The 52,903-nt window shown below is 63.1% G+C and carries 43 protein-coding genes and 1 pseudogene (1 of these 44 cut by a window edge); 31 read left to right on the forward strand and 13 right to left on the reverse strand.

The features are described 5' to 3' along the window. Window positions 1-247, reverse strand: partial view of a HAMP domain-containing sensor histidine kinase gene (locus AB0I57_RS14355; protein WP_358336092.1) — the start only. Its footprint begins 1,109 nt before the window's first position; only the first 247 of its 1,356 coding nucleotides appear in the window; it begins with the start codon at window positions 245-247; the stop codon falls past the left edge of the window. After that, entirely contained in the window at window positions 244-954 is a 711-nt protein-coding gene (locus AB0I57_RS14360; RefSeq protein WP_358336095.1) for a response regulator transcription factor, read from the reverse strand. The genes AB0I57_RS14355 and AB0I57_RS14360 overlap by 4 nt, the downstream gene beginning before the upstream one ends. 100 nt (window positions 955-1,054) lie before the next feature. Between AB0I57_RS14360 and AB0I57_RS14365 the strand changes: the two genes are divergently transcribed. Further along, entirely contained in the window at window positions 1,055-1,972 is a 918-nt protein-coding gene (locus tag AB0I57_RS14365; protein ID WP_358336098.1) for a mechanosensitive ion channel family protein, read from the forward strand. Between the two features lie 42 nt (window positions 1,973-2,014). Further along, window positions 2,015-3,355: a deoxyribodipyrimidine photo-lyase gene (locus tag AB0I57_RS14370; protein WP_358336100.1), complete on the forward strand. Its 1,341-nt coding sequence runs from the start codon at window positions 2,015-2,017 to the stop codon at window positions 3,353-3,355. 47 nt (window positions 3,356-3,402) lie between these two features. On the opposite strand, the gene AB0I57_RS14375 is transcribed toward AB0I57_RS14370, so the two are convergent. Next, a complete protein-coding gene (locus tag AB0I57_RS14375) occupies window positions 3,403-5,322 on the reverse strand; it encodes a propionyl-CoA synthetase (protein WP_358336103.1) in 1,920 nt (639 codons plus the stop codon). Window positions 5,323-5,571: 249 nt separating this feature from the next. On the opposite strand from AB0I57_RS14375, the gene asnB (AB0I57_RS14380) reads away from it, so the two are divergent. Next, complete coding sequence (gene asnB, locus AB0I57_RS14380) at window positions 5,572-7,413, forward strand: asparagine synthase (glutamine-hydrolyzing) (RefSeq protein WP_358336452.1); 1,842 nt, start codon at window positions 5,572-5,574, stop codon at window positions 7,411-7,413. A gap of 270 nt (window positions 7,414-7,683) precedes the next feature. Continuing rightward, window positions 7,684-9,525: an asparagine synthase (glutamine-hydrolyzing) gene (gene asnB / locus AB0I57_RS14385; RefSeq protein ID WP_358336455.1), complete on the forward strand. Its 1,842-nt coding sequence runs from the start codon at window positions 7,684-7,686 to the stop codon at window positions 9,523-9,525. Between the two features lie 104 nt (window positions 9,526-9,629). On the opposite strand, the gene AB0I57_RS14390 is transcribed toward asnB (AB0I57_RS14385), so the two are convergent. Next, window positions 9,630-10,400, reverse strand: a complete 771-nt coding sequence (locus tag AB0I57_RS14390; RefSeq protein ID WP_358336106.1) for a hypothetical protein — start codon at window positions 10,398-10,400, stop codon at window positions 9,630-9,632. Between the two features lie 216 nt (window positions 10,401-10,616). Continuing rightward, entirely contained in the window at window positions 10,617-12,113 is a 1,497-nt protein-coding gene (locus tag AB0I57_RS14395; protein WP_358336109.1) for a carboxyl transferase domain-containing protein, read from the reverse strand. 136 nt (window positions 12,114-12,249) lie between these two features. On the opposite strand from AB0I57_RS14395, the gene AB0I57_RS14400 reads away from it, so the two are divergent. Next, complete coding sequence (locus AB0I57_RS14400) at window positions 12,250-12,717, forward strand: SRPBCC family protein (RefSeq protein ID WP_358336112.1); 468 nt, start codon at window positions 12,250-12,252, stop codon at window positions 12,715-12,717. Window positions 12,718-12,774: 57 nt separating this feature from the next. Here AB0I57_RS14400 and AB0I57_RS14405 read toward each other — a convergent pair whose 3' ends face one another. From AB0I57_RS14405 to AB0I57_RS14420, 4 genes and pseudogenes are all read right to left on the reverse strand, one after another. Continuing rightward, window positions 12,775-13,959 (reverse strand): ABC transporter permease, encoded by a 1,185-nt coding sequence (locus AB0I57_RS14405; protein WP_358336115.1) that lies wholly within the window; start codon window positions 13,957-13,959, stop codon window positions 12,775-12,777. Next, complete coding sequence (locus AB0I57_RS14410; protein WP_358336119.1) at window positions 13,956-14,852, reverse strand: ATP-binding cassette domain-containing protein; 897 nt, start codon at window positions 14,850-14,852, stop codon at window positions 13,956-13,958. Before AB0I57_RS14410 ends, AB0I57_RS14405 begins: the two co-directional genes overlap by 4 nt. A 33-nt stretch (window positions 14,853-14,885) precedes the next feature. Then, window positions 14,886-15,415 (reverse strand): annotated as a pseudogene (locus AB0I57_RS14415) (hypothetical protein). Beyond that, window positions 15,408-15,713 carry a helix-turn-helix transcriptional regulator gene (locus AB0I57_RS14420; RefSeq protein ID WP_358336122.1) on the reverse strand — a complete coding sequence of 102 codons (306 nt, stop codon included), beginning with the start codon at window positions 15,711-15,713 and terminating at the stop codon, window positions 15,408-15,410. Before AB0I57_RS14420 ends, AB0I57_RS14415 begins: the two are co-directional and overlap by 8 nt. Window positions 15,714-15,911: 198 nt before the next feature. Between AB0I57_RS14420 and fdxA the strand changes: the two genes are divergently transcribed. Then, window positions 15,912-16,238, forward strand: a complete 327-nt coding sequence (gene fdxA / locus AB0I57_RS14425; protein ID WP_358336125.1) for a ferredoxin — start codon at window positions 15,912-15,914, stop codon at window positions 16,236-16,238. Window positions 16,239-16,357: 119 nt separating this feature from the next. Here fdxA and AB0I57_RS14430 read toward each other — a convergent pair whose 3' ends face one another. Both AB0I57_RS14430 and AB0I57_RS14435 read right to left on the reverse strand, forming a co-directional pair. After that, a complete protein-coding gene (locus tag AB0I57_RS14430; RefSeq protein ID WP_358336128.1) occupies window positions 16,358-16,951 on the reverse strand; it encodes a class I SAM-dependent methyltransferase in 594 nt (197 codons plus the stop codon). Window positions 16,952-17,090: 139 nt separating this feature from the next. Next, window positions 17,091-17,531: a cupin domain-containing protein gene (locus AB0I57_RS14435; protein WP_358336131.1), complete on the reverse strand. Its 441-nt coding sequence runs from the start codon at window positions 17,529-17,531 to the stop codon at window positions 17,091-17,093. Window positions 17,532-17,619: 88 nt separating this feature from the next. Between AB0I57_RS14435 and AB0I57_RS14440 the strand changes: the two genes are divergently transcribed. Next, complete coding sequence (locus AB0I57_RS14440; RefSeq protein WP_358336134.1) at window positions 17,620-18,741, forward strand: lipase family protein; 1,122 nt, start codon at window positions 17,620-17,622, stop codon at window positions 18,739-18,741. Here the strand turns inward: AB0I57_RS14440 and AB0I57_RS14445 are convergent. Then, the gene (locus AB0I57_RS14445) at window positions 18,738-19,844 is read right to left on the reverse strand and encodes an NAD(P)-binding domain-containing protein (RefSeq protein ID WP_358336137.1); all 1,107 of its coding nucleotides are present in this window, start codon (window positions 19,842-19,844) and stop codon (window positions 18,738-18,740) included. The genes AB0I57_RS14440 and AB0I57_RS14445 overlap by 4 nt on opposite strands. A gap of 163 nt (window positions 19,845-20,007) precedes the next feature. On the opposite strand from AB0I57_RS14445, the gene AB0I57_RS14450 reads away from it, so the two are divergent. The 20 genes from AB0I57_RS14450 (at window position 20,008) to AB0I57_RS14545 (ending at window position 46,155) form a co-directional block, all read left to right on the forward strand. Then, window positions 20,008-20,739, forward strand: a complete 732-nt coding sequence (locus AB0I57_RS14450) for an enoyl-CoA hydratase (protein ID WP_358336140.1) — start codon at window positions 20,008-20,010, stop codon at window positions 20,737-20,739. 45 nt (window positions 20,740-20,784) lie between these two features. Further along, window positions 20,785-21,900, forward strand: a complete 1,116-nt coding sequence (locus tag AB0I57_RS14455) for an MBL fold metallo-hydrolase (protein WP_358336143.1) — start codon at window positions 20,785-20,787, stop codon at window positions 21,898-21,900. A gap of 50 nt (window positions 21,901-21,950) precedes the next feature. Further along, window positions 21,951-24,401, forward strand: a complete 2,451-nt coding sequence (locus AB0I57_RS14460) for a cation-translocating P-type ATPase (protein WP_358336145.1) — start codon at window positions 21,951-21,953, stop codon at window positions 24,399-24,401. A 262-nt stretch (window positions 24,402-24,663) separates the two neighbouring features. Further along, window positions 24,664-25,683: a beta-propeller fold lactonase family protein gene (locus AB0I57_RS14465; RefSeq protein WP_358336148.1), complete on the forward strand. Its 1,020-nt coding sequence runs from the start codon at window positions 24,664-24,666 to the stop codon at window positions 25,681-25,683. Window positions 25,684-25,752: 69 nt separating this feature from the next. Next, window positions 25,753-26,841, forward strand: a complete 1,089-nt coding sequence (locus tag AB0I57_RS14470; protein WP_358336151.1) for a beta-propeller fold lactonase family protein — start codon at window positions 25,753-25,755, stop codon at window positions 26,839-26,841. Window positions 26,842-27,107: 266 nt separating this feature from the next. Further along, on the forward strand, window positions 27,108-28,196 hold the full coding sequence (locus AB0I57_RS14475; protein WP_358336154.1) for a beta-propeller fold lactonase family protein: 1,089 nt from the start codon (window positions 27,108-27,110) through the stop codon (window positions 28,194-28,196). A 290-nt stretch (window positions 28,197-28,486) separates the two neighbouring features. Beyond that, on the forward strand, window positions 28,487-29,575 hold the full coding sequence (locus AB0I57_RS14480) for a beta-propeller fold lactonase family protein (protein WP_358336157.1): 1,089 nt from the start codon (window positions 28,487-28,489) through the stop codon (window positions 29,573-29,575). Window positions 29,576-29,904: 329 nt separating this feature from the next. Continuing rightward, window positions 29,905-30,951, forward strand: coding sequence for a YncE family protein (locus tag AB0I57_RS14485; protein ID WP_358336160.1), 1,047 nt, complete (start codon window positions 29,905-29,907; stop codon window positions 30,949-30,951). A gap of 277 nt (window positions 30,952-31,228) precedes the next feature. Then, window positions 31,229-32,317 (forward strand): YncE family protein, encoded by a 1,089-nt coding sequence (locus AB0I57_RS14490; RefSeq protein ID WP_358336163.1) that lies wholly within the window; start codon window positions 31,229-31,231, stop codon window positions 32,315-32,317. 330 nt (window positions 32,318-32,647) lie between these two features. Continuing rightward, entirely contained in the window at window positions 32,648-33,694 is a 1,047-nt protein-coding gene (locus AB0I57_RS14495; protein WP_358336166.1) for a YncE family protein, read from the forward strand. A 257-nt stretch (window positions 33,695-33,951) separates the two neighbouring features. Next, a complete protein-coding gene (locus AB0I57_RS14500; RefSeq protein ID WP_358336169.1) occupies window positions 33,952-35,586 on the forward strand; it encodes a Na+/H+ antiporter in 1,635 nt (544 codons plus the stop codon). After that, a complete protein-coding gene (locus AB0I57_RS14505) occupies window positions 35,571-36,800 on the forward strand; it encodes a lipase family protein (RefSeq protein WP_358336172.1) in 1,230 nt (409 codons plus the stop codon). Before AB0I57_RS14500 ends, AB0I57_RS14505 begins: the two co-directional genes overlap by 16 nt. Before the next feature lie 34 nt (window positions 36,801-36,834). Further along, entirely contained in the window at window positions 36,835-38,043 is a 1,209-nt protein-coding gene (locus AB0I57_RS14510) for a histidine kinase (protein WP_358336175.1), read from the forward strand. A 63-nt stretch (window positions 38,044-38,106) separates the two neighbouring features. Next, window positions 38,107-38,886 (forward strand): LytTR family DNA-binding domain-containing protein, encoded by a 780-nt coding sequence (locus AB0I57_RS14515; RefSeq protein WP_358336457.1) that lies wholly within the window; start codon window positions 38,107-38,109, stop codon window positions 38,884-38,886. Window positions 38,887-38,948: 62 nt separating this feature from the next. Then, entirely contained in the window at window positions 38,949-39,308 is a 360-nt protein-coding gene (locus AB0I57_RS14520) for a hypothetical protein (protein WP_358336460.1), read from the forward strand. Window positions 39,309-39,315: 7 nt separating this feature from the next. Continuing rightward, window positions 39,316-41,082, forward strand: coding sequence for a cation acetate symporter (locus AB0I57_RS14525; protein ID WP_358336178.1), 1,767 nt, complete (start codon window positions 39,316-39,318; stop codon window positions 41,080-41,082). Between the two features lie 210 nt (window positions 41,083-41,292). Further along, window positions 41,293-41,655, forward strand: a complete 363-nt coding sequence (locus tag AB0I57_RS14530) for a DUF485 domain-containing protein (RefSeq protein ID WP_358336181.1) — start codon at window positions 41,293-41,295, stop codon at window positions 41,653-41,655. Further along, the gene (locus AB0I57_RS14535) at window positions 41,652-43,286 is read left to right on the forward strand and encodes a cation acetate symporter (RefSeq protein WP_358336184.1); all 1,635 of its coding nucleotides are present in this window, start codon (window positions 41,652-41,654) and stop codon (window positions 43,284-43,286) included. Before AB0I57_RS14530 ends, AB0I57_RS14535 begins: the two co-directional genes overlap by 4 nt. Window positions 43,287-43,351: 65 nt before the next feature. Next, on the forward strand, window positions 43,352-43,783 hold the full coding sequence (locus AB0I57_RS14540) for an SRPBCC family protein (RefSeq protein ID WP_358336187.1): 432 nt from the start codon (window positions 43,352-43,354) through the stop codon (window positions 43,781-43,783). A gap of 95 nt (window positions 43,784-43,878) precedes the next feature. Then, window positions 43,879-46,155 carry an ATP-dependent DNA ligase gene (locus AB0I57_RS14545; RefSeq protein WP_358336190.1) on the forward strand — a complete coding sequence of 759 codons (2,277 nt, stop codon included), beginning with the start codon at window positions 43,879-43,881 and terminating at the stop codon, window positions 46,153-46,155. Window positions 46,156-46,295: 140 nt separating this feature from the next. Here the strand turns inward: AB0I57_RS14545 and AB0I57_RS14550 are convergent, their stop codons facing one another. Continuing rightward, the gene (locus AB0I57_RS14550; protein ID WP_358336193.1) at window positions 46,296-46,943 is read right to left on the reverse strand and encodes a class I SAM-dependent methyltransferase; all 648 of its coding nucleotides are present in this window, start codon (window positions 46,941-46,943) and stop codon (window positions 46,296-46,298) included. A 379-nt stretch (window positions 46,944-47,322) separates the two neighbouring features. On the opposite strand from AB0I57_RS14550, the gene AB0I57_RS14555 reads away from it, so the two are divergent. The 4 genes from AB0I57_RS14555 to AB0I57_RS14570 all read left to right on the forward strand — a co-directional run. Then, complete coding sequence (locus AB0I57_RS14555) at window positions 47,323-48,198, forward strand: SPFH domain-containing protein (RefSeq protein WP_358336196.1); 876 nt, start codon at window positions 47,323-47,325, stop codon at window positions 48,196-48,198. A 486-nt stretch (window positions 48,199-48,684) separates the two neighbouring features. After that, window positions 48,685-49,914 (forward strand): pentapeptide repeat-containing protein, encoded by a 1,230-nt coding sequence (locus AB0I57_RS14560; RefSeq protein ID WP_358336199.1) that lies wholly within the window; start codon window positions 48,685-48,687, stop codon window positions 49,912-49,914. Between the two features lie 727 nt (window positions 49,915-50,641). After that, window positions 50,642-51,142 carry a hypothetical protein gene (locus AB0I57_RS14565; protein WP_358336202.1) on the forward strand — a complete coding sequence of 167 codons (501 nt, stop codon included), beginning with the start codon at window positions 50,642-50,644 and terminating at the stop codon, window positions 51,140-51,142. Between the two features lie 646 nt (window positions 51,143-51,788). Beyond that, window positions 51,789-52,903, forward strand: a 1,115-nt coding sequence (locus AB0I57_RS14570) for a pentapeptide repeat-containing protein (protein WP_358336205.1), incomplete at its 3' end; no start/stop codon positions are given.

The raw sequence follows: 52,903 nt of genomic DNA on the forward strand, positions 1-52,903 counted from the left end.
CGCCGCTGGCCGAGCGGATGGTAATGGCGAATGCGCCGTAGTCACCGAGCGCACCGAGGAACAGCCCAGCGGTGGCCGCGTTGGGAACCAGGACTTCCGACGCCGATTCCAGACGGCGGTCGAGCTGCGAAAGGTTGTTGCGGTTGATGGCCAGTGATACCAGGATGCCCAGTGCCACAACGATGATGGTTGCTCCCAGCGCGGTCGCGGCCGCCACACGGGTACGGAGTGAGAACGACCGCCTCACGACGGTTCCCTCAGCACGAAGCCGACGCCCCTGACGGTGTGGAGGATGCGCGGCTGGTTTCCAACTTCGAACTTGCGACGAAGGTAGCCGACGAAGACGTCCACCACGTTGGTGTCTGCGACGAAGTCATATCCCCATACCAGTTCGAGAAGTCGCTCACGGCTCAGGACAATTCCCGCGTTGCGGGCGAGGACTTCGAGTAGTTCGAACTCTCTCTTGGTCAAGGTGACTTCTTCACCTGCCATGAAAACCCTGCGTGCGGACAGCTGGATTTCGAGTGCACCGATGCGGATCGGTGGAGTCGCGGGCGACTCGGTGGGCGCCGCCGTTCCGTGCCGTCGGAGCATTGCGCGGATTCTCGCGATCAACTCGGCGAGCACGAACGGCTTGACCAGGTAGTCGTCGGCTCCTGATTCCAGACCGGAGATGCGGTCGTCGACGGTATCGCGTGCGCTGAGAACGCATATAGGGATGTCGTTGTTCATGGCGCGCAGCGCCGTCACGACGCCGGTACCGTCGATGATCGGCATGTTCATGTCGAGGACCATCGCGTTGGGTCGCTGTTCACTGATCACCCGGAGGGCGTCCGCCCCGTCTACCGCCGTGAGAACGGTGAATCCGGACAGGCGCAGTCCGCGTTCGAGGGATGTCCGCACATCCTCGTCGTCATCGACCACGAGGACGGTGGCTGAATCGGTGACTGTCACACCTGCATTGTGCCGTGGGAACGACCACTGGGTGCGGCGATGCAGATTGTAGGAGCGCGTCCGATCTGCAATATTCGGCTCAGACGTATACTCGTTCGAGATGTTTTCTTCGATGCTGGCCTTCGAACTGACCGAAACCAACCGCGACTGGCTAATTCAGCGGCCGGCTCAAATCGCTATCTACATCGTGATGGCGCTCGTACTGAGATTCATCCTGCACCGGCTGATCCGGCGCATGACGCGTCCGCGTGGCTCTTCGGAGAAATCTACCCTGTCGAGGTCGTTGCGACAGCGCACACCGCGAGGTGTCAAGGACGCCATGGTCAGCGCGCGTAGTGCGCAGCGTGCGACGACGATCGGTTCGGTTCTCGAGTCCACTGTCTCGATAGTGATTCTGGTCTGGGTCGTATTGCAGATCCTGGGAATCCTCGGCGTCAACGTCGCGCCCTTCATCGCCTCCGCAGGGGTGATCGGTGTCGCGCTCGGATTCGGTGCGCAGAACCTCGTCCGAGACTTCCTGTCCGGCATCTTCATGTTGCTAGAGGATCAATACGGAGTCGGCGATGTGGTCGATGTCGGTGAGGCGACCGGCACTGTGGAGTCGGTCGGCCTCCGGGTAACAACGATCCGCGACATCAACGGAACACTGTGGTATTGCCGCAACGGTGAGATCTTGCGTGTCGGCAACATGAGCCAGGGTTACGCGGTCGCGGTGGTCGATCTGCCGATCTCGCATTCGGCGAATGTGCACCGTGCGTGCGAGGTGGCACTGAGCGCCGTCCTCGCCGCCGCCGAGGACGCCGCCATTGCAGACGACATTCTCGAACCGCCTGAAATGTTGGGCGTGAATTCCGTGACCGCGGCTTCGGTGACGCTGCGCATCACGGCGCGGGTGAAGCCGGGCCGTCAATGGGCGGTTCAGCGCGCGTTGAACCGTGCGGCCCTCACCGCGTTCGAGAACGAGGGCATCGAGGCTCCGTTCTTGTCGGTGCTGTCCTCTACGCCTCCTAACCTCTGATATTGCCCGACCTCGGACGATGCACTGGGTAGCGTCAGAGGCGTGGACACGGCCCTCGTCTGGTTTCGGCGCGATCTCCGCCTCGGGGATCTGCCCACCCTCCGCGCCGTGGCCGAGGCCAGGGCCCGCGCGCTCGGATTGTTCGTCCTCGACGACAGGCTGCTGAGGTCCTCGGGTGAGGCACGTCGCGGCTGCCTGTTCCGCAGTCTTGCCGAACTGGACGAACAACTCGATGGCCGACTGCTCGTGGTGAAGGGTGATCCTGTCGATGTGGTGCCCGCGGTCGCGCGGGAAGTTGCGGCACTCGAGACATATGTCAGCGCCGATTACGGACCATATGGACGTAAGCGTGACGCGGAAGTGGCCGAGCGGACCCGCCTCGTTGCCAGCGGCTCACCCTATGCGGTTGCTCCTGGAACGGTCCTCAAGACGGACGGGCAACCGTATCGGGTGTTCACCCCGTACTTCAGGCATTGGCTCGAGCACGGCTGGGAGGCGCCGATCGGGACGGGGCCTGCGACCGTCGAATGGCTGAACCCGGATGAGGTTCGGGTTCGGCGGGCGACGATCCCTGCATCCGGATCCAGCGGGTGCGCCGCGGGTGAGGAGGCTGCGCTGAAACGGTGGGAGGAGTTCTGCGGGTACGGCCTCGGCGGCTTCTCGGAGACGAGGGACCGACCTGACCTCGATGCGACCAGCAGGATGTCGGTATTTCTCCGGTACGGCAACATCCATCCGCGGACGATGCTTCACGACCTCGCACGCTGCTCGAGTAGTGGGGCGCAGGCGTACCGTCGTCAGCTGGCTTGGAGGGACTTCTACGCCGATATCCTCTTCCATCGTCCGGACAGCGCCCGTGGCAACTACGACCGCCGTTTCGATCACATCCGTTACGACACAGGGCCGGACGCGGAGGAGGCGTACCGTGCCTGGTGCGAGGGCCGCACCGGATTCCCGATCGTCGATGCGGGAATGCGTCAGTTGAGAGCCGAAGGCTGGATGCACAATCGGGTGCGGATGATCGTCGCGTCGTTCTTCGTGAAGGATCTGCATCTTCCGTGGTGGCGCGGGGCGCGCTATTTCATGAACCAGTTGGCGGACGGGGATCTGGCCAGCAACCAGCACGGCTGGCAGTGGACTGCGGGATCGGGGACCGATGCGTCGCCGTACTTCCGGATCTTCAACCCGACGACTCAGGGGGAGAAGTTCGACCCGGACGGCGAGTATGTGCGGCGGTGGATACCCGAACTGCGCGGCGTCCGTGGGAAGGCCGTCCATACACTGCGGGACGGACGACCCGAGGACTATCCGTCACCGATCGTCGACCATGCCCACGAGCGGCGAGAGGCCTTGGCGCGCTATGCCGAGATCAAGAAATTCTGAAACAGTTCGACTGCGCGCATGTCGAAACGGACCCCACAGGCCAGTCGTCAGCTGCGGAGTTGCTTCTCCAAGATTTCCAGCACCGCAACGTCTTCGATGGTTGACGGCACGGTGAACTTCTCACCGTCGACGATCTGGCGCACCGTCTTGCGCAATATCTTGCCCGACCGCGTCTTCGGCAACGCCGGTACGACCGTCACGTCGCGGAACGCCGCGACCGGCCCGATCTGATCGCGCACCATCGCGACCAGTTCGCGGCGCAGTGTCTCGGGATCTATGTCCACGCCGGCCTTGAGAACCACGTAGCCGGCGGGCCGTTGTCCCTTGAGTTCGTCCCGGACGCCGACCACCGCGCACTCGGCCACGGCCGGGTGTCCGGCGACGACGGCCTCGAAGCTTCCCGTCGAGAGCCGGTGTCCCGCAACGTTGATGACGTCGTCACTCCGGCCGAGAACGAAGACGTACCCGTCCTCGTCGATGTACCCGGAATCTCCGGTGAGGTAGTAGCCGTCGAACTTCGTGAGGTATTCCCGCGAATATCGCTCCGGATCGCGCCACAGCCCCGCGAGCGCTCCGGGCGGCAGAGGGAGCGCGATCACGATGCTTCCCTCGGTGCCGGCGGGTAGCGGATTACCGTTGTCGTCCAGCACTTCGACTCGGTAGCCAGGGACCGGAACAGTAGGTGAGCCGGCCTTGATCGGCAGCGGTTGGAGGCCCCGGAGGTTCGCGCAGATCGCCCAGCCAGTCTCTGTCTGCCACCAATGATCGACCACGGGCCGGTCGAGGATCCTCGTCGCCCAGGCGTACGTGTCGGGGTCGAGGCGCTCACCGGCGACGAACAATGCCTTCAATGAGGAGATGTCGTGTTTCGCAATCTCTCGCGCATCCGGATCGGCCTTGCGAATAGCCCTTATCGCTGTCGGGGCGGTGAACAATGCGGACACGCCGTGATCGGAGATGACCCGCCAGAACGCGCCCGCGTCCGGCGTTCCGACTGGTTTGCCCTCGTAGAGCACCGAAGTGGCACCGGCCAGGAGTGGGCCATAGACGATGTAGGAGTGGCCGACCACCCAGCCCACGTCGGAGGCGGTCCACCACACGTCACCGGGGCCGATGCCGTAGATGTTCCTCATCGACCATGTCAGTGCGACGGCATGGCCGCCGTTGTCGCGTATCACGCCCTTCGGCTTCCCCGTGGTGCCGGATGTGTAGAGGATGTAGAGCGGGTCGGTTGCGGCTACCGGGACTGGCTGTGTAGGTGATGCGACCGCGATGAGGGCGTCCCAGTCGAGCCAGGCGGATGTTCGACCCTGGTAGTCGGCTGCCGAACCGGGGATCTGCTGCCGGTCCTTGACGATCACGGTTTGCGGAGGTGTGCTCGACAACTTCATTGCCTTCTCAACGATTGGCAAGTACTCGACGATGCGCCCCGGTTCGAGGCCACCTGAAGCCGTCACCAGCACGATCGGACCGGCGTCGTCGATGCGGGTCGCAAGTTCGTTCGCTGCGAACCCGCCGAACACGACCGAGTGCACCGCACCGATACGTGCACAGGCGAGCATGGCGATCACCGCCTCGGGGATCATCGGCATGTAGATGATGACCCGGTCACCAGTGGACACGCCTTGCTCGACGAGAACTCCGGCGAACCGAGACACCTCGTCCAGTAGCTGCGCGTAGGTGTATGTGCCGGAGGCGGCCCGTGCCATCGCGGAGTCGTAGATCAGCGCCGTGCGGTCGCCGTGCCCGTCCCGGACGTGCCGGTCGAGGGCATTGAAGCAGGTGTTCAGTGCCGCGTCGGGGAACCACCGGTACGTCAGAGCGGCCGAGTCGTCGAGGGCGCGAGTCGGTGGCTTCTCCCACTCCACGGCCTCGGCCGCGGCGAGCCAAAACTCCTCTGGGCACTCGGCGCTTTGGCGGTAGACCTCGGCATAGCTGCGACCAGAAGAGTGGGTCGTGGAGTTCATCGATGTTCGTCCTCTCGCCGCTGGGGGTGTGATGGGGGACACCCTATGTGATGGCGGAGGTGATTCGAGGTGATGAGCCGGAGCTTGTCGCCCTGGTGCCCCTTCCTACTGGAAAGAGCTATGGTGAAAGCCGGGTGGTTAGCAAAAGTAAAGAAATGGTATGTGAACGCCAGGGTTGGGGGTTGGGCTCGCCGCCCGCAAGTGATCATCTGCGCTGAGGAAGAGCGCTGGCGACGGCTGGAGGAACGTATGTGTGGAATCGTCGGGTGGGTTTCGTTCGACCGCGACCTTTGCATCGAGCAAGCCACCCTGGACGCGATGACCGAAACGATGAGTTGCCGTGGACCGGACGATCGCGGCACGTGGATCGTGGAACATGCGGCACTCGGGCACCGCAGACTCGCCGTCATCGACCTGCCGGGGGGCCGTCAGCCGATGAGTGTGGACACCCCGGACGGGCCGGTGGCGATGGTCTACTCCGGCGAGACGTACAACTTCGGTGAACTACGGGAGGAACTGTACGGGCGTGGGCACCGGTTCGTCACCGACTCCGACACCGAGGTCGTGCTGCACGGTTACCTCGAGTGGGGAGAGGCCGTCGCTGAACACCTCAACGGCATGTACGCCTTCGCGATCTGGGATTCCCGGGTCGACAAGCTGGTGATGATCCGCGACCGGATGGGTATCAAGCCGTTCTACTACTACGAGACTGCTGATGGCGTGCTGTTCGGTTCGGAGCCCAAGGGCATCCTCGCGAACCCGATGGTCGAGCCGACGGTCACTATGGACGGTATCCGCGAGATATTCGCCTTCATGAAGTCGCCAGGTCGTGTGGCGTGGGACGGTATGAACGAGGTACTGCCGGGCACCGTGGTCACCGTTTCTCGATCCGGGCTGCGCACCCACGTGTACTGGTCGCTGCAGACTCGGCCACATACCGACGACCAAGAGACGTCGGTCGCACGCGTGCGCGAACTGCTCGACGACATCGTGCGCCGGCAACTGGTCGCCGACGTGCCCCGTTGCACGTTGCTGTCCGGGGGCCTCGATTCCTCGTCGATGACGGCGATCGCGGCCGAGCAGCTCGCCGAGGTGGGGGAGACGGTGCGTTCGTTCGCCGTTGATTTCGTCGGTCAGACAGAGCATTTCATCCCCGATGAAATGCGGGGAACCCCGGACACTCCGTATGTCCACGACGTGGCGAATCGGTCCCGGACCTATCACCGGGACATCGTGCTCGACTCCGAGCTTGTGGCGGACCTCGCCGCGCGACGGCAGATGCTCATGGCGCGCGACATTCCAGAGGGGATAGGGGACATCGACACCTCGCTGTACCTGTTGTTCAAGGAGATTCGCAAGCATTCCACGGTGGCATTGTCCGGTGAGTCGGCCGATGAGGTCTTCGGCGGGTACAGCTGGTTCTTCGATCCGAAGGTGCGGGAGGCGAACACCTTTCCGTGGCTCGTGCGGTATGCCGAACTATTCGGCGACGACCATGACATCCTCACCCCGGAGATCGTGGTGAAGCTGAATATGGATGAGTACGTGCAGGATTCGTATGATTCCTCGGTGGCCTGCATCGACAGGCTGGAGGGTGAGTCCGACTTCGAGTGGCGGATGCGCAAGATCTGCTATCTCCATTTGACGCGATTCGTCCGGATCCTGCTCGATCGCAAGGACCGTGCGAGCATGGCCGTCGGCCTCGAGGTTCGGGTGCCGTTCTGCGATCACCGGTTGGTCGAGTACGTCTACAACGCTCCGTGGTCGCTGAAGACCTTCGACGGCAGGGAGAAGTCGCTGTTGCGGGCGGCGGCCAGGGATGTGCTGCCGCAATCGGTGATCGACCGGGTGAAGTCGCCGTATCCGTCCACCCAGGATCCAAAGTATGCCGTCGTATTGCACCAGCAGTGCAAGGAGTTGCTCGGCGACCCCTCGCACCCGGTATTCGACTTGATCAGCCCGGATTGGCTGTCTCAGGCAGTGGCGGTCGATACCCCGCAGATCAGTCAGATGTCGCGACGTGGGCTCGAACGCACACTCGACGTCGCGGCGTGGATGGAGATCTACAAGCCGACCCTCAAGCTGTCATGACCTGTTCCAGCTCGATATCCGGCGATCATCCTCTCCGTTGCGGTTGCATCGTGCCCGCTCTACGGCTCGAACGTCCCGAATGACCCGAGTGCCCCGGCGCTCCAGACGAACCCGTCTGTGCCGAATTCGCCTGAAAGGGATACCCTGAAAGATAGGTGGTTAGCCAAAGTAAAGAAATATAAATGCCGACCACGGTGCGGCCTGGGGTTCGCCACCTCGCACTTGACCATGCGCGCTGAGGAAGAGCGCTGGCGACGGCTGGAGGAACGTATGTGTGGAATCGTCGGGTGGGTTTCGTTCGACCGCGACCTTTGCATCGAGCAGGCCACCCTGGATGCGATGACCGAAACGATGAGTTGCCGTGGGCCGGACGATCGCGGCACGTGGATCGTGGAGCACGCGGCACTCGGGCACCGCAGACTCGCCGTCATCGACCTGCCGGGGGGCCGTCAGCCGATGAGTGTCGACACCGCGGACGGGCCCGTGGCGATGGTCTACTCCGGCGAGGCGTACAACTTCGGTGAACTGAAAGAGGAACTGCGCGGGCGTGGGCACCGGTTCGTCACGGACTCCGACACCGAGGTCGTGCTGCACGGTTACCTCGAGTGGGGAGAGGCGGTCGCGGAACGCCTCAACGGCATGTACGCCTTCGCGATCTGGGATTCCCGTGTCGACAAGCTGGTGATGATCCGCGACCGGATGGGTATCAAGCCGTTCTACTACTACGAGACTCCCGACGGTGTGCTGTTCGCTTCCGAGCCGAAGGGGATCCTTGCGAACCCGATGGTCCAGCCGACAGTCACTATGGACGGTATCCGTGAGTTGTTCGCATTCATGAAGTCACCCGGTCATGCGGTGTGGGACGGGATGAACGAGGTGCATCCAGGGACCGTGGTGACGGTTTCGAGGTCCGGGCTGCGCACCCACGTGTACTGGTCGCTGCAGACTCGGCCGCATACCGACGACCAAGAGACGTCGGTCGCACGCGTGCGCGAACTGCTCGACGACATCGTGCGCCGGCAACTGGTCGCCGACGTGCCCCGTTGCACGTTGCTGTCCGGGGGCCTCGATTCCTCGTCGATGACGGCGATCGCGGCCGAGCAACTCGCCGAGGTGGGGGAGACGGTGCGTTCGTTCGCCGTTGATTTCGTCGGGCAGACCGAGCATTTCATCCCCGATGAGCTGCGGGGAACCCCGGACACTCCGTATGTCCACGACGTGGCGAATCGGTCCCGGACCTATCACCGGGACATCGTGCTCGACTCCGAGCACCTGGCGGCCCCCGCCGCACGACGGCACATGGTCAGGGCCCGCGATATCCCAATGGGCCTCGGCGACATGGACACCTCGCTGTACCTGTTGTTCAAGGAGATTCGCAAGCATTCCACGGTGGCACTGTCTGGTGAGTCGGCCGATGAGGTCTTCGGCGGATACAAGGAATTCTTCGATCCGAAGGTACGAGAGGCGAACACCTTTCCGTGGCTTGTCCGGTATGCCGAACACTTCGGCGACGACCGTGAAATCTTCACCCCAGATGTCGCTTCGCAGCTGAACATGGATGACTACGTACAGGATTCGTATGCTTCCTCGGTGGCCTGCATCGACAGGCTGGACGGAGAGTCCGACTTCGAGTGGCGGATGCGCAAGATCTGCTACTTCTATCTGACGCGATTCGTCCGACTCCTGCTCGATCGCAAGGACCGTGCGAGCATGGCCGTCGGCCTCGAGGTTCGGGTGCCGTTCTGCGATCACCGGTTGGTCGAGTACGTCTACAACGCTCCGTGGTCGCTGAAGACCTTCGACGGCAGGGAGAAGTCGCTGTTGCGGGCGGCGGCCAGGGATGTGCTGCCGCAATCGGTGATCGACCGGGTGAAGTCGCCGTATCCGTCCACCCAGGATCCGGAATATGCCGTCGTATTGCATCAGCAATGCAAAGAGTTGCTCGGTGATCGTTCGCACCCGGTGTTCGACTTGATCAGCCCGGATTGGCTGTCTCAGGCAGTGTCGGTCGAAACCCCGCAGATCTTTTCGAGTTCGCGGCGCGGGCTCGAGCGAACACTCGATCTCGCCGCGTGGATCGATATCTACAAACCGACCATCAAGCTGTCTTGATTCCTCTCAGGCCAACACGGCAATCATCGAGTTCCGTCGAGATTGCAACGTCCCCGGCGACATTGTCGCCGGGGACGCTGTTGCCTTCGCGAATCGAGCTTGTCCTACGACTCGAATATTTCGGGTAACCCGATAGCTCCGGACGAGCCGGTGGAGTGGTCGAGGGGAGCAACCCACTTCCACTCAGCGCACTGAGTTCCGTCCGCGCTCGTCTCGAATTGGACGTCTGTGGATTCGATGATCACTGCCGACGCCACGGGGTCGCCGCTGCTCGAGTAAGTGTTGCTGTCGGCATGTCCGCCGTCGGCGGTATCGCGCTTCCACGCGCACGCCGAGCCTTCTACGCCGCGGTTGTAGTAGATGCCGGGTTTGACCTCGCCTGGGCCATTGCCCACTTCGAAGGTGCCATCGGCGGGGATAGTCGGCTTGCCCAGGCTACCCAACGATCCCAATAGCGCCGTGGAGCCGGTTGACCCGGTGGAGTGCGGGAGGGGAGCCACCCACGTCCACTCGGCGCAGGAGTCACCCTCCGCGTGGCCTGTTACGAATCTGGTATCGGTGGGTTCGATGATCACAGCCGACGGCACGCTGTTGTCGGGAGGATCTTGCGGGTCGGCGCTGCCCCAGGCGACGGTGATCTCGCCGCTACCGCGAGCCCAATCACACATCTCGTTTTCGACGCCGGGGTTCTGGTAGATGCCGGGTTTGACCTCGTTCGGCCCATCGCCGACCGGGAAGGTGCCATTGCCGGGTATGGTCGGCTCGTCCGGGCTCCCGGATCCGAAAGAGCCGGGGGCGCTATTGGCGGTGGCGACACCCCCGGCCAGGAGTGCCACTGCGGCCACCGCGGTGATCCCGATTCGTGTTACGCGCATTCACGTTCTCCTCGTCGTCACGGCCCCAACTGGGACACACCGAGGAAGACGCTACAGCCAAATCTGGTCAGCCGTAGGCGGATACGGGGTGTCAGGGGATGCGGTCGACGCCGAGTCGGACAGTGGAAACCAGGGGTTCGAGGAATGGAAAATCGTTTCTGGCATGGCTTTCTTCACCAGCGGCACCGCGCAGGGTCGGTGTCGGCGCCACGAGTTCTAACGGCTGAATCCTAGGCTGCGGTAGCGGGCGTGTCGCGCTGCGGATCGCTCACTTTCGGAGACCTCGTTCAGGGAACCAATTTCCCGAGAGATGGCCAGACCGACCCGTTTGGAGAAGTCGACGGGTTCGTCTGCGGCGTCGGGGTGTTCGGGAATGATTGCGTCGATGACACCGTCGCGTAGCAGGTCGAGTGAACGAATGCCCTGACAGGTAGCCATCTCGTGTGCGTGGGCTGTGTCACGGTGGACCAAGGCGCTGGCGCCCTCCGGAGGGAGCGGGGCCAACCATCCATTCTGAGCAGCGAGGACCCGGTCTGCAGGGAGGAAGGCGAGTGCTCCGCCGCCGGTGCCCTGACCGAGCAGGACGGACACTGTCGGAGTCTTCAACGTCACCAGATCGGAGATGCAGCGGGCGATCTCGGGGGCCAGTCCGCGCTCCTCCGCTTCCCTGGACAACGCGGCCCCTAGAGTGTCGATCACCAAAACCAGTGGGAGTTGTAGCTCCTCGGCCAATCGCATGCCCCGGCGTGCCTCACGCAGAGCGGCGGGCCCCATCGTGTTCTGCGCGGATTGTCCGGCACGGTCCTGACCCAGCAGCACGCACGGCGCGCCACGGAACCGGGCCAGCGAGAGCAACACCGTTCCCTCGGTCTCACCTTGCCCGGTGCCGCTGAGCGGCACCTGCTCGGTGGCCGCGTGCCGCAACAGGTGGCGGATTCCAGGACGGCCGGCGCGCCTCGACAGCTTCACGGATTGCCAGGCGGGGACATCCGGGATATCGGCCACGGGTAGCGCCGCGGAGGCGGTCGGGGCAGCCGGGGGATCGATCAGCACGCGTAGTGTCCTGTGCACGAGCGGCCGGAGACGTGGCGCGGGCACCACACCGTCGATGACACCGTTGCGATACAGGTTCTCCGACGTCTGCACGCCCTCGGGGAACTTCTCGCCGTACAGAGACTCGTACACGCGAGGGCCCAGGAACCCGATCAGGGCACCGGGTTCGGCCACGGTGATGTGCCCGAGCGAACCCCACGATGCGAATACGCCTCCGGTCGTGGGGTTGCGCAGGTATACGAGATAGGGCAGATGGGCGGCCTTGTGCGCCGCCACTGCTGCCGCGATCTTCACCATCTGCACGAAGGCGATCGTGCCCTCCTGCATGCGGGTTCCACCCGACGTGGGTGATGCGAGCAAGGGGAGCGCTTCGCGGGTGGCGCGTTCGACGGCGGCGACGATGCGTTCGGCCGCGGCTACACCGATCGATCCGGCCAGAAACGCAAACTCGCACGCGATCACAGCGACCGGACGGCCTCGAACCTCGCCGGCCCCGGTGATCACCGATTCGTCGACACCGGACTTCTCGGCCGCCTTCGTCAATGCGGCCCGGTACTTCTCGTCCGGTTCCGAATCGAGGGGCGTCTGGTCCCAGGAGACGAAGCTGCCTGTGTCCAGTACCAAGTCGAGCAGATCACGCGCGGGGATTTCGGCGGCCATGTCTTTCGAGCGTAGTGGCGAGAAGACGGGTCAGTCCTCGACAAGTCTGTCAGATCTGTCCCCTAGGGTTGATCCGGAACTGCTCGATCGGACGCCGGGCCCGACGGGGGCACGGCTCGGAAGAAACGGGTACTCGATGGTTGCTTCGGAAATTCGATTGAACAGGGTGATCGCTGCCCCAGTAGGCTCGGTTTGGAAGGTGCTCACGGATCTGGACAATGCGGAGTCGGTACTGAGCGGCGTGCAGAAAATCGAACGGCTCGACATGACGGGCTACGAGACAGGCACCCGGTGGCGCGAGACTCGGGTGATGTTCGGCAAGTCGGCAACCGAGGAAATGTGGGTTACGGAGGTCGAACCGGAAAAGCGCACCGTGGTCGAGGCGTCGTCCGCCGGTGCGGACTATTCGACGGTCTTCACCCTCGCGCCGACTGGTGACGGTACGACGTTGACAATTCAGTTTTCGGGCAAGGCCGTGGATCCCGGTATCTTCTCGAAGATCATGATGAAGGTGCTCGGACCACTCGCGATGAGGGCCACCGCGAAAGCGATGCAGCGCGATCTCGACGACATTGCCACTGCGGCGGAAGAACTGGCCGGTTGACCTCCGACGCCGATCATGTTGGCGGCTTCGACAACATGATCGGCGTCGCGGGGATCTCTAACGTCCGAGTGCGTCTCTCCACGACACGACCTTGCCGATTCTAAGGATCGAGCGTTGGTAGATCTTGGCGGCCAGAACGCTGAGTCCGGCCGTGACGACCAGCATGAGTGCAACGGTGACGACCACTTGCATCGGTGATGCCACCCCCGCTGCGATGCGGAGCGGCATCAGAATCGCCGAGAACGGTGGAATCCAGCTGAGCACATTACTCAGGGTGCCGTCCGGGTTGTTCACAGACGAGAAGGCGCTGAAGAACATGAGGATGATCAGGACCATCAACGGCGACGCGGTCGAATTGACATCCTCCTGTCGCGACACCATCGAACCTGCGGCAGCATAGAGGACAGCGAAGAAAGCGAAACCGAGAACGAACCAGGCGAGAGTTCCGGCCAGCACACCGAACGCAGTCCCCTTCAGGGTGAGGACTCCCGTCGCCAACCCTGCCCCTACCCCGACCACGCCGTACGCGGTCAGTTGGACGAGGCCGACGACACCGATGCCGATCACCTTGCCCCACAACAACTGCAGCGGACGCAGCGTCGAAAGCAGCAACTCGACGACGCGGCTGGACTTCTCCTCGACCACACCCATCGCTACGTACATGCCGAACATCATGATCTGCATGTACAGCAGTACCACGACCGCCACCGACAGGACCACCCGTTGACCTCGCTCCGGGTCGGGCGGGTCGAGTACATCGACGGTCACGACTGCCGCACCTGTCGCCTCGGCCAGTCGCGCCGGGTCGACACCTTGAGCGGCCAGCGCTCCGGCCTGCGCCTGCTGCATCACGGCCGTGTCGATGACGGTGCGTAGTCCGGGGCTGATGTCGGATTCGGTTACAGCCGTGAAGGATCCGTCAGTGCCAGGGATCAGAGCAACATCCAGATCACCGCTGCGGACCTGGTCGCGTGCGATCCGTTCGTCCGGGGCCGAAGAAACGTCGACAGGTGTGCCTACCGCATCGCCGGTGGCGACCAACGCGGGCGCGAGGGATTGGTCGCCAACCAGTCCGATGGTGGCGCGATTATCGCCGCCGCCCGAGTAGGCCAAGATGCCACCGACGATAGCGAGCAATATGATCGCGTTGCTGATCACGAAGCTCTTCTTCGACACCTGGGTAATGAATTCGCGCCGGGCCACGAGCCCGATCGCGCGTACGGGGTGCAGTGGGGCACTCATGCCGCGACCACCTCTCGGAACAGATCGGTCAGGGTTGGCCTGTGCAACGAGAACTCGTGGACCGGTCCGGTCTTCAGGGCGGCGTGGAGGATGAGTTGGTCATCGACCTCGGGTGCGATCGACAGTACCGTTCTGCCGTCGAGGTGGCTGATTGTGCGCACGCCCTCGATGTGGTGTGCCCAGCCGACGGGTGCCTCCGGTGCGTGTACCTCGAGTTGGGCATGTCCGCCTGCACGCAATTCGTCGACCGTGCCCATCGCTCGCATTCGGCCGTGGCTGATGATCCCGACGCGGTGACACAGGCGTTGGACCAGTTCGAGTTGGTGGCTCGAGAAGATCACCGGCACTTCGGTGTTCGCCTTCTCCACGAGAACTTCACTCATCACGTCGACCGCTACGGGATCGAGTCCGGAAAACGGTTCGTCGAGAACCAGGACTGCAGGGTCGTGGACGAGCGCGGCAGCCAGTTGGACACGTTGCTGGTTGCCCAGCGACAACGAGTCGACCGTATCCGCGACCCGATCGGCGAGACCGAGACGGCTCGTCCACCGGGCGACGGATTCGCGCGCTGCAGAGCGGGACATCCCGTGTAGCTCAGCAAGATACGCTAGTTGCTTGCCTACCTTCATCTTCGGGTAGAGCCCACGTTCCTCGGGCATGTAGCCGATGGTTCGCCGCACGTCCAGGTCCACGCGCTTGTCGCCGAGGCGGACCTCTCCGGAATCTGCGGAGAGCACTCCGAGGGCGATTCGCATGGTGGTCGTCTTGCCGGCGCCGTTGCTACCGACGAATCCGAAGATTTCGCCGGGTCGCACTTCGAAGGAGAGGTCGTCGAGCGCGACAGTTTCGCCGTAACGCTTGGATATGCCGTCGATCGCGAGTGTATGAGGCAATTGAGTCCTTCCTGTTCTAGAGGGCAGGTGTTCCTATGTAGCCAGGTCTTCGGGCTCGGGGTCAGGCTGCGTCCAGCCGAGAATCATTGCCGGCAAACAACCGCCGATGATCAGTGCAGTGAGGACAAGCAAGCCGGCGGCGTAGGGCACGTTGGAATTGTCGCCGATCCAGGTCCCCGAGATCAGGTACAACGCGGGATTGGATGCCAGAACCTGGGTGACCGTGAGTCCGATCGAGCGGGCACTGCCAGCGCTGCTGGATTTCCCACTCGTCGAGAGCATCGCGCGGTGCGTCACCCAACCGCCCGGACATGATCTGCAACATTGTCCACAGTGGGATGAAGAGGAGAGACCCGGGCAGCCACAATAGTGCGCCGACCGCCGCATCGAAGTGGGACGCTATGCCCGCCACGATCATGAACAGAAGCGTCGCGACCAGGGCAGCGACCAAGATTCGTCTTCGGGTTCGCGTACGCCAGCCAGGTGCGGTAGTGCCTCTCGTTCCGGAGGAACTGGCGCGTCCTGAAACCCTGGTACCGCTCGATCAGATTGGCATCAGCCATGAGAACTCTCCCCTTCGCCGGCGCCAGCACCTGCCCGGGCGTTGCGATACAACTCGGTGGACAGGGGCGCGAACTCGGTGCGGGAGAAGATCGCCTCCACCGGCAGGTCGAACACAGCAGAGATACGAAAAGCTAGATCGAGGCTGGGGTAGTGATCCCCGCGCTCGAGTGCGCCGACAGTTTGTGGATTGACTCCGATGAGTCCCGCCAGTTGGGCACGGCTCATCCCCCGCTCGGCGCGCAGGACACCGATGCGGTTGTAGATGGGGAGGGAATCCTTCCGCCGTACTGGACTCATGCAACAAAGTATTTGGAAAACCAAACAAAATGTCAACTATTTACAGCACAGCTAGGGTGATTACTTTTCGGAGAGATGGTTCCCGAACGTTGGAAGGACGTTTAGGTGAGGGAAACGACAGAACAGCGGCCACGGTAAATTGAGTGGCAAAGCGCACCTGATTCGCGCCGGACGGCAGGAAAGGCCAGGATTGCTGACGTGACTTACACCATCGCAGAGCCCTGTGTCGACGTTCTGGACAAGGCGTGCATTGAGGAATGTCCCGTTGACTGCATCTACGAGGGCGGTCGGATGCTCTATATCCACCCCGACGAATGTGTCGATTGTGGGGCGTGTGAGCCCGTCTGCCCCGTCGAGGCCATCTATTACGAAGACGACGTTCCGGATCAGTGGTTCGAGTACACGAAGGCGAACGCCGACTTCTTCGACGACCTGGGATCGCCAGGGGGTGCGTCGAAGGTGGGTAAGACCGACTACGATCCCCCGCTCATCCGAGAATTGCCGCCCATGGCCGAGGGTGACTAGTCGGCGCCCGGGCGATCACACGCGTAATGAGATGCGAGTCGTAGTCGCAGACTGTGATCAGCGGTTGCAGCAGGTCGAACTCGACGATTCCGGTTGCGATGCGCGCCAGGAAGAGTCGGTCAATTCTTGACGAGCCGGAACCACCGGGGGTCGACCTTCTCGAGCGCCCTGGGCAGGCCGATGATATCGGCGTCGAGGTCCGAGACCAGTTTCCACTTCTCGAACGCTCGCTCCACGTCGGACCGGGAGACGCCCCTGGGCAACGGTCCGCGGTATCCGGGTCCGAAGGCGAACATCAGCAACGCCGCGTGAGGTTCGCTCACTGCCGTGACGTTCTCGACGTAGGCGACCCGGTCTCGGTCGCTGAGGCCGTGGTAACAGCCGACATCGAGGATTAGGTGATACCCGCGCCCGACGGCATGCTCGAGGTCCGTGGCGTCGGCATGCACGAACTGAACATCGACACCCGCCTTCCTGGCCTTGGATCGCGCCTTGTCGAGGGCGAACTCGACAGTGTCGATTCCCGTCACCTGCCACCCGCGCCGAGCCATCTGGATCGAGTGGTAACCGGTGCCGCATCCGATGTCCAGGACCTTTCCCGGTGGTGAGTCGAATGGATCCAGCATTGCCTTGATCTGAGCATCGAAGATGGGTCCCGCCCGCACCCAGGGCGTGATCCTGAATCGATAAGCCAGTTCGTATCCAAGGCCCATGCCTGCCCCCTTCTGTGTGCGTGTCCTCACCCCTGCACCGATGCGGTCGGATTACCCGGATTTATCGAAATGACACGCAAACGTCCACATTCTGAGACGGCAGACGGGAAGGGCAGACAGGAAGGCGGCCTCGATGTTCCTAGATCATCCGGAAATCGGCGAAGTCGAAGCCGGGCGTCACGATGCAACTGACGAGAGTGGGTTCTTCGCGCACGGGCTTCGCGCGTTGCCAATGCAGCGGCGGAACCAGCAACTGCGGGTGCTCGCCCGCCGACACGTCTGGTCCGAGGATCTGGGCCTTCGGATCGAGGGGTTCATCCGAGTCCCCGCCGAGTTCGAGCAACAACGGACTGCCCCTGTGGTACAACCAGATCTCTGCTCCGCGCACCGTATGCCACGCCGAGTGTTGGCCCGGCATCAGCAGAAACAGGATCGCGGTACCTGCCGATCGCGGTCCCGGGTAGCCGGGCATGTTTGTCGCTGGGATGGTGATGTCACTGCGCCACGTCTCGCGGTACCACCCGCCCTCCTCGTGCGGGACGAGGTCGAGCAACCGGGCCCACTCTGGTAGTTCCGACATGCTCCACATTCTGCCGCAACGGGCCCGAGGCCGCAGCGGCCGAAAAGCAGCGCGGCATCAAGGTCTGTCGTGTAGCTATGGTGGAGAAATGCAGCGCTGGTGGCGAATTGTGGTGTTCCTTGCGACGTTGAGCTTGCTGTGGGCACCCACTGTCGGTGCTGATCCTTTGCAGGTCGACCAGCGCCCGGGGGCTTTGGTGTCCTCGTCGGATTTGCCGGCGGAGTTGTGGCTTCCCGGCACCGGTTCCGCGTACCGGATGACCTACCTCACGACCGACCGGCACGGCATCGCTCCGTCCACGGGGATGGTCTTCGTACCGCCTGGTCCACCACCGCAGGGAGGCTGGCCGGTGATCGCTTGGGCGCATGGCACGGTAGGGGACTCGGATGCCGACGCCCCCTCGGTGACGGGTGTCGACGCGTCGACGAGCAATTACGTGAGCGGCTGGCTGCAACGTGGGTACGCTGTCGCGGCCACTGACTACGTGGGCCTGGGTACACCGGGCGTGCCGCCTTATCTAGACGGCAAGGTCGCGGGGCGCAGCGTCATCGATTCGGTTCGAGCCGCCATGGAGATCGATGCCGATTTGTCCTCGACGTGGGCGGCGGTCGGAATTTCGCAAGGTGGTCAAGCTTCGGTGTTCGCCGCGCATGCCGCGACAACCTATGCGCCCGAACTCGACTACCGTGGGGCGGTTGCGAATGGCGTGCCGTCGAATATCGAGCTGCTGTCACGGTGGGCCGGGCCGTGGTTTCCTCCGGAAGGACTGCACGGTCTGACCGAATTCATGTCCTACGCGATGGCCGGATTCCGCGACGCGTACCCCGAGTTGGACATCGACAGTTACCTCACGCCAATCGGGAAGACGCTCGTTGATACTGCCCCGGAGGTCCCACTGGCGGAGTTCAAGGCCATGACGCAGAACGTGTCCGTGGCGCAGATGCTGTCGCGATCACTCGATACACCGGAGTTGCAGTCTGCGCTACGTGAGTACCTCGAAGTACCGGTCTCGGGATACGACCGTCCGTTGATGATCGCCCAGGGACTTACTGACATCACGGTGCCGATTCCGCTCACGGAAAAGCTGGTTTTCGATATGCGTATGGCTGGAACGGATCTCGACTATCGGGTGTATCCGGGCGACCATCTGAACAGCATGTACCAGGGCGAGTCCGACCAGGTTGAGTTCGTTGCCGGGCTGTTCCGCTAGGTCGCGCCGATCGGGGTGGTCAGGTGCAGGTGGCGGGTGAGTTCGCGGACCGCCGCCTGGCCTGCCCTGTTGGCGCCGATGGTCGACGCAGACGGGCCGTAACCCACGAGATGAATTCGCGGATCCGACTTCACTTGGGTGGCAAGCCGCCCGGTCATCGTGATTCCACCGCCCGGCCCTCGGAGTCCGAGCGGAGCGAGGTGATCGAGTGAACTGCGAAAGCCCGTGCACCACAAGATCACGTCGAACTCCTCTTCGCGACCGTCGGCCCAGCGGACACCGTGCTGTGTGACTGAGCTGAACATCGGATGCCGGGTGAGCACTCCGCGGTCACGCGCGGCACGGATCGCCGGCGTCACCGGCAGGCCGGTTACCGACACCACCGAGCCTGGAGGCAGACCGTGGCGAACGCGGTTCTCGACGAGAGAGACTGCAGCACGGCCGACTTCGGGTGTAAAAGGCCCGTCCCGGAACTCCGGTTCACGTCGCGTGACCCAGGTTGTTGTAGTGACGCGGGAAATCTCGTCCAGTAGCTGTACAGCGGAAATTCCGCCACCGACAACGAGTACGTGCTGCCCTACGAATTCCTGAGCCGATACGTAGTCTTTGGTGTGTAATTGGCGGCCGGTGAACGATTGTGTACCGGGGAAATAGGGAATGAACGGGCGTTCCCAGGTGCCGGTCGCATTGATCAAACCGCGCGCCGTGACGACTCCTTCGTCGGTCTCGATCCTCAATCGTTGATCGCGTGCGCATACCACCTGTGTGTGTACCGGGCGGTGCACCGGCAACTCGAAGAGTTTCTCGTAAGTCGCGAAGTACTCGGGCACAGCGCTCGACGCGGCCACTTGCGCAGTCTGCGGATCGTCCGTATCTACGCCGACGGTTTCGGCGAAGCTGAGTCCGGGAAGATCGTGTACCCGGTTGACCGTGGTGAGTGTCAGTGAAGGCCAGCGAAACTGCCAGGCACCGCCCGGGCCGGGCGCATGGTCGAGCACGACGAATCCCGACTCCGGTTCCACACCGAACTTGCGCAGATAATACGCCGCGGATAGTCCCGCTTGACCTGCGCCGATCACGGCAACGTCGACGTCAATGTTCATTTTCGCCCTCGCTTCCACCCTCACAACAATCGACGAGTCTTCGCTGTTCCTGCGCCCAGGTTGAGTCGGTGTGCTTGGCTATCGGTCGTCGGGCGGGTGGACGTGGAGAGTGTCCATCGCGCGGCAATAGAGTAGGCAGCAACAGAGGCGGAAGTGAGTGGACATGATCGGGACGAGTCGAGACGGTGACGTCTTCACCATCGAACTGCGGCGCCCCAACCGTCGAAACGCGTTGAACGCCGAAATCTGCGAACTCGTGCGCGAGGCGACTGACAAGTCCGTCACCGACGGCGCGAGAGTGATTGTCATCACAGGTCAGGGAACAACCTTTTGTGCCGGTGCCGACCTGTCGGGTGATGCGTTCGCCGACGGGTTCACCGACACCCTGTTCGAAATGTTGCACACGATAGATTCGGTGCCCGTCCCGGTGATCGCTGCGATCAACGGTCCGGCAATCGGTGCGGGCACCCTTCTCGCGCTCGCGGCAGACTTGCGCGTGGTGGCTCCCGAAGGGCGCTTTGCCATCCCCGCCGCCAAACTCGGCATCTCTGTCGACCGATGGACCGTGCATCGTCTGGTAGCGCTGATCGGGGGCGGTCCGGCCCGAACGGTCCTCCTCGGCGCGGAAGAGATCGACGCCGACGAGGCGATGTTGCGCGGTCTCGCCAACAAACTCGGGAATCTCGCCGTCGCCCAGCAGTGGGCACACTCGATTGCGCGCCTTGCGCCGCTCTCGCTCCAACATCTCAAGATGGTATTCAACGACGACGACACCCAAAGTCCGCCGCCGCCCGAGCAACTCGCTGCGTTGCATGCAGCCTGGAAGAGTTACGACGCGCAGGAAGCGCGCAACGCGCGCGCTGAAAAGCGTCCGCCAGTCTTTCGGGGCCGGTAGCGGCCGAAAAGGGATCTCTCCGGGGCGCGTGGTTACATTGTCGGAATGAATCTCAAGAGCGCTGTGAGGACCGTCTTGTCTGCGGCCGCCCTAGGGTGGCTGGCGCGGGCTGCGTGGGGGCTGCCCGTCCAGATCGGCGCCTCTCGCGCGAAGGTGCGTCCGTACGCTGCGATGTCGCCGCGCTACCGCGACGGTCAGTTCCACAACACCGAGCCAGCTAGCGTATTCGCGCCCGAACCCGAGAGCGGAATCGTCAAGGCGCTGGTTACGCGCGGCAAGGCAGGGCGTCCGCGTATGCCGATTCCGCTCGCGACGCCTCTTGCGCCCGCCGAGGCCGCCGAGGTCGCGGCCACCTGGTACGGCCATTCGAGCGTGCTCGTCGAGGTCGACGGGTACCGGGTCCTGACCGACCCTGTGTGGAGTCGGCGTGTGTCACCGTCGGCGATCCTCGGTCCCTCGCGCATGCATCCGGTTCCGCTACCTGTTGCAGACCTTCCAGTTCTGGACGCGATCGTCATCTCCCATGACCACTACGACCACCTCGACATGGCAACTGTGCAGCAGCTCGCGGCATCCCAGGACGCTCCGTTCGTCGTTCCGGTCGGTCTCGGTGCCCACCTGCGAGTGTGGCGAGTGCCGGACGAGCGGATCGTGGAACTCGACTGGGACGAGTCCATTACGGTCGGGGAACTGACGCTCACGTGCACCGAGGCGCGGCACTTTTCCGGGAGGGGACTTGTCCGCAACACCACCCAGTGGGCGTCGTGGGTATTGGCGGGACCGAGCCGGAAGGTGTTCTTCGGCGGCGACAGCGGATACACGCCACGATTCGCGGACCTGGGGCGGAGATACGGCCCGTTCGACCTCACTCTCCTGCCGGTCGGTGCCTACGACCCGCGGTGGCCCGACATCCACATGAACCCGGAAGAGGCGGTGCAGACCCACGCCGATCTGGAAGGCGGCGATGCCAGCGGGGGCCTGCTGATACCGGTGCATTGGGCGACCTTCAACCTCGCGTTCCACGCCTGGTCGGAGCCGATTGTCCGGCTGGTCGAGGCAGCGGAGGCGCAGGGCACACATGTTGCGGTGCCGATGCCAGGGCAACGAATCGATGTGCTGAAGCCGCCGGAGCAGAAAACATGGTGGACCTCGCTCGGGTGAATTGGCGCACGATCCGTCGTGGCGGTCGGTTCGTTGCGTAGCCTTTGACCATGGCCTTCGAAAAAATCTGTGCTGACAGCGGTACAGTCCTCGAACTGGACGGATTGACTGCCGACCAGGTAGCCGAGCGGGTGGCAGCAGGCCAGACCAATGACGTACCGGATCGGGCCACCCGGTCGGTGCGCGACATCGTTTACGCCAATGTGTTCACCCGGATCAACGCGATTCTGGGAGTCCTCCTCGTCATCGTGCTGGCGACTGGTTCGATTATCGACGGCATGTTCGGTCTGTTGATCATCGCCAACAGCGGGGTCGGGATCATCCAGGAATTGAGGGCCAAGCGGACCCTCGACAAGCTCGCGATCGTGAGTCGGGCCAAACCGGTCGTGCGCCGGGACGGTGTCGCCGTCGCCATGGATCCCCAAGAGGTCGTGCTCGACGACATCATCGAAGTCGGTGCCGGCGACCAGATCGTGGTGGATGGCGTGGTGGTAGAGGCGATGTCGCTCGACGTCGACGAATCCCTGCTGACCGGTGAGGCCGATCCCGTGCGCAAGAGCAGGGACGATCAGGTGTTGTCGGGGAGTTTCGTTGCCTCTGGCAGTGGTTGGTACCGCGCCACGAAGGTTGGACGCGATGCGTACGCTGCGAAACTCACGGACGAAGCCAGCAAGTTCACGCTCGTGCATTCGGAATTGCGCAGCGGAATCGACAAGATCCTGAAGTTCATCACCTATCTGATGGTTCCGGCGGGTCTACTCATCATCTACAACCAGTTGTTTTCGAGTGGTCAGTCGTTGGGACCGGCGTTGAGCGGCATGGTCGCCGCGCTTGTGCCGATGGTCCCCGAAGGCCTTGTGCTGATGACGTCGATTGCCTTCGCAGTCGGCGTCGTCCGGCTCGGCCGACGGCAGTGCCTAGTGCAGGAGCTACCTGCCATCGAGGGCCTCGCGAGGGTCGATGTCGTGTGCGCGGACAAGACCGGGACCCTCACCGAGACCGGTATGAGGCTTTCGGAGTTACGTTGCGCGACAGACGAGGACGTGGAGTTGTCCCGCTCGGCACTCGCCGCAATGGCGGCGTCCGATCCCCGTCCGAACGCCAGTGTTCTGGCGATCAAGGAGGCGTTTCCGGACGACCCTGGGTGGGGCGCGGCAAGCGCAGACGCCCCGTTCTCGTCGGCCAAGAAGTGGAGCGGACAGTCTTACGGAGATCACGGCAACTGGGTTCTCGGTGCACCTGACGTACTGCTCGATCCCGGTAGCGACATGGCGCGACAGGCCGAGGAAGTGGGCTCGTCGGGACTGCGGGTGTTGCTGCTCGGAAGCTGTGACGTGCCGGTTGACAACTCCGGTGCGCCGGGGAGGGTTACTCCTCGCGCGTTGGTGATCTTGGAACAGCGGGTACGTCCGGAAGCCCGGGATACGCTCGATTACTTCGCGAGTCAGAACGTGACAGTGAAGGTCATCTCGGGAGACAACGCCGTGTCGGTCGGTGCGGTGGCCGGGTCGCTCGGGCTGCCCGGCGGTGATCGTCCGGTCGATGCCCGTGAACTGTCGTCCGATCCCGACGCATTGGCTGAAACCCTGGAGAAGTCCACCACCTTCGGTCGGGTGAACCCGGATCAGAAGCGGGAGATGGTGGGGGCATTGCAGTCTCGAGGCCACACAGTCGCGATGACCGGAGACGGCGTCAACGACGTCCTGGCGCTCAAGGATGCCGATATCGGTGTGTCGATGGGCTCGGGCAGCCCGGCGACCCGTGCCGTGGCTCAGATCGTGTTGCTGGACAACAAGTTCTCCACCTTGCCGCACGTGGTGGGTGAGGGTCGGCGGGTGATCGGCAATATCGAGCGCGTCTCGAATCTCTTCCTCACCAAGACGGTGTACTCCGTGCTGCTGGCGTTCCTCATCGGCATCTCCGGTGCGATGTCGCAGATCATGGACGTTGATGCGTTGCCGTATCCGTTCTTGCCTCGGCACGTCACCATGGCCGCGTGGTTCACGATCGGCATTCCCGCGTTCATCCTCTCGCTGGCCCCGAACAACGAGCGTGCGCGATCCGGTTTCGTGCCGCGCGTGATGCGATTGGCCATTCCGTCGGGCGTCATCATCGGAGTGACGACGTTCGTTTCGTATCTTCTGGCCTATGCGGGTCCGCAACAGACGGATCTGCAGAAGGTTCAGGCCGGAACCTCCGCGTTGATCACGCTCATCATGATTGCGTTGTGGGTGCTCGCGGTGGTTGCCCGGCCGTACACCTGGTGGAAACTGGTACTGATCTTCGGTTCCGCCGCGGCCTATCTGATCCTCTTTGCGCTGCCCGCCACCCGCCAGTTCTTCGAACTCGATCCCACCAACGTCGGTGCCACGACGTCTGCCGTCGTTTGCGGACTCGTCGGCGTGGTTCTCGTCGAAATCGGGTGGTGGGTGACCGGGAGAGTGCACGGCGAGCGCCGCAGGTTGTTCGCCTCGTCGGCAGATCTGCCCGGCGTGCACTGAGCCCAGTGCGGGGGCGCGAGTCCCGATCGTGCCGCAGTTGGCCTCGAGGGAGGCCGTGGCCGTATGGAGTTCGGCGAGTCGTGAGCTAAATCGGGATCTCGGTTGTTAGCCTCTCCTTTGCCGGTGTTCGGATTCGGGCGCCCGTTGTAGCTGCAGGTTGATCCGTTTTGTTCTTCTCGAGTAGGAGAAAAATGTGAATCACCACGGTAGTTCTCACGGTTACCCCACGTTTCGGGGGCGTGTCCGGCGTCTGGTGCTCAGGATGGCAGCAGTTGCTCCGATGGTGCTCGGGATGGCCGGGGCGGGTGCCGGAACTGCGGCAGCCGACACAGTCATCGATACCATTTCGGTGGGGGATGTCCCATTCGGGGTGGCGGTGTCCCCGGACGGGTCCCGCGCCTACGTCACCAACATTGGTGGTGATTCGGTGTCGGTGATCGACACCGGCACGAACTCGGTGGTCGACACGATTGGTGTCGGGGACGGCCCGTTCGGGGTGGCGGTGTCCCCGGACGGATCCCGCGTCTACACCGCCAACAGTCAAGGTGATTCGGTGTCGGTGATCAACACCGGCACCAACGCGGTCATCGACACCGTTGGGGTGGGGAGCTTCCCGATCGGGGTGGCGGTCACCCCGGACGGATCCCACGTCTACGTGACCAACGTCAGCAGCGACAATGTATCGGTGATCGAAACTGCCGGTAATTCGGTGGCCGACACCGTAGCGGCCGGGGACGGCCCGAACGGGGTGGCGGTGTCGCCGGACGGGTCCCGCGTCTACGTCTCCAACGCCGGTAGTGCTTCTGTTTCGGTGGTCGAGACCGCCGGCAACACGGTGGTCGACACCGTCTCGGTCGGGGTCTCCCCGCAGTTCGTGGCAGTGAGCCCGGACGGGTTCCGCGTATACGTCGCCAACCAATCCGACGATTCGGTGTCGGTGATCTCCACCTTCACCAATACCGTGGTCGACACCGTAGCGGCCGGGGACGGCCCGAACGGGGTGGCAGTGTCCCCGGACGGGTCCCGCGTCTACGTCACCAACGTCGGTGACGATTCGGTGTCTGTGATCGCGACACTCGGTAACAACGTGGTCGAGACCATCCCTGTCGGAGGCTCCCCGGCGGGGGTGGCGTTCAACCCGGACGGATCCCGCGCCTATGTCGTCAATCCTGACGACGACACGGTGTCGGTGATCGCCGTGGAGAAGTGCCTCGGGTCACTGTGCATCGACTTCGGTTCGCTAACGGGCAGCGGTTCGGGCGCGGGCAGCATGTTCAGCTGACACCAGGCAGCCGCCTGGTGTCTCGCTTCAAGGTTGATCCGTTTTGTTCTTCTGGGGCGGGAGAGAAATGTGAATCACCACGGTAGTTCTCACGGGTACACCACGTTTCGTGGACGTACCCGACGGTTGATGCTCGGATTGGCGGCCATTGCCTCGATGGTGCTGGGTATGGCGGGAGTGGGGGCGGGGGCCGTGGCAGCGGACACCGTCATCGACACGATCCCGGTCGGGACTAGACCGAACGGGGTGGCGGCGACCCCGGACGGGTCCCACGTCTATGTAGCCATTAATGGCGACGACGAGGTGGCGGTAATCGAGACTGCCGGCAACACCGTCGTGGACACCATTACGGTCGGCGACGGACCGTTCGGGATGGCAATCAGCCCTGACGGGTCCCGTGCCTACGCCGTCAACAGTTTGGACAATTCGGTGTCGGTGATCAACACCGGTACGAACTCCGTGGTCGACACCATCGGCGTTGGGCTCGTCCCGCTCTGGGCGGCAGTGAGTCCGGACGGGTCTCGTCTCTACGTCACCAACAACCTCGGTGATTCGGTGTCGGTGATCAACACCGGCACGAACATGTTGGTTACCACGATTCCGGTCGGGGACGGCGCGCGCGAGGTGGCGGTCAGCCCGGACGGGTCCCGTGTCTACGTCACCAATACTTTTGGTGATTCGGTGTCGGTGATCAACACTGGTACCAACATGGTGGTTGACACCATTACGGTCGGGGATGTCCCAATCGGGGTGGCGGTCAGCCCGAACGGGTCCCGCGTCTACGTCACCAACCAGGCGGATGGCACCGTATCTGTGATCGCCGCCGGCACCAACATGGTCGTCGACACCGTCGCGGTCGGAACCAACGCGCACGGAGTGGCGGTCAACCCGAAGGGGTCCCGCGTCTACGCCACGAACCTCGGTGACGGCACGGTGTCGGTGATCAGAACCATCGGAAACACCGTAATCGAGACCGTTCCGGTAGGGGTTGGCCCATTCGGGATAGCGATAACCCCGGACGGGTCCCGTGCCTACGTCACCAACTTTATTGCAAACACGGTGTCGGTGATCGCCATCGACAAGTGCCTCGGGTCGCTGTGCATCGACTTCGGTTCGCTCACCGGCAGCGGGTCAGGCGCGGGCAGCACGTTCAGCTGACACCGGCACCGCAGAGGCGGATGACATCGCTACAGATGGTCGTGTGGGTATTTGGGTCCGTTCGTTTGTCGAGGGGATTCGTCGTCGTCGGGTCCTCGCCATGCCTCACGCTGCCTCAGGCCTTGTGGCCGTTGGTGTTTCGGCGAGTCGTGGGCCGATTTCGAGTTTCCGGTTGTTACCCTCAACGGGGCTGGTGTTGGGATCTGGCCGCCTGTTGTCTCGCTGCATGGCCTGTCCGTTTTGTTCCTCTGATGTAGGAGAGAAATGTGAATCGGCTCAGTGGTTTTCGAGGTTACCGTACGGTTGCGGCGCGCGTCACGCGTGTGATGGTCGGCGTGACAGCTGTTTCTGCGGTGGTGCTGAGTACGGCCGGGCTGGGAGCGGGGGCCGCAGCGGCGAATACCGTGATCGGCACCGTCCCGGTCGGGAACTTTCCTATTGGGGTGGCGGTCACCCCGGACGGTTCCCACGCTTACGTAGCCAGCAGTCGTGACGATTCGGTGTCGGTGATCGAGACCGCCGGCAACACGGTGGTCGGCACCGTCGACGTCGGAGACGAACCGATACTTGTGGCGGTCGCCCCCAACGGGTCCCGCGCCTACGTCGCCAACGTGGACAGCGATTCGGTGTCGGTGATCGAGACCGCCGGCAATACCGTGGTCGGCACCGTCGACGTCGGGAACGGCCCGCAAGGGGTGGCGGTGTCCCCGGACAGTTCCCGTGTCTACGTCACCAACGGCTTTGGCGATTCGGTGTCGGTGATCGAGACCGCCGGCAACACAGTGGTCGGCACCGTCGACGTCGGGGGCGAACCGGTCGGGGTGGCGGTGTCCCCGGACGGGTCCCGCGTCTACGTCGCCAACGTGGATAGCGATTCGGTGTCGGTGATCGAGACTGCCGGCAACACGGTGGTCGGCACCGTCGACGTCGGGGACGAACCTATCGGGGTGGCGGTGGCCCCGGACGGGTCCCGCGTCTACGTCACCAACTACGGTGGCGATTCGGTGTCGGTGATCGAGACTGCCGGCAACACGGTGGTCGACACTATCTACGCCGGGAACGTCCCGATCGGCGCGGCGGTGACCCCGGACGGGTCCCGCGTCTACGTCACCAACCGTGACGACAACACGGTGTCGGTGGTCGAGACCGCAGGTAACACGGTGGTCGCGACCGTTGCGGTCGGGGCCTTCCCGACGTGGGTGGCGGTCAGTCCGGACGGGTCCCGCGCCTATGTCACCAACGCATTTGACAATTCGGTGTCGGTGATCGAAATCGAGAGGTGTCTCGGATCGTTGTGCATCGACCTCGGTTCGTTGACCGGCAGCGGTTCGGGCGCCGGCGGCGTGTTCGGTTGACGCTTGTGCCTGAAAGTCGAGTGACGTCGCACCCGCAGGACGCCGCCTCCTCGTTCATGGGAGGCCGCGTCCTGCGGTTCGTTGACGGGCCAGCCGGCGATCCGACCGCTCGATCGTGTGCCTCACTCATCTTTGTCTCGTGTGGCGTTGTGGCCGTGAGAGCTTCGGCGAGTCATGCGCCGAAATCGGGATTTCGGTTGTTAGCCTCTCCTTTGCTGGTGTTCGGGATTCGGGCGCCCGGTGTAGCTGCAAGGTTGATCCGTTTTGTTCTTCTCGAGTGGGAGAAAAATGTGAATCACCGCGGTAGTTCTCATGGTTACCTCACGTTTCGGGGGCGTGTCCGGCGTCTGGTGTTCGGGTTGGCGGCCATTGCTCCGATGGTGCTCGGTATGGCCGGGGCGGGAGCGGGGACCGCGGCAGCCGATACGGTCATCGACACCATTTCGGTGGGGGAGGACCCGTTCGGGGTGGCGGTGTCACCGGACGGGTCCCACGTGTACGTCACCAACACCAGGGGCGATTCGATATCGGTAATCGAGACCGCAGGCAACTCAGTGGCTGGCACCCCCACGATCGGGGACGGACCGTACGGGGTGGCGGTGTCACCGGATGGGTCCCGCGTGTACGTCGCCAACTCCGGTAGCGCTTCGGTGTCGGTGATGGAGACCGGCACGAACGCGTTGGTCGACACCGTCACGGTGGGGGAATTCCCGATCGGGGTGGCGCCCACGCCGGATGGATCCCACGTCTACACCACCAACGTCAGTGACGACGATGTATCGGTGATCGAGACCGCCGGTAACACAGTGGTCGGCACGATCGACGCTGGGAGGGCCCCGAACGGGGTGGCGGTGTCACCGGACGGGTCCCGTGCGTACGTCGCCAACGCCGGTAGCGCTTCGGTGTCGGTGATCGAGACCGTCGGTAACTCCGTGGTCGACACCGTTGGGGTGGGGGTCGCGCCGCAGTTCGTGGCGGTGAGCCCGGATGGATCCCGTGTCTACGTCACTAACAATCTTGATAATTCGGTGTCGGTGATCGAGACCGTCGGTAACTCTGTAGTCGCCACCGTACCGGTCGGGGACGGCCCGACCGTGCTGGCGGTCACCCCGGACGGGTCCCGCGTCTACGTCACCAACACATTCGCTGATTCGGTGTCGGTGATCGAAACCGCCGGCAACACCGTGATCGACACCATCCCTGTCGGGGACTCCCCGAACGGGGTGGCGGTCACCCCGGACGGGTCCCGCGTCTACGTCGCCAACATGGGCGACGACACGGTGTCAGTGATTGCAGTAGGGAAGTGCCTCGGGTCGCTGTGCATAGACCTCGGTTCGCTCACCGGCAGCGGGTCGGGCACGGGCAGCATGTTCAGCTGACACCCGCACCGCAGAGGCAAACGACGCTACCCATCCTGCGCCTGGGGTTGGGTATCGGTCATCACGTCGACCAGATGTCCCAACCGGTGTCGTCTGCTCAGGTTGAGACCAATGTATCTGCGGTGCATCGGATTTCATGGTATTTGCAGCCAAGGATGTTGCCGCACCGCTCGGCTCGTTCGACCTGATTGTCGGGGTCAGGGGACATGAATTGTGGGCCGATACCAGTCTGCTAGCCTCCGTTGGATTTGTTGGTGTTCATATCCGACCGCCAACTCTCCCGGGGTAAATCTTGATCCGGGTTGTTCCTCGTAGGACTGGAGACGCATGTGAATCGACACCGTAGTTTTGGCGGCTATCGAGAGGTCGCGGGGGGCGCACAGCGCCTGCTGCTCGGGCTGACAGCGACAGCCGTGCTGGTGCTTGGAATGACCGGAACGGGGGCGGCCACGGCGAATGCGGATACCGTCACGGACACCATCTCGCTCAGGGACGACCCGGCCAGGATGGCGGTGAGCGAGGACGGAACCTGGGTGTACGTCGTCATCGTCGACGACGATGAGGTGTCGGTGATCGACGCCGCCGCGAACGACGTGGTCGAGACCGTCAAGGTCGGTGAGGCGCCGTTTGGCGTGGCGGTGAGCGCGGAAAGATCCCGGATGTACGTCACCAACAACTTCGACAATTCGGTGTCGGTGATCGACACCGCCGCGAACCGCGTGGTCGAGACCATCACAGTCGGTATGGGACCACTTGGGTTGACGGCGAGCGAAGACGGATCCCGGGTGTACGTCGCCAACTACGTCGACGATTCGGTGTCCGTGATCGACACCGACACCAACACACCAGTCGAAATCGAGGCGGTCGCGGACGGACCGATCGCGGTGGCGGTAAACCACGACGGTTCTCGCGCCTACGTCGCCGGCCACAATGACGATACGGTGAGGGTGATCGACACAGCGTCCAACTCCGTGTTCGCCACCGTCACGGTCGGGGGCGGCCCGTCCGATGTGGTGGTCACTCCGGACGGGTCCCGTGTCTACGTCGCCAACCTTGCGGACGAAACGGTCTCGGTGATCGACACCGTCATGAACGAGGAGATCGCCACCGTGAAAGTCGGGGACAGGCCGAAAGAGGTGGCCGTCACTCCGGACGGATCCCGACTGTACGTCACCAACTTCGGCGACGATTCGGTGTCCGTGATCGACACCGACACCAACAGAGTCCTCCAAACCCTGGAGGTCGGGGAGGGTCCGGAGGGTGTGGCGGTCAGCCCCGACGGATCCCGGGCGTACGTCACCAACCACAAAGACGATACGGTCTCGGTGATCGACATCGACTATTCGATGTGCAACGGATCAATGTGCTTCTTCTGAGCAGGTAGGAACAAGGGAATCTCAGGCAACTGAAGCCCGCTCTGCATAACCGCACGACCCCCGGCCAGATGACGCCGCCACTCGATAATCGGGTGGCGGCGTCGTTGATTCCGAAGAACTCGGATGGGTCATCTTGTGGCCGTGCGTGCTTCGGCGCGTCCTGGGCTGAAATAATGGCTTCGGTTGTTAGCCTTTCTGGGTTGGTATTCGGGACTCGCCGCCAGCCATTGTCACTGCAGGGTTGATCCGTTTTGTTCTTCTGGGTCAGGAGAAAAATGTGAATCACCACAGTAGTTTCCGTGAGGATGGCCCAATTGGGAGGCGCGCCGGGCGTCTGGTGCTCGGGTTGGCAGCCATCTGTGTGATGGTGCTCGGTATGGCGGGAGTAGGACCTGCTGCTGCGGATACGGTCCTCGACACCATTCCCGTGGGGGATGGCCCGGATGGGGTGGCGGTGTCCCCGGATGGGTCCCGCGCGTACGTCACGAACATCAATGGTGATTCGGTGTCGGTGATCGATACCAGTAGCAACGATGTGGTTGACACTGTCACGGTGGGGGACTTCCCGCGGGGGGTGGCGGTGTCCCCGGACGGGTCCCGGGTCTACGTCGCCAACGTTGACGACGATTCGGTGTCGGTGATCGATACCGGTAGCAACGACATGGTTGACACCGTCGCGGTCGGGAGTGCCCCGTCGGGGGTGGCGGTCACCCCCGACGGGTCCCGCGCCTACGTCGCCAACACTGGTGCCTCTTCGGTATCGGTGATCGATACCGGTAGCAACGACGTGGTTGGTACCGTCGCGGTGGGGGGCTTCCCGATCGGATTGGCGGTCACCCCGCTCGGGTCCCGTGTCTATGTCACCAATACTGGTGACGCTTCGGTGTCGGTCATCGAGACTGTCGGGAACACTGTGGTCGAAACGATTTCGGTTGGGGCCAACCCGTTCGGGGTTGCGGTCACCCCGGACGGATCCAAGGTCTACGTCGCAAACGACACTGACGGAACGCTGTCGGTGATCGAGGCTGCCGACAACACGGTCATCGATACCGTCGCGGTCGGGAGTGGCCCGTCGGGAGTGGCGGTGGCGGTCACCCCGCTCGGGTCCCGTGTCTATGTCACCAATGCCGGTGACGCTTCGCTATCGGTGATCGACACCGCCGACAACACCGGCATTGCGACCGCTCCTGTTGGCGGCACCCCGATCGGAGTGGCGATCACCCCTGACGGGTCCCGCGTCTACGTCGCCAACCATGCAGGCGACACGGTATCGGTGATCGCCGTAGGAAAGTGCTTCGGATCGTTGTGCATCGACGCCGGTTCGTTGACCGCCAACGGTTCGGGCGCGGGTAGGGCGTTCAGTTGACACCCGCACCGTAGAGGCAAACGACGCTGCCCATCCTGCGCCTGGGGTGGGGGTGATCAGCCGACACGTTGAACGGATGTCCCATCCTGTGTCGTTCGCTCAGGCCGGATTCAATGTATTTGGGGTGCAGTGCGTGTCGCAATATGAAAATCGAAAGATGCTGCCGTAGTGATTGACTCGGGTGATCTGATGGTTGGTACCGCTGGAAATGGAGTATGAATCGGTAATCGCCTGCTAGCCTCCGGTGGGTTGTTTGGTGTTCATGTCCGACCGCCAACTCTCCCAGGGTAATTCTTGATCAGGGATGTTCCTCGAAGACTGGAGACGCATGTGAATCGACACAGTAGTTTTGGTGGCTATCTCGAAGTCGGGACGAGCGCCCAGCGCCTGTTGGTCGGGCTGACAGCCACTGCCCTGGTGGTGCTTGGAATGGCCGGAACGGGCGCGGCCACGGCGAATGCGGATACCGTCACGGAGACCATTTCTCTCGGGGCCGACCCGGCTGGGGTGGCGGTGAGCGCGGACGGAACCCGGGTGTACGTCGCCGTCGACACCAATTCGGCGTTGGTTATCGACACGGCCACCAATGATGTGATCGAGTCCATCTCGGTCGGGGACGGCCCGAGAGACGTGGCGGTCCACCCGCTCGCATCCCGCGCCTACGTCACAAACTACGTCGACGGTTCGGTGTCGGTTATCGATACGGCCACGAATGATGTGATCGAAGACGTCACAGTCGGTGCGGGGCCGTTTGGTGTCGCGGCGACCTTGGACGGATCCAAGGTATACGTCGCCAACGATGAGGACGATTCGGTGTCGGTGATCGACACCGCCACAAACACGACAACCCATATCGAGTCGGTTGGGAACGGACCGATCGATGTAGCGGTAGCTCCGGACGGAACCCGCGCCTACGTCGTCAGTAGCAACAACCATTTGGTGAAGGTGATCGACACAGTGTCCAACACTGTGTCCGCCACCATCGAGGTCGGGGACGATCCGCAGAGAGTGGCGGTCGCCCCGAATGCAGACCGGGCGTATGTCACCAACAGGCAAGACGGGGCGGTCTCGGTGATCGACACCGTCCTGAACGACGAGATCGCAACCATTGACGTGGGGCAAGGCCCCATCGCGATCGCGGTGACCCCGGACGGATCCCGACTGTACGTCACCAACTTCGATGACGATTCGGTGTCGGTGATCGACACAGCCACCAACACTGTTCTCGAAACCCTGGACGTCGGGGACGGTCCGGAGGGAGTGGCGATCACCCCGGACGGAAACTGGGCCTACGTCACCAACAACAACGACGGGTCGGTGTCGGTGATCGAGATCGACAACGGTTGCACCGGATCGCTGTGCTTCTTCGGCTCTTGATCAGGTAGGAGCAGCGGAGGCAGGCAGCTGACACCTGTTCTGCACGACCGCACCACCCCTGGCAACATCACGCCGCCACCCGATGGATCGGGTGGCGGCGTCGTTGATTTCGAATCAATTCGCGAATACGTGCGTCGTCGGTGTGGTGTTTGCGCCCTACGAATGTGATGGTGTCACGCTCTGTCGGTGCACTACGGAGCCGCATGGCGACATCTGTCGAATGACCGGTTGCCGGCGGGCACGGCACAATCGGAACGGTGAACGGCGTTCTGTTGCTCCTCGTGGTCATCGCGGCAATCGCGGTGACCAGCCTTGCCAAGCGCCGTAATCTACAGGCGCCTCTGGTGCTAGTGACGATAGGGTCGGCCGCATCGTTCATTCCGGCGCTGCCGCGGCTCGAACTGAATCCCGACGTCATACTGGGCGTGGTCTTGCCGCCCCTTCTGTATTCCGCGGCACTGAAGTTCTCTGTCCCGACCTTCAGGCGGCACCTCGCCCCCATCATGCGCTTGGGCGTACTAACCGTCCTGGTGACTGCCGTCACAGTGGCCTTCTTCTCGAACTGGCTGGTACCGGAGTTCACGCTCGGGGCGGCGCTCGTCCTCGGTGCAGTTGTCGCTCCGACAGACGCGGTCAGTGCCGTCGCCGTGGGCCGAAGGCTGGGATTGCCCAACCGGCTGCTCGCGATTCTCACGGGCGAGGGTCTGGTCAACGACGCCACCGCGCTGACCTTGTTTGCCGTGGCCGTATCCGCCGTTGTCGGCACCGTGCTCCCGGTTGGCTCCGTGGCGTTCTTCTTCTATGAAGTGGTCGGCGGAATACTCATCGGCCTGGTGCTCGCGACGATCGTCAGGTGGGTGCGGCATCGCATGTACGACTCACCGCTGGAGACCGTGCTGGGGCTCATGCTCCCGTTCGCGGCCTACCTCGCGGCGGAGGAGGTGCACGCGTCCGGCGTGCTGGCCGTGGTAACCGCCGGATTCCTGATGGGGCACAAGGCCACCGACGCGTCGGTGACCACCCGGATCCAGGAGCGGTCGTTGTGGGAGAGCGTGGACCTCTTACTCGAGATGTTCGTGTTCGCCTACATGGGACTGCAACTGAGGTTTGTGATCGAGGACGTACGTGACGTGGGATTGCCGGTGACCCACATCTTTCTCTACGGGTTCGCCGTTCTCGGGGTCGTCATGGCGGTTCGGCCGCTGTGGGTCCTGTTGCATTGGGTCCGACGTTGGCACGGTCTGTCGATCAGGAGATCGGATAGGGACAGATCGACGGAACTCGGGTGGCGCGAGAGTCTTATCGTCTCGTGGGCCGGGATGCGTGGGGTGGTCACCCTGGCCGCAGCATCCGGTGTCCCCGTCGCGATCGCCAGTGGTGAGCCATTTCCCGGGCGGGAGGTGATCCAGGCTGTCGCATTCGTGGTGGCAGTGGGCACCTTGCTGATCCAGGGCGCCACCATGCCATTCCTCATTCGGGCACTCGACCTGGCGGACCCTCTCGAACGGCAGCGCGAGGAGAATCAGGTGAAGCTGGCTCGACGGATCTCGCGTGATGCCGGAGAGAGGGCGCTTGCGAAGCTCGCGGAGCATCCACCTGCGGGAATCGAGCGCGATGATGCGATCTACATCCTCACTCGGGTTCGCCGGTCGATGCGTGCGCAACTTCAGGCCGAGGAGGCAGGAGACGCGGCCGAGCGTAGGCGGGCGGGTGCGATGTTCGATCACTACCGTCATGTGGTCTTGCGCGCTCAACGAGAGGCGTTGATCGAAGCACGCGACGCGGGCGGGTTGGACGACGATGTGATGCGTACCGTGTTGGAGGGCCTTGACCTGGAAGAGGCGGCAGCCGAAGAGCGGGTGCAGAGACATCGAGAATGGGGTGCGAGATGAAGGTGCGTCCGGTGCGGCTCGCTGTCGCCGCGCTTGCCGGCGTCGTCGCTTTGACGGCATGTGGCACGGACGCGACCACCATGAGCCAGCTCGCCGAGAATCCGGTCGTCACCTCAACCATCTCTGCAGCTCCCACCGGCGACCAACGAGGTGCTGTCATCAGCCAGAATCCGGTTCAGGATATAGACGCCGCGATCACCGAAATCGGTGCGACGGCTACCCGCGTCCTCTACCGCTCCACCTCGGGTGTCGACGGAAGCGGGTCCGAGGTAGTGGGTACCGTGTTCACTCCAGCCGGGACCGCCCCAGAGGGAGGTTGGCCGGTCGTGACCGTGGGGCACGGCACGACTGGCGTCACCGACGAGTGTGCACCGTCGTCGTCGCCAACCCTGCTGGGCACGACGAGCGTTGTCGTGCCATTGCTTCAACGGGGCTACGTCGTGGCCGTCAGCGACTACCAGGGTCTCGGTACCAGCGGCCCACACCCCTATCTCGAGCCGAACACCGCAGCATACGACCTGATCGATGCGGTCCGAGCCGCACGCAACGTCGTTCCCGAGGTGTCGACGCGGTGGGCTGCTATCGGGATCTCGCAGGGTGGTCAGGCTTCCTGGTCTGCGGCCGAACATGCAGACGAGTATGGCGACGGCCTCGAATTCGTGGGGTCGGCAAATCTTTCGCCGGCTGCGGATCTGTCGGGGATTGTCTCGGACGGAACCGCCGACCAGCTCTCGCTGCCGCAAAAGATGCTCCTGCCCTACCTGCTCGAGGGCCTCGGAGTTCTGCACCCCGACATGAACCCGGACGATTACATGCGAGGTGCGCTGGCGGACAACCCTGAAGTGGCTTTGTCTTGTCTTTCCGCGAATCTCTCCGAGAAGTGGTCGATCGCAACCCAGCTGACCCCCGATGACACAGGTCCGCGGACGGAGGCAGACGCCGAACGAATGAAGGGGTGGCTCGAAGACATCGCGCTGCCGCAGAAGGGTGCGGCGGGTCCGATGCTTGTCGTGGTCGGGGGCCGGGACAATCTCATTTTGCCGCAATGGACTTCGCAGGCAGTGAGCAACGCGTGCGCGCTCGGCGACGTCATCGAATTCGTATCGAACCCGGATGAGGGCCATGCCGACAGGCGCGCCGTGCCCGCGGCGGTGCAGTGGATCGCCGACCGATTCGCCGGGGTGCCCGCACCAGACACCTGCCAGCGGGGGTAGATCTCGTGAACAAAGTCGATCCGAACGTCGCTATATGACCGACTCCGTCGTTACAGTCGTCGCGTTGGCCGTCCTGATTCCTGTCGTCGTGCTCACTGCGGTGTGGCTGCGGGCCAGGCGTGAGCTGACGACGCCCACCGAGCGGGCTGTCCACGCAGCGTTGCATACGGCGTCGCTCGCGGCGCGCCCGCTGCGGCGTGGTCTCGACGAGACGTCCGCGCAGGAGGCGGCGCCTCATCTGCGTGCACTGACCGGGGCGCAGGCTCTTGCGGTCTTCGATGCCGCAGGCAACCTCTTGGCGTGGAGCGGTCCACACACGGCGATGTGTGAGCAACTACGTGACGCGGCCACCCGAGCGGTCGACGGGCAGCGGCGCGTGCTCGTCGCTTACGGCGGCCTCGTCCGCGGAACCGAAGATCATGCGGTACGAGCGCTGGTCGCCCAACCGCTGATGATCGAGGCAACCGGTGTCGTCGGTGTGCTGGGCATGGTCACCACCGAGGACCCGGGGCCTGGCATGCTCGGCGCCATCACTGAAGTGGCCGGGTATGCGCGTAGCCAGATCGAACTCGCAGAACTCGACGACTCCCGTGCTCGACTCGACCGCGCGGAGGTCCGTGCGTTGCGCGCGCAGATCAGCCCACACTTCATCTACAACGCGTTGAACACGGTTGCGTCGTTCGTGCGAACCGATCCCGACCGCGCCCGGGACCTGGTTCTCGAATTCGCCGAGTTCACCCGCTACTCGTTTCGTTCGGCAGGGGAGTACACCGTGCTCGCCGACGAACTGCGCAACGTCGACCGATACCTCACCCTCGAACGGGCGAGGTTCGGCGATTCACTGGGGGTGAAACTGCAGGTGGCGCCAGAGGTACTCAATGTGGTGCTGCCGTTCCTGGCGTTGCAACCGCTGGTCGAGAACGCAGTCCGGCACGGTGTCTCCGGCAAACCCGACGGGGGAACGGTCAGCATCGTCGCAGACGATGAGGGCGCCGACTGCGTCATCAGCGTCGAGGACGATGGCGTCGGAATGGACCCCGAACTCCTGCGTTCGGGCTCACTGGAATCGGTCGCCGAGTCGTCGGGAGTGAAGGAGGTGGCACATGTCGGACTCGCCAACGTCGATGATCGACTGCGCGCCGCGTTCGGCAACGACTACGGCCTCGTCGTGGAGACTGCGCCAGGTGCAGGGACGAAGGTGAGCATGCGGATCCCGAAATTCAAGCAAGGGATTACCCCATGAGACGGACCGGTTTGTGCGACCATTGCTCCCGCTGTGAACCATGTAGACAACCCTGCCGCCAAACTGACCGGCACGAATGACTCGCTTACCGTGCTTGCGGTCGACGATGAGAAACCCGCTCTCGACGAGTTGGCATTCATGCTGCGTGCTCAGGACGCGGTCGGCCAGATTCGTCACGCGAGCGACGCGACGGCTGCACTGCGCATCTTGCAAGACGGCGATATCGACGCGGTGTTCCTCGACATCAACATGCCCGGTCTCGACGGCCTCGAACTGGCCGGAATACTGTCGAACTTCTCATCACCGCCGCCGGTCGTCTTCGTGACAGCCCACGACGACCGGGCGGTTGCCGCATTCGACCTCGGTGCCGTCGACTACCTCCTCAAACCGCTGCGCAGCGAGCGGATCGCCGAGTCGGTCCGGCGCATCGTCGATGGGCGAAGCCGCAAGAGCGTCCAGGATGCGGGTGCGGTGGCAGACGAAGTCATCCCTGTCGAGCTCGGTGGTTCCACCACTCTCGTGCACCGGTCCTCCGTCGAGTGGGTGGAGGCTGATGGCGACTACTCACGCCTGCACACAGCGGAAGGCTCCCACCTCGTGCGCATCCCGATCTCCGCGCTGGAGAAGCGCTGGACAGACGCCGGATTCCTGCGAGTCCATCGATCCCATCTGGTGTCGATGCCGCTGGTCACCGGCATCCGGACGGTCGGCAACGGGCTTGTCGTGTGTTTGCGTGCGCGCGGGGGCCGCCCGCCGGTAGAACTCCCTGTCAGCCGTCGGCACACTCGGATGCTCAAAGACAGGCTGGTTGGAGCCCCCAAGCGGTCGTGGACGGCGCGATGAGTTCGCCTGTGCCCGCACCTCAGCGCACATTGCCGGTGCCCACACCTCAGCGCACATTGCCGGTGCCCGTACCTCAGCGCGAACGAGTCGTGCTGGCGCAGCGCCGTGGTGCCCGCATCGTCCGGACCAGGGTCGAGGTCGAGGAGCAGACCGAGGTCGGGGACGCGATGATCCGTGGCCTCGTGCGCACCCAACTCGGGTTGGCGATCCGGCTCGCGTTGCTTACGGTGTGCTTGCTGTGTTTCGTGCCCCTGGTGACCTTCCTCCTTCCGGCACTGTCGGACGTGTCTGTTCTGGGCATACGGCTGCCCTGGGTGGTGCTCGGGGTCCTCGTGTATCCGGTGCTGCTCACAACCGGATGGATCTACATCCGGCAGGCCGAGCGCAACGAGCAGGAATTCGCCGATCTGGTGGACGACTGATCGCCCCGTGAGTACGGACCAAACCATTCCATGGCTGACCTTGGCGGCTCTCGGCGCAGCTGCTGTCGCTACCGTTGCGATCGGCATCTACGGAGTTCGGTTGGCACGCACAACCTCCGATTTCCTGGTCGCGTCGCGCAGTGTCGGTGCTCGGTGGAACGCCGCCGCGATCTCCGGTGAATATCTGTCGGCTGCGTCTTTCCTCGGGGTGGCCGGACTGATCGCCAAGTACGGCGCCGACGCCCTCTGGTACCCGATCGGATTCACAGCCGGCTACCTCGGACTGCTGCTGTTCGTCGCGGCGCCGCTGAGGCGGTCCGGGGCATACACAGTGCCCGACTTCGCCGAATTCAGGCTCAAATCGACTCGACTGCGCACTCTCTCGATGCTCGTCGTCGCCACGGTGTGCGTGCTGTATCTCGTCCCGCAACTCCAGGGAGCAGGGTTGACCCTGAATATCCTTCTGGGTGTGCCAGGTTGGGTCGGGGCGGTAGTCGTCGGACTCATCGTGATCGCGAACGTCGTCGGCGGTGGCATGCGCTCCATCACGTTCGTCCAGGCGTTCCAGTACTGGCTCAAGCTCACCGCAATCGCGATCCCCGCCCTGGCGCTGTCGGTGTATTTCTTTGTCGATCGTCCCGATATGGGTTCGGTCGCACCACCAACAGTGAGCGAGAAGACGACCGTCGACATCACCACCGACGTGGTCGTCCAGGTATCGGCGCCCGTGACCGTAGGCGGGTCGGGGACGATCGACGGGGTCGACATCGTCGGCGAGGTCCGACTCGAACCGGGTGAGCATCATCTCGGCAAAGGCACGTCGATGATTCTGGAGCAGGGTGCACCTGTTCCCGTCGTCGTGGGCGCTCCCGCCGACAATGCCGACTGGATCGCTCCCGGATGGGGATTCGGGGGACCGCACCCGATGTATCAGGTGTATTCGCTGATCCTCGCTACCTTCCTCGGCACGCTCGGATTGCCACACGTGCTCGTCCGGTTCTACACGAACCCCGATGGACGGGCCGCGCGCCTGACGTCGCTGGCCGTGATCGGATTGCTCGGACTGTTCTATCTATTTCCGACGCTTCTCGGGGCGCTCGCGAGGTTGTACGTTCCGCAGCTGCTCATCACCGGCGCATCCGACGGGGCGGTTCTGTTGCTGCCTGGTTCGGTGTTTCCCGGCTGGGGCGGGCAACTTCTCGCCGCACTCGTCGCGTCGGGGGCCATCGCGGCGTTCCTGTCCACATCATCCGGCCTTCTCGTGAGCATCGCCGGGGTCCTCAGCACCGACGTCCTGCCCGGGCGGATCCGGGACTTCCGGCTCGCCGCCGTCCTGGCCGGGGTGATCCCGCTCGGGTTGTCGATTGCGGTGACATCGCTGGACCTGTCACGGACGGTCGGACTGGTATTCGCCATCGCGGCATCGACCCTCTGCCCGCTGTTGGTGCTCGGCATCTGGTGGCGTGGGCTGACCGCTGCAGGCGCGGCGACAGGCATGGTCGTCGGAGGTCTCGTGGCCGGGTCTGCAGCGGCAGTCTCAGTACTCGTCGGATTCACGGACGACGTGTGGAACGGCTGGCTCGCGGCGATGATCGCGTACCCGGCAGCGATCAGTGTTCCACTCGCCTTCCTCACGATGGTGCTGGTCAGTCGAGTGACCAAGCGTCAGGTTCCCGCCGACCTCGGCAGGATCTTCACCCGTATGCACGCCCCCGAGCGCCTCGGCGTGGGTGCAGATCGGGAAGGCGCTCTCCGCTCCGGCCGCGCACGCTAGTTCCACCTGTCAGCGCGGCCGAGAAGTTGCACGCGCCGTCCAGGACTGGTCGGTAGAGCAGCTGCCGGGCGCCGCTTGTCGCTGTAGACCGACCGTTCGGCGCACATTCCGGCAACTCACCGTGTAACCCAAGCCACACGCTGCGGCCAAGACTCGCCCCTCGCTAGCGTCAGCGCCGAACTTCACCCCCATGCGACCAAGGAGTCAGCAGTGTCCACAACCGACCTCAGAGAGGGTGTGACGCAGCAGCGGCGCGTCCCCGATACTCGAGCCTTCACGGACGTCCAGGCGAGCCAGGAGTTTCAGGAGCTGCGACACCGTCTGCGCCGCTTCGTCTTTCCGATGACGGCGTTCTTCCTCGCGTGGTATGCGTGCTACGTCTTGCTCGCAACGTATGCGCATGACTTCATGGCCATCAAGGTGATCGGCAACATCAACCTCGGGATCATCCTGGGCTTGGCGCAATTCGCGACGACGTTCGCGATCACTGCCCTCTATGTCAAGTTCGCCAATCGTGAACTCGATCCCCGCGCAACTGCCATTCGTGAAGAACTGGAAGGACACGCCAAGTGACGACAACGCTCGCGGCCGGGGCCGACGTCGGGAACCCGCTTCTCAACATCGCTATATTCGCCGTCTTCGTGGTGGTCACCATGGCCATCGTGATCCGCGCTAGTCGGACTACCAAGAAGGCCTCCGATTTCTACACGGGCGGCGGCCAATTCTCGGGCCCGCAGAACGGTTTCGCCATCGCCGGCGACTACCTGTCGGCAGCGTCGTTCCTCGGTATCGCCGGTGCAATCGCGGTGTACGGCTACGACGGCTTCCTGTACTCCATCGGCTTCCTCGTCGCCTGGCTGGTGGCACTGATGCTGGTAGCCGAACTGTTGCGTAACACAGGACGATTCACGATGGCGGACGTGCTGAGCTTCCGGTTGAAGCAACGTCCCGTGCGGATGGCGGCGGCGCTGTCCACCCTTGTCGTGTCACTGTTCTACCTGCTCGCGCAAATGGCAGGCGCAGGCGGACTGGTCGCCCTGCTGCTGGACATCGACAGCAAGACAGGGCAGTCCGTAGTCGTCGCGGTGGTCGGTGTCTTGATGATCGCCTACGTGCTTGTCGGTGGCATGAAGGGCACGACCTATGTGCAGATGGTCAAGGCTGTGCTGCTCGTGGCCGGTGCCGGTCTCATGTTCTTCCTCGTACTGTTCGCGGTGCGCGGCAACTTCTCTCAGTTGCTCGCCGATGCCCAGGCGATGGCTTCAGGCAGCACGAACGAGGCCATCGCGGGTCGCGACATGCTCACGCCAGGTGCCAAGTACGGCGTCAGTGCGATGAGCAAGCTCGACTTCATCTCGCTCGGCATCGCGCTGGTTCTGGGCACTGCAGGTCTCCCGCACGTACTGATGCGGTTCTACACGGTCCCCACCGCAAGGGAAGCCCGCCGCTCGGTCACTTGGGCGATCGGACTGATCGGCGCGTTCTACCTGTTCACGCTGGTCCTTGGCTTCGGTGCCGCAAAAATGGTGGGACCCGACGCCATTCTCGGTGCACCGGGCGGTGAGAACGCCGCCGCACCCTTGCTCGCGTTCGAACTCGGTGGCACCCTCTTCCTCGCGATCATCTCCGCAGTGGCGTTCGCTACGATCCTCGCTGTGGTTGCGGGTCTGGCGATCACAGCATCCGCGTCGTTCGCCCATGACATCTACGCCAGCGTTGTCAAGCGCGGAAATGCCTCGGAAGAAGCGCAGGTGCGAGTTTCCAGGATCACTGTGGTGGTGATCGGACTGGCGTCGATCGCCCTCGGCATCCTCGCGATGGGACAGAACGTCGCCTTCCTGGTGGCACTGGCCTTCGCCGTCGCCGCGTCGGCGAACCTGCCGACGCTGCTCTACTCGCTGTTCTGGAAGAAGTTCAATACCACGGGGGCGCTCTTCAGCATCTACGGCGGTCTGATCACCTGCCTGGTGTTGATCGTCTTCTCCCCAGCGGTATCCGGCAAGGCGTCGTCGATGTTCCCGAATGCTGACTTCGACTTCTTCCCTCTCGCCAACCCTGGAATCGTGTCGATACCTCTGGCATTCGTCCTGGGCATCGTGGGCACCTACATCGGTCGGGGCAGGCCGGAAGATCCCGCCAAGCAGGCCGAGATGGAGGTTCGCTCGCTAACTGGCGTCGGTGTGGAGAAGGCCGTCTCGCACTGAGCCTGAAGGGCAGTGGCAAAGCAGGTTCGAGGGGGGCTGCTTTGCCACTGCTCTAGGCTGCCCCAATGGCAAAACTTACGGTCAAGACCGATGTCCACCTCGGCCCGCAGGACACCTGGGACAGAGCCTCGAACCTGCAAGAGTTCGACAAGTGGCTGATGGTTCACGAGGGCTGGCGCGGCGAACTCCCGGAGACCCTGACGGTTGGAACAGTGATCACATCGGTTGTGACGGTCAAAGGTCTGCGGAACCGCGTGAGGTGGACGATCAAGGAGTACGACGCTCCAAACCGCATCGTGCTCAGGGGCGATGGCAAGGGTGGCGTGAAGCTCGGACTCGCGGTCGAGGTCAAGGCCAAGAACGGTGTTTCCGAAATGGCCTTCACCATCGAATTGGGCGGCGCACCCCTGTTCGGGCCCATCGGCTCGAGTGTCGCGCGGGCACTGAAGGGCGATATCGAGAAGTCATTGAGGACATTCTCCGACCTGTATGCGTGACCTGGCCCGCTGACGCTGGGTCCAGAAGAGCGATACGGCCAAAAGAACACGTCGTGGCGCGCACAATATGTATGTATTGGCGGGGGGGGGTGCGCATGGCGGCGGGAGCCCGGCAGATCACGATCGACGGACATCGACTGTCGCTGACCAACCTCGACAAGATCCTCTACCCGGAGTCTGGCACGACGAAGGGCGAGGTCATCGACTACTACACGCAGATTGCGCCCGCCATGCTCCCCCACATCGCCGACCGTGCCGTCACGCGAAAGCGGTGGCCGAACGGAGTCGGCAGCGAGCCGTTCTTCGAGAAGAACCTGGCGTCCTCTGCGCCTGCGTGGCTCGAGCGGCGGGCCCTCGAGCACTCGGATCGCTCGGTGCAGTATCCCCTTCTGAACTCCGCCGCGGCCCTCGCATGGGCAGGGCAGCAAGCCGCACTCGAACTGCACGTGCCGCAATGGCGCTTCGATGGGCAGCGACGTGGGCCGGCCACCCGGATCGTCTTCGACTTGGACCCCGGTCCTGGGGTGGGGCTCGCCGAGTGCGCGGAAGTGGCGCGCGCTGTACGGGATCTCGTTGCGGGCCTTGGCTGGACTGCGTTCCCAGTCACCAGCGGTAGCAAGGGTATACATCTATACGTCCCTCTCGACCGGAAACTCGAGGGTGGCGGTGCGTCGACTGTCGCGAAGCAGGTGGCGAAGGGCCTACAGTCGCTGCGGCCCGAACTCGTGACTGCCAGCATGTCGAAGGCAGTGCGCGTCGGCAAGGTATTCGTCGACTGGAGCCAGAACAACCCGTCGAAGACGACCATCGCGCCGTACTCGTTGCGCGGCCGCCCTCAACCGTGGGTAGCGGCGCCGAGGACCTGGGACGAACTCGACGATCCCGAACTGCGGCAACTGCGGTTCGACGAAGTCCTCGAACGATGGGAGTCGTTGGGCGACATTCTTTCCGGCCTCGACCCACAGTGGGACGGCGATGCCGTCCTCGCAGAGTATCGGCGTAAACGTGACCCCGGACGCACCCCCGAACCGATGCCGTCCATGGTGCGGGAGGGGGAGGGCAACAGGTTCGTGATCCAGGAACATCATGCGCGGCGTCTTCACTACGACCTCCGGCTCGAACGCGGCGGCGTCCTCGTTTCGTGGGCAGTGCCCAAGAACGTTCCGACGACGACGGGGAAGAACCGCCTGGCCGTGCACACCGAAGACCATCCGCTCGAGTACCTCACCTTCGCGGGAACAATCCCGAAGGGTGAGTACGGGGGCGGCGCGATGTCCATCTGGGACGCGGGAACCTACGAAACCGAGAAATGGCGGGACGATGAGGTGATCGTCTGGTTGCACGGTGAAAAGGCAAGGGGTCGTTTCGCGTTGATCCGTACGAAGGGTGACCAGTGGCTGCTGCACCTGATGAAGAACCAGACCGCGGGCGGGTCCGCGGCCTCCGATCTGCCACGCGGCCTGGCGCCTATGCTCGCGAGTCCGGGAACCTTGGACGGACTCGACGCCGATGAATGGGCATTCGAGGGAAAGTGGGACGGAGTCAGGGTGATCGCCGAGATCAGCGGCGGACGCCTGCGGTTGACGAGCCGCACGGGGAACGTCAAGACGGGTGACTTCGCGCAATTAAATTGGCTGGCAGATGCTCTCAGCGATCACGAGGTAGTTCTCGACGGTGAGGTCGTCGCCTTCGACGAGCGGGGCGTGTCCAACTTCGGCCTGCTGCAGCAGGGCAACGAGCCGCACTTTCTGGCATTCGACGTGCTCTACCTGGATGGGGTGTCGTTGCTGCGTAAGAAGTACACCGACAGGCGCCGTGTACTCGAAGCGTTGGCGGACAAGGTGGACGGCCTGGTGGTTCCACCGCAACTGAACGGGTCTGCACAGGAGGCGCTTGCCGTCAGTCGAGACCGGGGATGGGAAGGTGTCGTCGCCAAGCGCCGCGACTCCGTGTATTTGCCGGGTAAGCGTGGGGCGAGTTGGATCAAGGTGAAGAACTGGCGCACACAGGAAGTCGTGATCGGTGGGTGGCGCCCGGGTCGAGGTCGACGATCGGACGGAATCGGGTCGCTACTGCTCGGCATTCCCGGAAGAGATGGACTCCGATACGTCGGCCGGGTCGGAACCGGGTTCACCCGACACGATTTGCGCGAACTCGAATCAATCCTGCGCCCGCTCGGAACCGAGATCGACCCGTTCGCCGACGCCCTGCCCACTGCGGAGCGCAAGGATGCGGTGTGGGTGACTCCCACCCTGGTGGGGGAGGTGCGGTTCATGGAATGGACCGAGTCCGGGCGGCTGCGTCACCCCAGTTGGCGAGGACTCAGGGACGACAAGACGCCCGACGACGTGAGGGTTGAGTTTCCGGCTTGACCGGTTTTGTGCAAGGTCAGGATCACACCCTTGTCCTAGCTTGATACCTCGAGCAGGGGTCGGCGAGTGCGCAATTCTGCAGCACGCCACTCGTACGTTCCCTGCAGTTCTGCGCACTCGTTCATTCCCTTTGCGCGCAGCTATCTAGAGTCGCCGCTCGGGTGCTCGAGTGAGAACACCGCCACCAGAAAGTCGGAATCATTGGTGAACGGGCGTAGATCCCATGTCGAGAGCAACAGATCTGCCGATAGGCCGCTAGCTGCGGCGTCAGCAAGGAACTGCGGAAACTCGTAGCCTCTGCCGGCGGCGAATCCCACGACCACGCGTCCGGTCGGGGCGATATGACGGGCGAATCCGGACAGCACCGACTCCCGGGTGGACGGTGCCAGGAAGGTCATCACGTTGCCCGCGCACACGATGGCATCGAAGTCGGCTTCGATACCGCGGGCAGGCAGGTCCAGCTCGGCGAGGTCGCCCACGAGCCATGTCGGACCGGGATGGTCTTCCTCGGCAGCTGTGATCAGTATCGGATCGACATCGACGCCGACCACCACGTGACCGGAGTCGTGTAGGTAGCCACCCAGGCGGCCCGGCCCGCACCCGGCGTCGAGGACCCGTCCGCGGCGACCCAGCATCGCGTCGATCAGCCGTGCCTCGCCGACGATGTCCTGGCCTTGCGCCACCATCGCGCGGAACCGCTCCACATACCAAGTGGAATGGGCGGGGTTGGCGGCCGTGATCTCCTCCCACCGACTGGAGGTGCGCTGGCCGGGCGTACGTCCACTCATCGTTTGGTTCCTCCTCGATTCGGCAGATCTCACGAGTACGTTCACGGTAGCTCGACCACCTCATCAGCTCGACCGGCTGGCCCGATAGCCCCGACAGGCAACTGGCCGCAACTCGTCAGTCCGGTCCTGGTACGTCGCCATGCCCCGGATGTGTCTAGGTGGCGCTGTACGCAGGGGTTCGTCAGCTGACCGCTTCCTGTCGGGCAAAGCGCCAGGAGTGGCTTTGGCCTCCCACACCCGGCACGCTCTGGAATGCCTCGTGCTAATCCTATGTTTGTAAACATCTTTCGAACATCACGGCTGTCCTGAAACCACTTTCAGCGCGTTGTGATACCTTTATTGGCCGCCGTCGTGACCATCAAATGAATTGGAACTCTTCATGATCCGCTCTCGTCTTGCCCTAACCGCCGCTACTCTCGCCGTCGGTGCCTTGGCGCTGTCCGGCTGTACGGTCATCAGCAACGAGCCCGACCAGGCCGCGGTGGACTACAACGGCGGCCCGTTCCAGGCCATCCAGTTCGACACCTGTGTCAAACCCTCCGAACGCGCCTTCAAGGCGATCACGGACAACTACTATCAGTACCCGGCGGGTCAGCGTACGTTCGTCTTCGACAACGCCACCAACGGAAGTGGAAATCCCATCGGGGACAACCTCGCGTACACCGCGCCGTCCAAGGATCAGATCCAGCTCACAGTCTCCGGGCAGATGCGGTTCCAGCTCAACACCGAAGACTGCAGCGTCTTCCAGGAGTTCCACGAGAAGATCGGTCGCAAGTACGACAACGGTGAAGACTGGAGCACCCTTCTGAGTGTCTACCTTTCCCAGCCGCTCAATCGCGCGATCACCGACGCCACCCAGCAATTCGGATGGGCGGAGCTGTACAGCAACATCGATGGGGCACAGGGTAAATGGGAGTCCAAGCTGAAGGAGCTGCTCCCCACCTACATCGAGCAAGCCACCGGAAACGCCGCCTACTTCCCCGCGGACAAGATCGGTATCACGCTGCAGAAGCCCGCGGTCTCCCCGGAGATGCAGAAGTCGATCGAAGGCGTCGCCCAGGCGATCCAGGACAACCGCAGTCAGCAGGAACGCAACACGCAGGTCCTCAGCGAGGCGCAGGGCCTCGAACCGCTCAAGGCGTTGTTCAACAACGACCAGAACGCATTGGTTGCCTACCTCGCTATCAAGGCAGGCAAGCTCACCGGCGTCCTGCCGATTCCTGCGGGCAGCCCGGTGATCGTCCAGCCGAACTAGTCTGCCCTCGACCCGAGTTGCAGCACGGCGGGCTACACAAATGGAGGCTGTCGCCCACATCGCATATGGATCCGCGTTCGTCGTCGCCTTGGTGTGACAGGTACGTGACGGTCTCGCCGATGGGCACGAGCGCCCCAATCCTCAGTGGCTTCCAGCGAGGCCCGTGAGGGTGGGGGCGCTTCGGCGTCTCTGCAGATCGCGGGCCGGTGCTCTCATGCATCCCGCGCTCGGCCCCAGCCAGGTACATGGATGGTGGACCTGAGCGCCTCGCGATAGTCGGCAATTGCCGAGACCACTGCACGAGGTCGACCGCGTGTATAGCGACACGCCAGTCGAAACAAGCTTCGAATAGATGGTTTTGCCGTACGCGTCAGGGACAATCACCGTGGCTTGAAGAGGTGGCGGAGGTGTTCAAGCTTGCCGCACGAACAGTGACGCGAACTGTCGCGTCTCCATCAGGAGGGGTTGAGCCGAATGATGTTGCCGATGAGAAATTTTTCCATGCCCATCGCCTGCGTTGCCCATCGTTCACAGGATGCGTTGGCACGCATGGGTGGAGCGGTGGTGCTGGGTGCGGGGTTGGCGGCAGCATCCTTGGTGACGGTGACTCCGGTCGCCAACGCGGACGTCGTCATCGGTGATTGCACAGTCGTCGACTATCCCACCCTCGACAATCACACTGTCTGCCCCGGAGCGGATCTGAGTGGCATGGATCTGTCCGGCCTGGACTTCTCGTACGCAGATCTCACCGATACGAACCTGACTGACGCGAATCTCACCGATGCGAATCTGAGGTTCGTCGAGTTCACGTGGGCGAACCTGAACGGCGCGGACCTCACCCGTGCGAACCTGTACGGCGCCGAACTCAGCGACGCGGTCCTGATAGGCGCCGATATGAGCGACGCGAATCTCGGCAGCGCGACCATGTTCTTCAGCGATCTGTATCACGCGAACCTAACCCGTGCGAACCTGACCGACGCAAAGCTGGATCATGCAGGACTCGAAGAAGTGAATCTGACTGGCGCGAACCTGACCGATGCTTACCTGAACGGCGCGAACCTGACCGACGCGCAGATGGGCGGCGCCCAGCTCAGCGGGGCGGACTTTAGTAGAGCCAATCTGACCAATACGGACCTGACTGACACACTGCTGATTCCGTCGTACGAAATGGAGGTGACGGCGGATGAGTCCGGCAACGCAACGGTCACCTGGCCGACGCCTCCAGACCTGACCGGAACCACCTTCGGAGGCTGCGATCCGGCCTCGGGCAGTAGTTTTCCGGTGGGGATGACACTTGTAAGTTGCGCCGTCAGCACCAGCGAGGGCCAGGGCACGGGCAGGTTCTCTGTAACCGTGCTCCCCTTCCCTGCCGTTGCCCCATCGATCGGGGGAGACCCGTCGGCAGGTGTGGTCGGCGTCGACTACACCTTCGAGTTCGAGATCGAGGGATCCCCGACCCCGGCCGTCACCACGACGAGCGAACTGCCGGCGGGATTGACTCTCTCCCCTGAGGGCGTTCTGTCCGGGACACCGACCGAAGCAGGATCATTCCCGATCACCATTATCGCCGGCAACAGCGCCGGAGTCGTTGACAGGCAGGTAACCGTTGTCATCACTTCAGATGCGGAACCTGGGATCGGGTCTCTCGGGACCATCGGGTCTCTGGGGGACATCGGGTCTTTCGGGACCGGGTCGATGGGGGAGCCTGTCCGATAGCTGCCCCCTGTGGTGCTCCATCGGTCGCCAACCACGACAAAGTGCAGTGCCAACGGAAGGCATACCCGCCGTCGCATGGCACTCGACTTCGGATTGTGCCGAATCTGCACCGAATCCTTTCGAGGAAAAAGACTTTCACGGATAGATCCAGACGTTCGCGAACTTCGCCGGGTTCACCGGCCAGTGCAGTGCCTTGAATTGGACCGTCAGAGACGGGACGCCAGGAAGGTCGACCGAGAGGTCGATGGTCGCCCCGTCGTGGGCCGAGAGCCGATCGAATCGTGCGGCGATTTCTGCAGCTCGAGATGTGTGCCCTCGGCAGGATTCGAACCTGCGACCTACCCTGTTGCGGAATGGTCCATAACATATTGGTGTAATTTTGTACAATACTGACTAATTTTTCTGTGTACAAACATCTTTCGATCAAATGTCAGTGCGATTAGTCGCCGATCGTTGCGAATATGGGATCACTTCCACTCCCATTTACGGTGAATAAACGTGGGATGGAATTGCACCTGCTACACGCTTCGAAGGGGATGTAGCCGAACCTGCCGATCGGACTCGCGATCCGCGCCTGTCAGGGTAGGGCACCGAGTGTTGTTCGCCACCGTGGCCCAATGGGTCTTCTGTGGGTGGTGCAGGGCGGGCGTCTGACGCCTAATCCTCCCCACACACCACTCAACCCACCCTCGACCTCGCTGACCGGCCGGTGTGATACAAAACGGGCGTGATACGACCCGTTCTTGTAGCCATTGCATCCCTGGTGCCGCTAGCGCTCCCGGTTGTGGCAAGCGCCCAAACTTCCACCTCGACGCTCCCGCCGGTGGTGACGCTGACCAGTGACGACTCGTCAATCACCGCGACGATCACGAACCCGAACGAACCCCTTGTCATCGACGGGTACTCGCGCACCTGCACCCTGTCAATCGATGGTGCCCCCGAAGGCTTCCTTGACGGGGTCATGCAATTCGCGAACCCCGACCCCTGGACCACCCCGACGGATTGGACCGATACCACCCTCTACCCGCAAGCCGGGCAGACGGTCACGGTGACGCGCGATGGACTGCCGCAGGGCCGGTACAGCCTTTTCGGAATGTGCGGTCAGAAGAGCCACAGGGGCGGATGGCTGTGGCAGGCCGGACAGTCCTCGGAGCATGTGAACTATGAGGTTTGGGTAGGACCGAAGCCGGAACCGAAGCCCACCGGCTCCCTTACGTTCGGTTCGTAGACAGTCCAACCGAATCATCTGTGGAACCGCGGAAATGTCGCTTAGCGTCGGAGTCTCTGCTAGAAGGTAGAGCACCGGAGCGCTCGAGGATGTCGGTCCCGACGCTCACCCGCAGGCGGTCTCATCGCCAACCTCGGGGGGAGGGCTGCCGGGATCAGGCTCCGGCCCGAACCGTCGAGGTTTCCAACCTCGGTGCCACTGCAGTTCCCAGAGGATAAAGTCCTCAAGGTGCGGGTCGTCCGGATTCGGTGCCATATTCGGTTGGACGCGCGTCACTGGTGATCGGTTCCCGTGCTGTTGGACGGATCGAGTCAAGACATGCACGGTACCCGACGTCGCACCCAAGTTCACGTTACATATTCGGTGAGCAGCCCCGGTGCAGGTGGGATACGGCAGGAGAAGAGGGTTGAAGCCCGTATCAACCCCAACCTTGCAGTGGTGTCGACGTTCGAGGAGATGATCTCGTGCACTGCTGAGCACGTCTGCATACATGACGGCCACCGTTGAGGATAGGGCCTCGAAATAGTTGTGGCCGAAACCAGTTCGAGCAAATGGAGGACATCGACCGTAGGACGGGGATGGCAGCGTGGGCGTCATGAGGGGTGTCCCGGAGAGTGTTTCGACCGTCCGGTATGGTCCGCTCCGATTGCAGATCATCAACTTCTCTGAATCGGGGGGCGTAGTGGGACGAAGGATTGCCGGTGCAATTAGCACCCTCGTTGTCATGGTTGGAGGTGTAGCTGTGGCCGCAGGCGGCACAGCCAGCGCCGATACCGTCATTAGTGGTTGCAACATCGTGGCTCAACCGAGCGTCGGGAAGTACACCAATTGCCCAGGCGTTGATTTCACCAACGCGGATCTCAAGGGCGTCGATCTCGCGTACGCGAACCTGGTGGGCGCAAACTTCGCGGGCGCAAATCTTGAGTTTGCCCGTCTCAACTCCGCAGACCTGACGGGTGCGAATTTCGCGGGAGTTGCTTCGGCCAAGTATCTGGCATTGACGGACTCGAACCTCTCAGCGGCGAATCTGTCAAGTGTTGACCTCACGAGGGCTGCTCTCAGCCGTGCCACTGCCCCGGACGCGAACTTTTCCGACGCGGATCTTAGCGGCTTGAGTTTGTATTCCATGGAATTGTCCCGTGCCGACCTGTCTGGCGCCGACCTGTCAAAGTCAAGGCTCAGTTACGCTAGGTTATACGATGCAAAACTGAACGGCGCGAACCTATCCGAGGCGGATATGGAAAGGGCGACCTTCGAGGGCGCGGACTTGAGTGACGCAGACCTGCGATACGCGAACATGGAAAAGGCGAATCTGTCTGGGTCTGTGATCGACAACGCAAACTTCACGGATGCGTTGTTGACCGGCCTGGACTTCACGGGGACAGCGGCGATGCCCATTCTCGAACCAGTCGTCGGTGACCGGGACGATGCGGGTGATGTCGACGCGGTTGCAACCTGGAATTCCGTTCCGGCGGCTGTAACCGGCGTGACGTTGGAGGAGTGCAGTCCCGAATCAGGCAGCAGATTTGCGGTTGGTTCGACAACGGTCACATGCAAGGTGCAAAGCGTGAACCCGACGGGCTTGCGGCCCACCTTCGGAACCGGTTCTTTCGTAGTCAGCGTCGATCAACCGGAAGACCCCGGAACTGACCCGGGCACCGACCCCGGAACTGACCCGGGCACCGACCCCGGAACTGACCCGGGCACCGACCCCGGAACTGACCCGGGCACCGACCCCGGAACTGACCCGGGCACCGTACG

This window comes from Rhodococcus sp. NPDC049939, from assembly GCF_040656415.1.
Classification (GTDB): Bacteria; Actinomycetota; Actinomycetes; order Mycobacteriales; family Mycobacteriaceae; genus Rhodococcus_F.

Excerpts from the sequence above, each read along its gene's own strand:
- AB0I57_RS14505 (WP_358336172.1), top strand. The coding sequence starts at position 35,571 with ATGGGGTGCGAGATGAAGGTGCGTCCGGTGCGGCTCGCTGTCGCCGCG.
- AB0I57_RS14460 (WP_358336145.1), top strand. The coding sequence starts at position 21,951 with ATGGCCTTCGAAAAAATCTGTGCTGACAGCGGTACAGTCCTCGAACTG.
- AB0I57_RS14445 (WP_358336137.1), bottom strand. The coding sequence starts at position 19,844 with ATGAACATTGACGTCGACGTTGCCGTGATCGGCGCAGGTCAAGCGGGA.
- AB0I57_RS14455 (WP_358336143.1), top strand. The coding sequence starts at position 20,785 with ATGAATCTCAAGAGCGCTGTGAGGACCGTCTTGTCTGCGGCCGCCCTA.
- AB0I57_RS14405 (WP_358336115.1), bottom strand. The coding sequence starts at position 13,959 with ATGAGTGCCCCACTGCACCCCGTACGCGCGATCGGGCTCGTGGCCCGG.
- AB0I57_RS14390 (WP_358336106.1), bottom strand. The coding sequence starts at position 10,400 with ATGCGCGTAACACGAATCGGGATCACCGCGGTGGCCGCAGTGGCACTC.
- AB0I57_RS14395 (WP_358336109.1), bottom strand. The coding sequence starts at position 12,113 with ATGGCCGCCGAAATCCCCGCGCGTGATCTGCTCGACTTGGTACTGGAC.
- AB0I57_RS14400 (WP_358336112.1), top strand. The coding sequence starts at position 12,250 with ATGGTTGCTTCGGAAATTCGATTGAACAGGGTGATCGCTGCCCCAGTA.
- AB0I57_RS14465 (WP_358336148.1), top strand. The coding sequence starts at position 24,664 with ATGGCAGCAGTTGCTCCGATGGTGCTCGGGATGGCCGGGGCGGGTGCC.
- AB0I57_RS14430 (WP_358336128.1), bottom strand. The coding sequence starts at position 16,951 with ATGGGCCTTGGATACGAACTGGCTTATCGATTCAGGATCACGCCCTGG.
- AB0I57_RS14555 (WP_358336196.1), top strand. The coding sequence starts at position 47,323 with ATGATCCGCTCTCGTCTTGCCCTAACCGCCGCTACTCTCGCCGTCGGT.
- AB0I57_RS14545 (WP_358336190.1), top strand. The coding sequence starts at position 43,879 with ATGGCGGCGGGAGCCCGGCAGATCACGATCGACGGACATCGACTGTCG.
- AB0I57_RS14560 (WP_358336199.1), top strand. The coding sequence starts at position 48,685 with ATGAGAAATTTTTCCATGCCCATCGCCTGCGTTGCCCATCGTTCACAG.
- AB0I57_RS14550 (WP_358336193.1), bottom strand. The coding sequence starts at position 46,943 with ATGAGTGGACGTACGCCCGGCCAGCGCACCTCCAGTCGGTGGGAGGAG.
- AB0I57_RS14375 (WP_358336103.1), bottom strand. The coding sequence starts at position 5,322 with ATGAACTCCACGACCCACTCTTCTGGTCGCAGCTATGCCGAGGTCTAC.
- AB0I57_RS14540 (WP_358336187.1), top strand. The coding sequence starts at position 43,352 with ATGGCAAAACTTACGGTCAAGACCGATGTCCACCTCGGCCCGCAGGAC.
- asnB (WP_358336452.1), top strand. The coding sequence starts at position 5,572 with ATGTGTGGAATCGTCGGGTGGGTTTCGTTCGACCGCGACCTTTGCATC.
- AB0I57_RS14365 (WP_358336098.1), top strand. The coding sequence starts at position 1,055 with ATGTTTTCTTCGATGCTGGCCTTCGAACTGACCGAAACCAACCGCGAC.
- AB0I57_RS14450 (WP_358336140.1), top strand. The coding sequence starts at position 20,008 with ATGATCGGGACGAGTCGAGACGGTGACGTCTTCACCATCGAACTGCGG.
- AB0I57_RS14440 (WP_358336134.1), top strand. The coding sequence starts at position 17,620 with ATGCAGCGCTGGTGGCGAATTGTGGTGTTCCTTGCGACGTTGAGCTTG.
- asnB (WP_358336455.1), top strand. The coding sequence starts at position 7,684 with ATGTGTGGAATCGTCGGGTGGGTTTCGTTCGACCGCGACCTTTGCATC.
- AB0I57_RS14435 (WP_358336131.1), bottom strand. The coding sequence starts at position 17,531 with ATGTCGGAACTACCAGAGTGGGCCCGGTTGCTCGACCTCGTCCCGCAC.
- AB0I57_RS14420 (WP_358336122.1), bottom strand. The coding sequence starts at position 15,713 with ATGAGTCCAGTACGGCGGAAGGATTCCCTCCCCATCTACAACCGCATC.
- AB0I57_RS14510 (WP_358336175.1), top strand. The coding sequence starts at position 36,835 with ATGACCGACTCCGTCGTTACAGTCGTCGCGTTGGCCGTCCTGATTCCT.